Annotated in this window: 54 protein-coding genes and 2 pseudogenes (2 of these 56 running past the window's edge); 24 read left to right on the plus strand and 32 right to left on the minus strand. The window is 72.2% G+C overall.

What is annotated here, in order from left to right; translation table 11 throughout:
- Positions 1–515 carry the 5' portion of a ribonuclease H family protein gene (locus tag ACWC94_RS30655; protein ID WP_450800474.1) on the minus strand. It extends 178 nt beyond the left edge of the window, so the window shows 515 of its 693 coding nt (coding positions 1–515); its start codon is at positions 513–515; its stop codon lies off the left edge, out of view.
- A gap of 61 nt (positions 516–576) precedes the next feature.
- Positions 577–1371, minus strand: a complete 795-nt coding sequence (locus tag ACWC94_RS30660; RefSeq protein ID WP_450800476.1) for a VOC family protein — start codon at positions 1369–1371, stop codon at positions 577–579.
- A gap of 405 nt (positions 1372–1776) precedes the next feature.
- Here ACWC94_RS30660 and ACWC94_RS30665 point away from each other — a divergent pair, with 405 nt between their 5' ends.
- Genes ACWC94_RS30665 through ACWC94_RS30680 form a run of 4 tightly spaced genes read left to right on the plus strand, consistent with a single transcriptional unit; the run spans position 1777 to position 6182 of the window.
- Positions 1777–3219 (plus strand): family 2B encapsulin nanocompartment shell protein, encoded by a 1443-nt coding sequence (locus ACWC94_RS30665; RefSeq protein ID WP_450800477.1) that lies wholly within the window; start codon positions 1777–1779, stop codon positions 3217–3219.
- Positions 3220–3233: 14 nt separating this feature from the next.
- Entirely contained in the window at positions 3234–4286 is a 1053-nt protein-coding gene (locus tag ACWC94_RS30670) for a family 2 encapsulin nanocompartment cargo protein terpene cyclase (protein WP_450800478.1), read from the plus strand.
- 54 nt (positions 4287–4340) lie between these two features.
- On the plus strand, positions 4341–5219 hold the full coding sequence (locus ACWC94_RS30675; RefSeq protein ID WP_450800479.1) for a geranyl diphosphate 2-C-methyltransferase: 879 nt from the start codon (positions 4341–4343) through the stop codon (positions 5217–5219).
- A gap of 54 nt (positions 5220–5273) precedes the next feature.
- Entirely contained in the window at positions 5274–6182 is a 909-nt protein-coding gene (locus ACWC94_RS30680) for an aminoglycoside phosphotransferase family protein (RefSeq protein ID WP_450800480.1), read from the plus strand.
- A gap of 55 nt (positions 6183–6237) precedes the next feature.
- On the opposite strand, the gene ACWC94_RS30685 is transcribed toward ACWC94_RS30680, so the two are convergent.
- Positions 6238–6720: a VOC family protein gene (locus ACWC94_RS30685; protein WP_450800481.1), complete on the minus strand. Its 483-nt coding sequence runs from the start codon at positions 6718–6720 to the stop codon at positions 6238–6240.
- Between the two features lie 121 nt (positions 6721–6841).
- Here ACWC94_RS30685 and ACWC94_RS30690 point away from each other — a divergent pair, with 121 nt between their 5' ends.
- Positions 6842–8041: an epoxide hydrolase family protein gene (locus tag ACWC94_RS30690; protein WP_450800483.1), complete on the plus strand. Its 1200-nt coding sequence runs from the start codon at positions 6842–6844 to the stop codon at positions 8039–8041.
- A 187-nt stretch (positions 8042–8228) separates the two neighbouring features.
- Here the strand turns inward: ACWC94_RS30690 and ACWC94_RS30695 are convergent, their stop codons facing one another.
- Complete coding sequence (locus ACWC94_RS30695) at positions 8229–8624, minus strand: helix-turn-helix domain-containing protein (protein WP_450800484.1); 396 nt, start codon at positions 8622–8624, stop codon at positions 8229–8231.
- Between the two features lie 250 nt (positions 8625–8874).
- On the opposite strand from ACWC94_RS30695, the gene ACWC94_RS30700 reads away from it, so the two are divergent.
- Positions 8875–9762, plus strand: coding sequence for an RNA polymerase sigma factor SigF (locus ACWC94_RS30700; protein ID WP_450800545.1), 888 nt, complete (start codon positions 8875–8877; stop codon positions 9760–9762).
- Positions 9763–9814: 52 nt separating this feature from the next.
- Here ACWC94_RS30700 and ACWC94_RS30705 read toward each other — a convergent pair whose 3' ends face one another.
- Positions 9815–10267 carry an ATP-binding protein gene (locus ACWC94_RS30705; protein WP_450800485.1) on the minus strand — a complete coding sequence of 151 codons (453 nt, stop codon included), beginning with the start codon at positions 10265–10267 and terminating at the stop codon, positions 9815–9817.
- 240 nt (positions 10268–10507) lie between these two features.
- Here ACWC94_RS30705 and ACWC94_RS30710 point away from each other — a divergent pair, with 240 nt between their 5' ends.
- Complete coding sequence (locus ACWC94_RS30710; protein ID WP_450800487.1) at positions 10508–11776, plus strand: streptophobe family protein; 1269 nt, start codon at positions 10508–10510, stop codon at positions 11774–11776.
- A 315-nt stretch (positions 11777–12091) separates the two neighbouring features.
- Here ACWC94_RS30710 and ACWC94_RS30715 read toward each other — a convergent pair whose 3' ends face one another.
- The 3 genes from ACWC94_RS30715 to ACWC94_RS30725 form a co-directional block, all read right to left on the minus strand.
- Positions 12092–12391, minus strand: coding sequence for a hypothetical protein (locus ACWC94_RS30715; protein ID WP_450800488.1), 300 nt, complete (start codon positions 12389–12391; stop codon positions 12092–12094).
- A 140-nt stretch (positions 12392–12531) separates the two neighbouring features.
- On the minus strand, positions 12532–14871 hold the full coding sequence (locus tag ACWC94_RS30720; protein ID WP_450800490.1) for an FHA domain-containing protein: 2340 nt from the start codon (positions 14869–14871) through the stop codon (positions 12532–12534).
- A gap of 88 nt (positions 14872–14959) precedes the next feature.
- A complete protein-coding gene (locus tag ACWC94_RS30725) occupies positions 14960–15370 on the minus strand; it encodes a hypothetical protein (RefSeq protein WP_450800491.1) in 411 nt (136 codons plus the stop codon).
- A gap of 314 nt (positions 15371–15684) precedes the next feature.
- Here ACWC94_RS30725 and ACWC94_RS30730 point away from each other — a divergent pair, with 314 nt between their 5' ends.
- Complete coding sequence (locus tag ACWC94_RS30730) at positions 15685–16068, plus strand: nuclear transport factor 2 family protein (protein ID WP_450800492.1); 384 nt, start codon at positions 15685–15687, stop codon at positions 16066–16068.
- Between the two features lie 252 nt (positions 16069–16320).
- Here ACWC94_RS30730 and ACWC94_RS30735 read toward each other — a convergent pair whose 3' ends face one another.
- Positions 16321–17313: an aldo/keto reductase gene (locus ACWC94_RS30735; RefSeq protein ID WP_450800493.1), complete on the minus strand. Its 993-nt coding sequence runs from the start codon at positions 17311–17313 to the stop codon at positions 16321–16323.
- 148 nt (positions 17314–17461) lie between these two features.
- On the opposite strand from ACWC94_RS30735, the gene ACWC94_RS30740 reads away from it, so the two are divergent.
- The 3 genes from ACWC94_RS30740 to ACWC94_RS30750 all read left to right on the plus strand — a co-directional run bounded on the left by ACWC94_RS30740 (position 17462) and on the right by ACWC94_RS30750 (position 20508).
- A complete protein-coding gene (locus ACWC94_RS30740; RefSeq protein WP_450800494.1) occupies positions 17462–18376 on the plus strand; it encodes a LysR family transcriptional regulator in 915 nt (304 codons plus the stop codon).
- Between the two features lie 67 nt (positions 18377–18443).
- Entirely contained in the window at positions 18444–19964 is a 1521-nt protein-coding gene (locus ACWC94_RS30745) for a carotenoid oxygenase family protein (protein ID WP_450800495.1), read from the plus strand.
- A 28-nt stretch (positions 19965–19992) separates the two neighbouring features.
- Positions 19993–20508 carry a mycothiol transferase gene (locus ACWC94_RS30750; protein WP_450800496.1) on the plus strand — a complete coding sequence of 172 codons (516 nt, stop codon included), beginning with the start codon at positions 19993–19995 and terminating at the stop codon, positions 20506–20508.
- Here ACWC94_RS30750 and ACWC94_RS30755 read toward each other — a convergent pair.
- The 9 genes from ACWC94_RS30755 to ACWC94_RS30795 all read right to left on the minus strand — a co-directional run bounded on the left by ACWC94_RS30755 (position 20490) and on the right by ACWC94_RS30795 (position 28652).
- Positions 20490–21569 carry an adenosine deaminase gene (locus ACWC94_RS30755; protein ID WP_450800497.1) on the minus strand — a complete coding sequence of 360 codons (1080 nt, stop codon included), beginning with the start codon at positions 21567–21569 and terminating at the stop codon, positions 20490–20492. The two genes, ACWC94_RS30750 and ACWC94_RS30755, sit on opposite strands and share 19 nt — an antisense overlap.
- A 45-nt stretch (positions 21570–21614) precedes the next feature.
- The gene (locus ACWC94_RS30760; RefSeq protein ID WP_450800498.1) at positions 21615–22007 is read right to left on the minus strand and encodes a VOC family protein; all 393 of its coding nucleotides are present in this window, start codon (positions 22005–22007) and stop codon (positions 21615–21617) included.
- A gap of 128 nt (positions 22008–22135) precedes the next feature.
- Positions 22136–23062, minus strand: coding sequence for a M48 family metalloprotease (locus ACWC94_RS30765; RefSeq protein ID WP_450800499.1), 927 nt, complete (start codon positions 23060–23062; stop codon positions 22136–22138).
- Positions 23059–23439 carry a BlaI/MecI/CopY family transcriptional regulator gene (locus ACWC94_RS30770; RefSeq protein WP_450800500.1) on the minus strand — a complete coding sequence of 127 codons (381 nt, stop codon included), beginning with the start codon at positions 23437–23439 and terminating at the stop codon, positions 23059–23061. The genes ACWC94_RS30765 and ACWC94_RS30770 overlap by 4 nt, the downstream gene beginning before the upstream one ends.
- A 418-nt stretch (positions 23440–23857) precedes the next feature.
- Positions 23858–25180: an aldehyde dehydrogenase family protein gene (locus tag ACWC94_RS30775; RefSeq protein ID WP_450800501.1), complete on the minus strand. Its 1323-nt coding sequence runs from the start codon at positions 25178–25180 to the stop codon at positions 23858–23860.
- Positions 25181–25294: 114 nt separating this feature from the next.
- Positions 25295–26527, minus strand: coding sequence for an RNA polymerase sigma factor (locus ACWC94_RS30780; RefSeq protein ID WP_450800502.1), 1233 nt, complete (start codon positions 26525–26527; stop codon positions 25295–25297).
- Between the two features lie 123 nt (positions 26528–26650).
- On the minus strand, positions 26651–27073 hold the full coding sequence (locus ACWC94_RS30785) for an ATP-binding protein (RefSeq protein WP_450800503.1): 423 nt from the start codon (positions 27071–27073) through the stop codon (positions 26651–26653).
- A gap of 159 nt (positions 27074–27232) precedes the next feature.
- Positions 27233–28024 (minus strand): anti-sigma factor family protein, encoded by a 792-nt coding sequence (locus ACWC94_RS30790; RefSeq protein WP_450800504.1) that lies wholly within the window; start codon positions 28022–28024, stop codon positions 27233–27235.
- A gap of 25 nt (positions 28025–28049) precedes the next feature.
- A complete protein-coding gene (locus tag ACWC94_RS30795) occupies positions 28050–28652 on the minus strand; it encodes a sigma-70 family RNA polymerase sigma factor (protein ID WP_450800505.1) in 603 nt (200 codons plus the stop codon).
- A gap of 166 nt (positions 28653–28818) precedes the next feature.
- Here ACWC94_RS30795 and ACWC94_RS30800 point away from each other — a divergent pair, with 166 nt between their 5' ends.
- A complete protein-coding gene (locus ACWC94_RS30800) occupies positions 28819–29319 on the plus strand; it encodes a cupredoxin domain-containing protein (protein WP_450800506.1) in 501 nt (166 codons plus the stop codon).
- Positions 29316–30305, plus strand: coding sequence for a metallophosphoesterase family protein (locus ACWC94_RS30805; protein WP_450800507.1), 990 nt, complete (start codon positions 29316–29318; stop codon positions 30303–30305). The genes ACWC94_RS30800 and ACWC94_RS30805 overlap by 4 nt, the downstream gene beginning before the upstream one ends.
- Positions 30306–30441: 136 nt before the next feature.
- Here ACWC94_RS30805 and ACWC94_RS30810 read toward each other — a convergent pair whose 3' ends face one another.
- On the minus strand, positions 30442–30792 hold the full coding sequence (locus ACWC94_RS30810) for a YciI family protein (RefSeq protein ID WP_450800508.1): 351 nt from the start codon (positions 30790–30792) through the stop codon (positions 30442–30444).
- Between the two features lie 111 nt (positions 30793–30903).
- On the opposite strand from ACWC94_RS30810, the gene ACWC94_RS30815 reads away from it, so the two are divergent.
- Positions 30904–31944, plus strand: a complete 1041-nt coding sequence (locus ACWC94_RS30815; protein ID WP_450800509.1) for an acyl-CoA dehydrogenase family protein — start codon at positions 30904–30906, stop codon at positions 31942–31944.
- A 569-nt stretch (positions 31945–32513) separates the two neighbouring features.
- Here the strand turns inward: ACWC94_RS30815 and ACWC94_RS30820 are convergent.
- Positions 32514–33050: an HXXEE domain-containing protein gene (locus ACWC94_RS30820; protein ID WP_450800510.1), complete on the minus strand. Its 537-nt coding sequence runs from the start codon at positions 33048–33050 to the stop codon at positions 32514–32516.
- 55 nt (positions 33051–33105) lie between these two features.
- Positions 33106–33276, minus strand: a pseudogene (locus ACWC94_RS30825) (acyl-CoA dehydrogenase family protein); the annotation flags it as partial.
- A gap of 3 nt (positions 33277–33279) precedes the next feature.
- Between ACWC94_RS30825 and ACWC94_RS30830 the strand changes: the two are divergent.
- Positions 33280–33578, plus strand: a pseudogene (locus ACWC94_RS30830) (LysR family transcriptional regulator); the annotation flags it as partial.
- A 15-nt stretch (positions 33579–33593) separates the two neighbouring features.
- Here ACWC94_RS30830 and ACWC94_RS30835 read toward each other — a convergent pair.
- Positions 33594–33770, minus strand: coding sequence for a hypothetical protein (locus tag ACWC94_RS30835; protein WP_450800511.1), 177 nt, complete (start codon positions 33768–33770; stop codon positions 33594–33596).
- Positions 33771–33969: 199 nt separating this feature from the next.
- Here ACWC94_RS30835 and ACWC94_RS30840 point away from each other — a divergent pair, with 199 nt between their 5' ends.
- On the plus strand, positions 33970–34404 hold the full coding sequence (locus ACWC94_RS30840; RefSeq protein WP_450800512.1) for an SPW repeat protein: 435 nt from the start codon (positions 33970–33972) through the stop codon (positions 34402–34404).
- Between the two features lie 73 nt (positions 34405–34477).
- Here ACWC94_RS30840 and ACWC94_RS30845 read toward each other — a convergent pair whose 3' ends face one another.
- Both ACWC94_RS30845 and ACWC94_RS30850 read right to left on the minus strand, forming a co-directional pair.
- Entirely contained in the window at positions 34478–35245 is a 768-nt protein-coding gene (locus tag ACWC94_RS30845) for an ArsR/SmtB family transcription factor (protein WP_450800546.1), read from the minus strand.
- 104 nt (positions 35246–35349) lie between these two features.
- Positions 35350–36783 carry an APC family permease gene (locus ACWC94_RS30850; RefSeq protein ID WP_450800514.1) on the minus strand — a complete coding sequence of 478 codons (1434 nt, stop codon included), beginning with the start codon at positions 36781–36783 and terminating at the stop codon, positions 35350–35352.
- Between the two features lie 118 nt (positions 36784–36901).
- On the opposite strand from ACWC94_RS30850, the gene ACWC94_RS30855 reads away from it, so the two are divergent.
- Positions 36902–38086 (plus strand): ROK family protein, encoded by a 1185-nt coding sequence (locus ACWC94_RS30855; RefSeq protein ID WP_450800515.1) that lies wholly within the window; start codon positions 36902–36904, stop codon positions 38084–38086.
- Between the two features lie 107 nt (positions 38087–38193).
- Positions 38194–40914, plus strand: a complete 2721-nt coding sequence (locus tag ACWC94_RS30860; RefSeq protein ID WP_450800516.1) for a glycoside hydrolase family 2 protein — start codon at positions 38194–38196, stop codon at positions 40912–40914.
- 40 nt (positions 40915–40954) lie between these two features.
- On the opposite strand, the gene ACWC94_RS30865 is transcribed toward ACWC94_RS30860, so the two are convergent.
- Entirely contained in the window at positions 40955–42409 is a 1455-nt protein-coding gene (locus ACWC94_RS30865; RefSeq protein WP_450800517.1) for a hydrolase, read from the minus strand.
- Positions 42410–42621: 212 nt separating this feature from the next.
- Between ACWC94_RS30865 and ACWC94_RS30870 the strand changes: the two genes are divergently transcribed.
- Positions 42622–42885 (plus strand): GlsB/YeaQ/YmgE family stress response membrane protein, encoded by a 264-nt coding sequence (locus ACWC94_RS30870; RefSeq protein ID WP_450800518.1) that lies wholly within the window; start codon positions 42622–42624, stop codon positions 42883–42885.
- Positions 42886–42893: 8 nt separating this feature from the next.
- On the opposite strand, the gene ACWC94_RS30875 is transcribed toward ACWC94_RS30870, so the two are convergent.
- Both ACWC94_RS30875 and ACWC94_RS30880 read right to left on the minus strand, forming a co-directional pair.
- A complete protein-coding gene (locus ACWC94_RS30875) occupies positions 42894–43670 on the minus strand; it encodes a GNAT family N-acetyltransferase (RefSeq protein WP_450800519.1) in 777 nt (258 codons plus the stop codon).
- A gap of 40 nt (positions 43671–43710) precedes the next feature.
- A complete protein-coding gene (locus ACWC94_RS30880) occupies positions 43711–44085 on the minus strand; it encodes a MerR family transcriptional regulator (RefSeq protein WP_450800520.1) in 375 nt (124 codons plus the stop codon).
- A 53-nt stretch (positions 44086–44138) separates the two neighbouring features.
- On the opposite strand from ACWC94_RS30880, the gene ACWC94_RS30885 reads away from it, so the two are divergent.
- Positions 44139–45371 carry an MFS transporter gene (locus ACWC94_RS30885; protein ID WP_450800521.1) on the plus strand — a complete coding sequence of 411 codons (1233 nt, stop codon included), beginning with the start codon at positions 44139–44141 and terminating at the stop codon, positions 45369–45371.
- A 104-nt stretch (positions 45372–45475) separates the two neighbouring features.
- Here ACWC94_RS30885 and ACWC94_RS30890 read toward each other — a convergent pair whose 3' ends face one another.
- The 3 genes from ACWC94_RS30890 to ACWC94_RS30900 form a co-directional block, all read right to left on the minus strand.
- Complete coding sequence (locus ACWC94_RS30890; protein WP_450800522.1) at positions 45476–46330, minus strand: GNAT family N-acetyltransferase; 855 nt, start codon at positions 46328–46330, stop codon at positions 45476–45478.
- A 161-nt stretch (positions 46331–46491) separates the two neighbouring features.
- Complete coding sequence (locus tag ACWC94_RS30895) at positions 46492–46944, minus strand: hypothetical protein (protein ID WP_450800523.1); 453 nt, start codon at positions 46942–46944, stop codon at positions 46492–46494.
- Between the two features lie 95 nt (positions 46945–47039).
- Complete coding sequence (locus ACWC94_RS30900) at positions 47040–47675, minus strand: chaplin (RefSeq protein ID WP_450800524.1); 636 nt, start codon at positions 47673–47675, stop codon at positions 47040–47042.
- Between the two features lie 308 nt (positions 47676–47983).
- Between ACWC94_RS30900 and ACWC94_RS30905 the strand changes: the two genes are divergently transcribed.
- Both ACWC94_RS30905 and ACWC94_RS30910 read left to right on the plus strand, forming a co-directional pair.
- Positions 47984–49597, plus strand: coding sequence for an alpha/beta hydrolase (locus ACWC94_RS30905; protein WP_450800525.1), 1614 nt, complete (start codon positions 47984–47986; stop codon positions 49595–49597).
- Positions 49598–49725: 128 nt separating this feature from the next.
- Positions 49726–50250: a DUF4232 domain-containing protein gene (locus ACWC94_RS30910; protein ID WP_450800526.1), complete on the plus strand. Its 525-nt coding sequence runs from the start codon at positions 49726–49728 to the stop codon at positions 50248–50250.
- Here ACWC94_RS30910 and asnB read toward each other — a convergent pair.
- Both asnB and ACWC94_RS30920 read right to left on the minus strand, forming a co-directional pair.
- Complete coding sequence (asnB, locus tag ACWC94_RS30915) at positions 50243–52084, minus strand: asparagine synthase (glutamine-hydrolyzing) (protein ID WP_450800527.1); 1842 nt, start codon at positions 52082–52084, stop codon at positions 50243–50245. The two genes, ACWC94_RS30910 and asnB, sit on opposite strands and share 8 nt — an antisense overlap.
- 280 nt (positions 52085–52364) lie before the next feature.
- Entirely contained in the window at positions 52365–53144 is a 780-nt protein-coding gene (locus ACWC94_RS30920) for an alpha/beta fold hydrolase (RefSeq protein WP_450800528.1), read from the minus strand.
- 157 nt (positions 53145–53301) lie between these two features.
- Here ACWC94_RS30920 and ACWC94_RS30925 point away from each other — a divergent pair, with 157 nt between their 5' ends.
- Both ACWC94_RS30925 and ACWC94_RS30930 read left to right on the plus strand, forming a co-directional pair.
- Positions 53302–54396, plus strand: coding sequence for a baeRF3 domain-containing protein (locus tag ACWC94_RS30925; RefSeq protein ID WP_450800529.1), 1095 nt, complete (start codon positions 53302–53304; stop codon positions 54394–54396).
- Positions 54397–54502: 106 nt separating this feature from the next.
- On the plus strand, positions 54503–54974 hold the beginning of the coding sequence (locus ACWC94_RS30930) for a Gfo/Idh/MocA family protein (RefSeq protein ID WP_450800531.1). Its footprint extends 554 nt past the window's final position; only the first 472 of its 1026 coding nucleotides appear in the window; its start codon is at positions 54503–54505; the stop codon falls past the right edge of the window.

Genomic DNA, 54974 nt, shown 5'->3' on the forward strand with positions numbered 1-54974 from the left:
TTCGGGGTGTCGGGGGACGGCGGCGGTTCCGGGGAACCGAGCGCACTGCCGGCCGCCTCCTGCGCGGTGGCCGCCTGGCTGGCCGCACGGTCGGCGAAGTCGTTCAGCGGGTCACCGTCGACCTGGTGGGCCGGGACATACCGGAAGTCGACGGTCCGGCCGTCGAGGAGCGCGTCGATACGGACGACCAGGTCCTGGTTGGCGACGGGCTTGCCGGCCGCGGTCTTCCAGCCGTTGCGCTTCCAGCCGGGCAGCCAGGTGGTGACCGCCTTCATCGCGTACTGGGAGTCCATGCGGACCTCCAGCGGCACGTCCGGCGCGACGGCCGTGAGCAGCCGCTCCAGAGCGGTGAGTTCGGCGACGTTGTTGGTGGCCCGGCCGAGCGGGCCAGCCTCCCAGCGGGCGGCGGTCCGCTCGTCGTCGGAGATCACCCACGCCCATCCGGCCGGTCCCGGGTTTCCCTTCGAAGCCCCGTCGCACGCGGCCACCACACGTTCACGCATGTGCCCGATCATGCCATGGCCAGGCGGGGGCCATGCCGCGTCGTGCCGAGGGCGGCCCGGCCGGGGCGGCCGGTCAGACGTCCGTGACGGTCGGCATCTCCCCTTCCGTGGTCGCGATGTCGATCACGGAGAAGTTCGCGCCCTGCGGATCACTGAGGGCCGCGAACCGGCCGAACGGGCTGCTCATAGGCCCGAAGCGGAGGACACCGCCGAGCTTGGTGGCGCGCGCGACGGCCTCGTCGCAGTCGTCGACGGTGAAGTAGACATTGATGTACGACGGCACCTCGGGCGGGAAGTCGTCGGTCATCCGCATCCGGCCGAGGACGGTGTTCTCCCCCACGTCGAACATCCGGAAGTCCACGGCGTGGTCCTCGATCTGCTTCATCCGGTACGGGAAGACGGCGGAGAAGAAGGTGTCGGCCTTCTCGGGCTCACGCGTGAAGACCTCGGCCCAGCAGTAGGCGCCCGGGACCGCCGTCGCCTCGAACCCCTCGTGGGTGCCCCCCTGCCAGACGCCGAACACGGCTCCGCTGGGTTCCCGGGCCAGACACATCGTGCCGAAGTCACCGACCTGCATCGGCTCCATCAGCACCTCGCCGCCGTTCTCGCGGATCTTCTCCGCGGTGGCGGCGGCGTCCGGCGAGGCGAAGTAGAGGCACCACTGAGACTGGCCCTCCTGGCCGGGCATGGGCGGGACGACGGCGGCCACCGCCTTGCCCTCCGCGTAGGCCTGCGTGTAGTTGCCGTACTCCGACGACGACTCGCCGAAGGTCCAGCCGAGGACGTCGGCGTAGAACCGTTTGGCTCCCTCGACGTCGCTGAACATCGCATCGGCCCAACAGGGCGTTCCCTCGGGTTGCACGGCCATGCTCGCCCTCCTCGTCTGCGTCCCGTACGGATGGTCCCCCGCCACAGTCGGTGTGTCCCGAAGCTCACGCTAGCCATCCGGCCCTCGGGCCGCGCGCCGAGCGGGCGGGACCGCCGGGCCGCCGCCGACCCGTGCCGGTCGTCACGGAGGGTGACCCTGCCCTGTACCGGACCGGTGGGAACGCGCGCGAACCACGAGCGTGGAGGCGGAGGTCCGGCGCGCGCCCCCGCCACGCGCCGTCCTGTTGCCGCCATTGGCGGGTTTGCACCACCGGGGAATGAAAGCGCCCCTTTTCACGCCTTTCCCGGCGATCATGCGGCCTGTTTGGCTGTCCGTGCACACCACCACCTGGCACACCACCGATCGATCCAGTCACCCCTGTTCATCGCCCTGCTGGAGGGGAACGTGACCACACCGGACAGCGCCACCGGTCCCGCCGTAGACGAACCCGCCCCCGATCCCGGGGCCGACGGGCAGCTCACCAGTCTGAGCACCCGGGCGGCCCGCCAGCTCACCACGACCACCAAGTCCGAACCGCAGATGCAGGCCATCACCTCACGATGGCTGCTGAAGACCCTGCCGTGGGTGGACGTCAAGGGCGGCGCCTACCGGGTCAACCGCCGCCTGACACTGCGTACGGGGCGCGGCCGGGTGCACTTCGAGCACAACGGCGCCGACGACATCCGGGTCATCCCGGAGACGCTGACCGAGCTGCCGATCCTGCGCGGCTACGAGGACACCGACGTGCTGCGGGAGATCGCCGAGCGCTTCCAGCCCCGCGAGGTGCGCGCCGGGCAGGTGCTGTTCGAGGCGGGTCAGCCGGTGACGGAGGCCTACCTGGTCGTGCACGGCCGGTTCACCCGCTACACCGCCGGCAAGTACGGCGACGAGGAGATCACCGGGGTCGTCACCGACGGCGACCAGATGGGCGACGAGGCGGTCGGCCAGTCCGACCCGCTGTGGCTGGCCTCGGTGCGGGCCGAGACCTCGGGCGTGGTCCTCGCGTTGCCCTGGGCCGTGGTGCAGGAGTTCACCGAGCGGGTGCCGTCCCTCGCCGCACACCTGCGGGCGTACGTCGAGCGGCAGAACCGGCCGATGAACCGCAAGGGCGAGGCCGAGGTGCCGGTGCAGGCCGGCCATGTCGGCGAACCCACGCTGCCCGGCGGCTTCGTGGACTACGAACTCGCCCCGCGTGAGTACGAGTTGTCCCTCACCCAGACCGTGCTGCGGGTGCACACCCGGGTCGCCGATCTCTACAACCATCCCATGGACCAGACCGCGCAGCAGCTCCGGCTGACCGTCGAGGAGATCCGCGAGCGCCAGGAGTGGGAGCTGGTCAACAACCGGGAGTTCGGGCTGCTGCACAACGTCGACTACGGCCAGCGGATCAGCACCTTCACCGGACCGCCGGTGCCGGACGACCTGGACGAGCTGCTGTCGATGCGGCGCAAGACCAAGGTGTTCCTCGCCCATCCCAAGGCGATCGCGGCGTTCTTCCGGCAGTGCAACCGGCGCGGTCTGGTGCCCGGCACCGCGAGCGTCGACGGCCACGAGGTGCCGGCGTGGCGCGGGGTGCCGATCTTCCCGTGCAGCAAGATCCCAATCAGCGACGACCACACCACGAGCATCATCGCGCTGCGCACCGGCGAGGCCGACCAGGGCGTGATCGGCCTGTACCAGACCGGCATCCCGGAGGAGTACCAGCCGGGCCTGAACGTCCGGTTCATGGGCATCGACACGGCCGCGATCGTCAACTACCTCGTGACCGCCTACTACTCGATGGCCATCCTGGTGCCCGACGCGGCCGGAATCCTGGAGAACGTGCAGATCGGCCGGTTCCCCGAATGACGTCCGAGCCCTCCATGAGCACGCCCGCCCCCTCCTACACGCTGCCCGGGCCGCCCAACATCGCCCAGAGTCTGCGCAGGCCCCGCCGCACCGGGGCGATCCCCGGACTGCACCACCAGCCGGCCGCTCCCGCCGACCCGGAGAAGGCGGCCGAGATCGACCGCCGGCTGGAGACCTGGGCCCGGGAGCTGGACCTGTTTCCCACGGCCTGGAACGGAGACTTCTCCGGCTTCCAGTTCGGCCGGGCCGTCGTACTCCAGCATCCGGGCGGCCTGGACCTGGACCGTCTCACCGCCGCCGGGAAACTGCTGCTCGCCGAGAACATCGTCGACTCCTGCTACTGCGAGGAGGACGAGGGCAGAGGCGGATCACGGCGCGGTCTGGGCGGCCCGCTGGTCATCGCCCAGTCGGCGCTCGACCCCTACCACGGCATCCCGGAGCTGGAGGCGGAGTGGCGCCACGGCATCCAGGCCGACGGCCCGCTGCGCTCGTACCACTTCGCCCTCGTGGACTACGCGGCCTTCGCCACTCCCAGCCAGACCGACCGGTTCGTGCACGACATCGCCCGGCTGCACCTGGGCTATCTGGGCGAGGCCGCCTGGATGGAGACGAAGTACGTGCCGCGGGTCTGGGAGTACCTGGTGATGCGGCAGTTCAACAACTTCCGCCCGTGTCTGTCACTCGTCGACGCCGTGGACGGCTACGAACTGCCCGAACAGGTCTACGCACGCCCCGAGATCCAGCGGATCACCGCCTTGGCCTCCAACGCCACCACGATCGTCAACGACCTGTACTCCTTCACCAAGGAACTGGCCAGCGATCCCACGCACCTGAACCTGCCGCAGGTCGTCGCCGCCAACGAGCGGCGCGGTCTGAAGGCCGCCTACCTGAAGTCCGTCGAGATCCACAACCGGATCATGGCGGCCTTCGAGGAGGAGGCGGCTCTCCTGTCCGCCACCTCGCCGCTGGTGGAGCGCTACGCCCAGGGGCTCGCCGCCTGGGTGTCCGGCAACCACGAGTGGCACGCCACCAACACCCACCGCTACCACCTGCCCGACTACTGGTAACCGCACGACCGCCACTCGCGAAACACCGTCACGCACCGCTCAGAGGAGTCCTCGTTGACCACTGCCCCCGCCGCCCGGACCACGCCCGCTCCGGTCCCGACCCAGTCCATCTACCAGAGCCGGGTCGCGGACTACTGGAACGCCGAGGAGAACCCGGTCAACCTCGAACTCGGCAAGATCGACGATCTGTACCACCACCACTACGGCATCGGAGAGGCCGACCGCTCGGTCCTCGACGAGGCCGATCCGGACCGGCGCCGTGCGCGCGTCACCGCGGAACTGCACCGCCTGGAACACGCCCAGGCCGAACTGCTCACCGCCCACCTCGGGCCGCTGGCCCCCGCCGACCGGGTCTTCGACGCCGGTTGCGGCCGGGGCGGCGGCAGCGTCGTGGCGCACCTGCGCTACGGCTGCCACGCGGACGGCGTGACGATCTCCGCCAAGCAGGCCGAGTTCGCGAACGAGCAGGCCCGCGCGCGGGGCATCGACGACCACGTGCGCTACCACCACCGCAACATGCTCGACACCGGCTTCCCGTCGGGCGCGTTCGCGGCGTCGTGGAACAACGAGTCCACCATGTACGTCGAGCTGGACCTGCTGTTCGCCGAGCACGCCCGGCTGCTGCGCCGCGGCGGACGCTATGTGGTGATCACCGGCTGCTACAACGACACCTACGGACAGGCCTCGCGCGAGGTGTCCCTGATCAACGCCCACTACATCTGCGACATCCACCCGCGCTCGGAGTACTTCAGGGCGATGGCCCGCAACCGCCTGGTGCCGGTGCACGTCGAGGATCTGACCGAGGCCACGATCCCCTACTGGGAGCTGCGCAAGCAGGCCGACCATCTGGTCACGGGCATCGAGGACACGTTCCTCGACGCCTACCGCAACGGCAGCTTCCAGTACCTGCTGATCGCGGCCGACCGGGTCTGAACCCGGAGAAACCGCGTGGACAGCGAGGGCTTCGAGGCGTTGTCATGGGCTCCGATGACCACCCATGACAACCGGACTCCGCCGAAGATGCACGCGGACGAGGCCGACCTCGACGCCCCGCTGGTCCAACGCCTGATCGCCCACCGGTTCCCGCACTGGGCCGCGCTGCCCGTACGGCGCCTCGCGTCCTCGGGAACCGAGAACGCCATGTTCCGTCTCGGCAGCGACCTGCTGGTACGGCTGCCCCGGCGGCCCGGCGCCGTGCCGGACCTGACGCACGAGCAGCGCTGGCTGCCCCGGCTCGGGCCGCTGCTGCCGTTCGCCGTGCCCGAACCGGTGGGCGTCGGCGAGCCGGACGAGGGGTATCCGTGGCCCTGGTCCGTCTACCGCTGGCTGCCGGGGCGCAATCCGGTGGCGGGCGCCGTAACCGAGCCGGAGCGGCTCGCCCGGGACCTCGGGTCGTTCGTGCGCACGCTGCGCCGGATCGCCCCGCAGGGCGGGCCGCCCGGGTACCGGGGCGGCCCGCTGCGGGACCGGGACGAGCCCACCCGGGCCGCCGTCGCCGAGCTGGGCGGACGGGTCCGCGGCGGCGCGGTCAGGGCCCTGTGGGAGCAGTCCCTGCGCGTCCCGGCCCACACCGGGCCGCCGGTGTGGGCGCACGGGGACCTCTCCCCGGGGAACGTGCTGGTCGACGAGGGCCGGCTGAGCGCGGTCATCGACTTCGGCTGCGCGGGAGTGGGTGACCCGGCCGTCGATCTGATCGTGGCCTGGAACCTGCTGCCCGCGTCCGCCCGGGACATCTTCCGCGCGGCCGTCGGCGCCGACGACGCGGAATGGGCGCGGGGCAGGGGCTGGGCGCTGTCGGTCTCGCTCATCCAGCTGCCGTACTACTGGGACACCAACCCGGCCCTGGCGGAGAACTCCCGGCATGTGATCACCGAGATCCTCGCCGAGGCCGGGTGAGGCGGAGGGCCGAGGAGCTGGGCCAGGGCCGAGGGGCCGTGCCACACAGTGGCCGCTACTCCCCCGCGTACGCCCTCTCCAGCGCGGCGACGTCCAGCTTCCCCATGCTCATCATGGCCTTCATGGTGCGGGCCGCCTTCTCCTGGTCGGGGTCGCCGAGCAGGTCGGGCATCCGGTCGTAGACGACCTGCCAGGAGACGCCGAACTTGTCCCTGAGCCAGCCGCAGGGGCCGCCCTCGCCGCCGTTCTCGGTGAGTTTGTTCCAGTAGTGGTCGATCTCGTCCTGGTCGGCGCACAGGATCTGGAAGGAGATGGCCTCGTTGAACGTGAACTGGGGGCCGCCGTTGAGCGCGACGAACTTCTGGCCGTTGGCCGTGAACTCGACGACCAGCACGGAGCCGGCCGGGCCGGGACCGGCCTCGGTGTGGCGGCCGATGCGGCCGATGCTCGAGTTCTTGAAGACCGACACGTAGAACTGCGCGGCTTCCTCGGCCCGGCCGTCGAACCAGAGACAGGTGGTGAATCCTTCGGCGGTCATGAGTACCTCCTGGGCGGGGAACGCGGTCACCGGTGTCGACCGATCCTCGCGGCGAAACTCATCGGCCGGCCCGCCGAATAATCCGGGCGGGTGAACGGCGTCCCCGCCTAGCATCCCGATCATGACCTCCACGCCTGCAGAACGCATCGAACCCTTCCGGCTGTCCGTCCCGCAGAGCGACCTCGACGACCTGTACGACCGTCTCGACCGCACCCGCTGGCCGGCCGAGCTGCCCGGAGCCGGCTGGGAGTACGGCGTTCCGGCCGGCTATCTGCGGGAGCTGGTCCGGTACTGGCGGCACGAGTACGACTGGCGCGCCGCCGAGAGCGAGTTGAACCGGTGGCCGCAGTTCACCACCCGGATCGACGGCGCCGTCGTCCACTTCGCCCACATCCGCTCCCCGGAGCCGGACGCCACACCGTTGGTGCTCACCCATGGCTGGCCGGGCTCGATCGTGGAGTTCCTGGACGTGGTCGACCCGCTCACCGACCCCGTGGCGCACGGCGGGGACGCGGCCGACGCCTTCCACGTCGTGGTGCCGAGCATTCCCGGCTTCGGGCTGTCCGGGCCCACCACCGAGCGGGGCTGGGAGGCACGCCGGGTGGCCGACGCCTGGGCGGAGCTGATGCGGCGGCTCGGCTACGAGCGGTTCGGGCTGCAGGGCGGCGACTGGGGCGCGGGGATCTCGCGCGAACTGGGGCGCGTCCATCCGGACCGGGTGATCGGCGTCCACCTCAATCTGCTGCCGGGCGCGCAGGCGGCCACCGAGCCCGGCGAGGAGGAGTTGGCCGCGCTCGGGCCCGAGGAGCGGGAGCGGACGCTGCGGTCCTGGCGCCGGTGGGACGCGTGGTTGCGGGACGGCGCCGGGTACGCCGCCCTGCAGTCCACCCGCCCGCACACCCTGGCCTACGCGCTGACGGACTCGCCCGTCGGTCAACTCGCCTGGATCGTGGAGAAGTTCCGGGAGTGGGCGGACTGCGAGGAGCTCCCGGAGGAGGCGGTGGACCGGGACCGTCTGCTGACCAACGTGATGCTGTACTGGCTGACCGGTACGGCCGGTTCGTCCGCCCGCATCTATTACGAGCGGGCCCACGTCACCGGCGACCGGGCGTGGCAGCCGGCCGAGCCGTCGACGGCACCGACGGCCCTGGCCGTGTTCCCGGCCGACCCCCAGATGCCGCTGCGGCACAAGGCGGAGCGCACCGAGAACCTGGTCCGCTGGACCGAGTTCGACCGCGGCGGCCACTTCGCGGCCATGGAGGAACCGGACCTCCTGATCACCGACATCCGAGCGTTCTTCCGCCAACTCCGCGAGAAGTGACCCGCCCGCGGGGCAGAGCCCCCGGCCCCCTTACGAGGCAGGGGGCCGGGAAGGTCCGGGCAGCCCGGCAGGGGCCGTCGCCGGACCGGGTGGCCTGAGGCGGTCACCCGGTCCGGCGTGTGAGGGGTGGCCTCCGCGGCGTTGGACACGACCCCGGGCGGCCGGGGCGGCTCAGGCTGCCAGGCGCTCAGGCTGCCAGGCAGAGGGCGTTGTAGGGGCGGGCGGTGGCGGGGCGGGGGGTCGTGCGGTGGGTCAGGTCGGCGTGGGCCAGTGACAGCAGGTCGGCGAGGCCCAGGCCGAGGGCGTGCGCCGCGGCGGCGAGGACCTCCGAGGAGGCCTCCTTGCGCCCGCGCTCGATCTCGGAGAGATAGGGCAACGAGATCCGGGCCGCGTCGGCCACGTCCTTGAGGGTGCGGTCCTGCGCCTGCCGCTCGCGGCGCAGCACCTCACCGACCAGATCGCGCCACAGCGGCTCCTTCTTCTCCGTGCTGCCTGTGTGCCCCGTGTGAGGTGCGGGCGTCGACTCGCGCCCCGCCGGTCGCAGAGGGATCACTCGGGCTTCGTTGCTCACCTGGTTGGTCACCCACGTCAGCGTAGGGGCGGCCATGGGACAAGGGCCCGGCATTGCGCCCTGAGGGAAATCGACGGAGCTCTTTTCCGCCACTGCCCGGCCCCGGGTGCATGCGAGACGTGACCGGGGGTACCCGCCCCGTGAGCGGCACCACCCGCATGAATGAAACGCAGCGTTGCGGGTATTCAGCACAAACGGTAATAAACAGGCAAAAAGCCACCGCCGAGGCAGACGGAGAACCGTGACTTTCGTGGGAGAGGTAATGAACACCGCCGGGATCCGGTCGCAAGCAGAGGTCACTGTGAGGACCGCGCAGGACAGGACGGGCGAGGGATCACTGCCTGGTATCACGGACCCTGCGTCCGTCGCACCACGTGACGCACGGGAGCTGTCCCGCCAGTTCTTCCGCCGGCTGACCGAGCTGGAGGAAGGCACGCACGAGTACCAGTACGCGCGCAACACGCTCATCGAGATGAACATGTCGCTGGTCCGGTTCGCGGCCGGGCGGTTCCGTGGCCGCGGCGACGACATGGAGGACATCGTCCAGACCGGCATGATCGGCCTGATCAAGGCCATCGACCGGTTCGAGCTGGCCCGCGAGGTGGAGTTCACGTCCTTCGCCCTGCCGTACATCGTGGGCGAGATCAAGCGGTTCTTCCGGGACACCACCTGGGCGGTGCACGTGCCGCGCCGGCTCCAGGAGGCGCGGGTGGAGCTGGCCAAGGCGCGCGAGGAGCTGTCCAGCCGCCTCGACCGGGATCCGACGGTGGCCGAGCTGGCGACGCTGATGAACATCTCCGAGGACGAGGTGGTCGAGGCCCAGCTCGCCTCCAACGGGTACAACTCCGCCTCCCTGGACGCCGCGCTCACCGGCGACGGCCCCGAGGACGGCGAAGCGGTGCTCGCGGACTTCATCGGTGTGGAGGAGGAGGGGCTGCGGCTCGTCGAGGACTGCCACGCGCTCGCCCCGCTGATGGCGGAACTCAGCGAGCGGGACCGGCAGATCATCCATCTGCGGTTCGTCGAGGAGGCCACCCAGGCGGAGATCGGGGAACGGCTCGGCTGCTCCCAGATGCATGTGTCCCGGCTGATCAAGCGGATCATCACCCGACTGCGCGAGGGCATGCTCGGCGAGCTGGACCACGTCTGAACCGGCCTGAGAGCGGCGGCCCCGGCCCTGGGGCGGCGGTACGTCCGCCGCCTCAGCGCTGCAGTTCGAAGCGGGCCCGTACCCGCTTGCCGACCGGTACGCGCTCCGCGGTGACCTCCGAGGCCAGGGCGCACACGATCTCCAGACCGTGCCGTCCGACACGTTCGGGGTCCTTGGGGTAGCGGCGGGGGAGGGCGGAGCTGCTGTCGTACACGCACACCGTGACGGCGCTGTCCGTGCCTTCCAGTTCCAGGATGAACGGGCCGTTGCTGTGCTGGTCGGCGTTGGTGACGAGTTCGCTCACGACCAGCAGCAGTTCGCCGTCGGCGCGCCGGTCGGCGGTGGCGCACCACTCGGTTCGCAACTGCTCCAGGAACTGGGACGCGAAGACGCGCGCCTCGGCGATGCATCCGGGTTCGCCGGTGTAGTGCGCCGCGCGCCGCAGCGGCTCCACGGGTACGTCGAAACCAGTCGGTATCACTGTCCCGCCCAGATGCTTGGTCATGCCGTCTCTCTCGAAAACCCGGTCCGGCCGGTCGACTGTTGCATCTGTCCTCGTACCCCGAGCCGGGCTCGGCAGTCCCCCGGGGCGTTCGCCCACCGCGCACAGTGGCGATGCTCACGCGGGCGGGAGACCCGCGGACGGCGGGGCCGGCCCGGCGTTCAGGCTCGCGAGCCGACGGCTGTCCGCGCGGACGGACCACCCGGCGGGCGCGCTGCCGGGCCGCTGCTTAGCGTGGCAGGCGTGAGCGCTCCGACCGTCCCCGCGCGGCCAGCCGCCCACCACGGCTGGGGGCGGGCCGTGGCCACGGTGCTGACCGGACTGGCCGTCATGGTGCTGGTGGCGGCACTCGGACTGTGGGCGGCCGGAGCGGCGGACCTCCCGGACGGCGCGTTCCCCAGGGTGGTGGCCGCCGCCCTGGTCGCGGCGGTGGGCGGCAGCGTGGAACTCACCGGCAACGCGGGGGCCCTGGCGCAGACCCGGGCCGGGATCACCGTGATCCCCCTGTCGGTGACCCTCGCGGGTGCCCTGGTGATCGGCGCGGGGTTCCTGCGCCCGCTGCGGCACCGGGCGGTGGCCTCGGCGGGCGAACTGGCCGGCTGGGCGGGCAGGATCGCGGTGCTGTGGCTGCTCGTTCTGATCGGCCTGGCCTTCGGCGCCCGGCAGACCTTCGCCGTCGACGTGGGCAGCGGCACCCTCAGCGACCTGACCGGGCTGTTCGACGTGGCGCCGAAGGTGGGGTTCACCACGGACGTGCCGCTGACCGTGCTGTTCGGCCTGTTGTGGCTGGCCGGTGTGCTGCTGCTGGCGCTGCTGGTCGCGTACGGGGCGCCGCTGCCGGCTCGGCTCCTGCGCTTCCAGGAGTCGGTGCGTCCGGCGGCGCACGCGGTGGTGGTCCTGCTCCTCGCCTGTGTCGTGGTCGGCCTCGTCATCGCACTGATCAAGGCGGCCACCCATGGGCACGTCCCGGAGACCGTCGCACTGATCCTGCTCGGCCTGCCCAATCTGGCCTGGCTGGGCCTGACCCTCGGCATGGGAGCGACCTGGGACGGCCACGTGGACGGTGCGTTCGGCCTGCCGATGCCGCACGTCCTGGACGCCGTTCTGCGCACCCCGGACGTCTCCGCGCTGAACCTGGCCTCGCTCACGGACCGCGACGGCCGGTGGTGGTGGCTGGTGGTCGTGGACGCGGTCCTGCTGCTGGCCGTGGCCTTCCGGATGGCGGTCCGCTCACCGGCCCGGATCCGCCCGTGGCAGCACGCCGTTCACCTGGCCGTGGCGGTGGCGCTGGCGGTACTGATGATCTGTCTGACGGGCCGCGTCTCGGCGCACTACGGACTCACCCTGCTCGGCATCGGCGACCTGGGCCGCGGGCTGTCCGCAGAGCTGTTCCTCAAGCCCCGGCTGTGGCAGGCGGTGGGCCTGGGCGCGCTGTGGGGACTGGTCGCGGGGTTCCTGGGCGGCCTGCTGGCGCGCTCGTTGCGAAGGCGCGGCGAGGTGAACCGGCCTTAGGCCCGGACACCGGCTCGCCCCCGTGCGGGGGCCGCCGGGCCTGGGCCGCCGGGTGGACCTCGGCTGGGCTCGGGCCGGTCGCCATGATGGCGCGCAGGGCGGCGACGAAGGCCAGGCAGGTGTCGTAACGGGCGTCCGGGCTCTCGGCGAGGGCCCTGGCGAAGACCTCGCCGAAGGCCGGGACGTGCCTCGCTCGGCGGGCTCGGCTCGTCGCACCGGTGGGCCCCAGCAGAGCCATGTCGTCCTCGCGCACGCGCGCCGGCCTCGAAGACCGGCACGGTGTACGGATGGCCGATGGCCGCGGGCACCTGGAACTCATGGGTTCGGGGGCGAGCAGCCACAGGGACTCCCCGTCGACGACGACCGCGATTCCGGGCCGGTGCGGTCCGCGAAGTCCTCACGGGCCAGGGCTCCGGCCGCCGGCTCCTCCGCCGCGGTCCGGTAGCCGGCGCGGGTCTGCTCGGCGCGGGCCCGCAGAGGGCGCGGATCGGCGGTGCCGTCCGGGCCGTCGGCGGCGGGCGGCTCGTCCGCTACGGCGACGAGCCGGCGGCCGGCGGCCCAGGTGCCCCGCCGTTGGAACGGCGGTTGTACCCCCAGTAGCGGCGGGCGTGCCATCCTCCGACACCACGTGCGCGGGGCGGAATCCGGGACCGGGCGCCCTGCTCGTCGGGGCGCTCGCCTCCGCGTGCGTGCCGTCGTCGTGCCGGGCGGCGGCGTAGGTGCCGTCGTGCCGCGTGCGTGCACCTCCGTGCCGCCTACTTGCGCATCACGGCGGGCTCGTGCCGGCGCAGCAGCCGGACGACCGCGAGCCCGTAGAGGACGGAGAGCACCACCAGCATCGCCAGATCGAGAAGCCAGACGCCCGTCGAGTGCCCGAGGAGCGGGTCGGCGGTCAGCTTGCCGGGCACGGTCCGGGACAGACCGACCGTGCCGGCCATGGCGCCCAGCGCCCAGCGGGACGGCACGAGCCAGGACAGCTGCTCCAGGCCGGGTACGCCGTGCAGCTTGAGCAGGGCTCCGCAGAACACGACCTGGACGATGGCGAGCAGCACCAGCAGCGGCATCGTCACCTCCTCCTTGCGCACCAGCGCGGAGACGAGCAGGCCGAGCATCATCGCGGTGAACGCCAGCAGGGCGAGGGCCAGGGTGATCTCGGCGAGCGGCGGCAGCAGGACGCCGGTGCCACCGGGGGCGTTCAGGTCGACGCCGAGGAGGGCGACCAGGGTGAGGACGACGGCCTGGACGACGCTGATGGTGCCGAGCACCACGATCTTGGACATCAGATAGGCCGATCTGGGCAGGCCGACAGCGCGTTCGCGCTGGTAGACGACGCGTTCCTTGACGAGTTCGCGCACCGCGTTGGCCGCGCCCGTCAGCACGGCGCCGACGCACAGGACGAGCAGGGCGCTCATCGCGTTCTCGCGCGCGAACCGTCCGCCCGCGAGAGCCCGGGCCATGGCCCCCATGACGAACGGCAGGGCGATCATGACGACGAGGAAGGTCCGGTCGGCGCCGAGGACGGCCGCGTAGCGGCGGACCAGGGTGCCCAGCTGCGCACCCCAGCCGCGCGGGCGGGGCGGCGGTGCCGGGACGAGGGGGGCCGGGCCGGGGTGGTGGGGCTGGGTGCTGGCCTGGGTGACGTAGTGCCGGTGGAAGGGCGACTCGCGGTACTCCGCGGCCCAGTCGCGGTCCGGGTCGCGGTCGAAGGCCTCGAAGGCCTCCGGCCACTGCTCGAAGCCGAGGAAGGCGAGGGTGTCGCCGGGCGGACCGTAGTAGGCCACCCTGCCACCGGGCGCCAGGACCAGGAGGCGGTCGCAGACGTCGAGGGTGAGGACGCTGTGGGTGACGACGATGACGGTGCGGCCGTCGTCGGCGAGGCCGCGCAGCATGTGCATCACCGAGCGCTCCATGCCGGGGTCCAGTCCGGAGGTCGGCTCGTCCAGGAACAGCAGCGAGGGTTTGGTGAGCAGTTCCAGGGCCACGCTGACCCGCTTGCGCTGGCCGCCGGAGAGGCTGTGCACGGGCTGGTCGGCGCGCTGTTCCAGGCCGAGTTCCCGGATGACCTCGTCCACCCGGGCGCGCCGCTCCTCGCGCGCGGTGTCCTCGGGGAAGCGCAGTTCGGCGGCGTAGGACAGGGCGGCGCGCACGGTGAGCTGGGGGTGCAGGATGTCGTCCTGGGGCACCAGGCCGATGCGCTGGCGCAGTTCGGCGTAGTCGCGGTAGAGGTCGCGGCCGTCGTACAGGACGGTGCCGCGGTCGGCGGGCCGCTGTCCGGTGAGGGCGTTCAGCAGCGTGGACTTGCCGGCGCCGCTCGGTCCGACCACCGCGAGCAGGCACTTCTCGCCGACCGGGAAGGACACGTGGTCGAGGAGCACCTTGCCGCCGCCGTCGACGGCGACGGTGAGGTCCTGGACGTCCAGGGCCACCTCGCCGTTGTCGACGTACTCCTGGAGTTCGTCGCCGACCAGGCAGAACGCGGAGTGGCCGATGCCCACGATGTCCCCGGGTCCGACGGGCGCGCGGGTGACGGCCCGCCCGTTGAGGTAGGTGCCGTTGTGGCTGCCGAGGTCGACGATCTCGTAGGTGCCGTCGGCGCGGGCGCGCAGCTCGGCGTGGCGGCGGGAGACGATCAGGTCGTCCACCACGAGGTCGTTGTCGGCGGCCCGGCCGATGCGGACCGTGCGCGCGGGCAGCGGGCGGACGCTGGTGGGCCGGCGGAAGGTGCCGGTCAGCTGGGGCAGCGACACCGCGGAGGGCCGGTCGGGGGCCGGCTGCCGTGCGCCCGCGAGGACCGCGCGGGGGCCGTCGGTGGGGTTGCCGAAGCGGATCACACTGCCGGGCCGCAGGCCCCACTCGTCGATCCTGCGGCCGTCGGCGTAGGTGCCGTTGGTGCTGTGCCGGTCCGTCAGGGTCCAGTGGTCGTGGTCGCAGCGCAGCACCGCGTGGTGCCACGAGACCCGGGCATCGTCGAGGACGATGTCGCTCAACGGGTCACGTCCGACGTGGTAGTCGTGGCCCGGGCTCATCACCGTGGAGCCCGTGTCGGTCTCCAGGACGAGTTCGGGCGCCGTCGGGGCGACCGGCCGCTCCGCCATGGCAAGAATTGTACCGATTCGTTCACCTGTGCGCCTGGCATCGACGGGAGCACCACGGCGTGCGCGGCCCCGGCCGCGTGGACACGTGTCAGGCGACGGGCACCACGAGCACCGGCAGGGTGCGCTGCATGCGCAGCGCGTCCACGGACTCGGCGAGCAGTTCGTACTCGGTGGTGTCGTCGCTGGCGGCGATCCGCACCAGCCGTCCGCCCGCCAGCTCGTCGGCCACCAGCTCCTGCCGTACGTCGTCGGCGCACCAGGCGCGCAGCAGGGCGGGCACGTCGGCCACCGTGTCCGCGACCGGCACCAGCGCGCCCGCCGGGAAGGCCGGGCCCTCCGGGCTCGGGTCGAGGCGCTCGGCGATCCAGGACGCCCGGTCCCGCAGCCACCACAGAGCCAGGGACAGGGTCGGCGCGCGATAGGTACCCAGCGGTACGCCGATGCGCCGGCCGTCGCACATGCCGTACGCCGTGACATGGCACAGGAATTCGTCGTGCACGTCTCACTCCCCCGTCGCCTCGCCGGTGTGCCGGCCCGGACCTCGCTCTGCGTTCGGCTCCCGTGCGGTGAAGTGCCCCTGGCGTTCGAGTATCGCCACTCCCGAAACAGTGTCACCATGCCTTTCCGGCCACTCTGTTGGCATATTCACCGCCCGTTCTGGCCGGAACTCACCGGCTGGTCGGGGCCCTCGGGCATGACCTCGCAGGTAATCGACCCGCCCCGCGGATCTCCGGCATGGTGGTCACACCGGATCGGCGAAGCCCCGGATCCGGCTCAGAACAGCAGTTACGACCCGATGGAGGCTGATTCACCATGTCCGCGCACACCGACCGTTACGAGACCGCCGCCGCCCGTTACTTCGAGGCCTGGAACGCCACCGAGCCGGAGGCGCTGAAGAAGGCGGTCGCCGCCGCGTGGACGGCGGACGGCGGCTACACCGACCCCCTCGCCGAGGTCCGCGGCCACGAGGGCATCGCGGCGGTGATCGCCGCCGCGCACGAGCAGTTCCCGGGGTTCGTCTTCCGCCCGCTCGGCGCGGTGGACGGACACCACGACACCGCGCGCTTCGGCTGGGAGCTGGTGAACGAGGCCGACAACTCGGCACCGGTGGCCGGGTTCGACGTCGTCACGCTGGACGAGGAGGGCCGGATCCGGCAGGTCCTCGGCTTTCTGGACCGGGTCCCGACCGCTGCCTGACACCGCACGGCCCGCGACGAGTTTCGCCGCGCGCGGTGCTCCGCGCCGGCGCACGCCCCCGCCGAGGGCACCGCGCGGAGGACCCGAAGGCGGCCGGATCCACCTGGTCCGCCCGCCGTCCGACGGCAGGTGAGCGGTGATGGACTGGGCAGAAGTGGCTCTGACCCGGGACGTGGTACGGGCCGGTGTGTTCCTCTGCGCCCGAGCCGTATCCGGATCCGGTACGGACGCCCGCGCCTGCCGGCGCCCGCGTCAGCCCTTGACGATCGCGTCGATCCGGGCCAGTTCCCCGTCGTCGAAGTCCAGGTTGCGGATCGTGCCGACGCTGTCCTCGATCTGCTGCGGGCTGCTCGCGCCGACCAGTGCCGAGGTGACCCGGCCGCCGCGCAGCACCCAGGCCAGGGCCAGCTGGGCCAGGGTCTGGCCGCGGGACTTGGCGATCGCGTCCAGGGCGCGCAGCCGGGTGACCAGGTCCTCGGTGACCGCGTCCGAGTTCAGGAAGGGACTGTCGCTCGCGGCGCGGGAACCCTCCGGGATGCCGTCGAGGTAGCGTCCGGTGAGCAGGCCCTGCTCCAGTGGGGAGTAGACGATGGAGCCGACCTGCAGTTCGTCCAGGGCGTCGAGCAGTCCCTCGTCCTCGGGGCGCCGGTCGAGCATCGAGTAGCGCGGCTGGTGGATGAGGAGGGGGGTGCCGAGGTCGGCGAGGATGCGGGCGGCCTCGCGGGTCTGATCCGCCGAGTAGTTGGAGACGCCGACGTAGAGGGCCTTGCCCTGCTGCACCGCGGTGTGCAGCGCGCCCATGGTCTCCTCCAGCGGGGTGTCCGGGTCGGGGCGGTGCGAGTAGAAGATGTCGACGTAGTCCAGGCCCATCCGGGTCAGGCTCTGGTCGAGCGAGGAGAGCAGGTACTTGCGCGAGCCCCATTCGCCGTAGGGGCCGGGCCACATGAGGTAGCCGGCCTTGGTGGAGATCACCAGCTCGTCCCGGTACGGCGCGAAGTCGGCCCTGAGCGCCTCGCCGAGCGCGGACTCGGCGGCGCCGGGCGGCGGGCCGTAGTTGTTGGCGAGGTCGAAGTGGACGACGCCCAGGTCGAAGGCGCGGCGCAGGATGGCCCGCTGTGTCTCGACGGGCCGGTCCGGGCCGAAGTTGTGCCACAGGCCGAGGGACAGCGCGGGCAGTTTCAGCCCGCTGCGTCCGGTGCGCCGGTGGGGCATGCCGGCGTAACGGTCGGGGTGTGCGGTGTACAACGCGGCTCCAGAGGGGTTGGTGCACGGTCACGGTCGTCCCGGCTCCCGGGAGCCTCGGCTCCTGGTCACCGCTTCCACTCTTTCCCGCCCGGTCGGCAGCGGTCCAACAGAAGAATCCGATGGAATTCAGCGACTAGGCTGCTCAATCATGGAACTGCGCCATCTCCAGCACTTCGTGGCCGTCGCCGAGGACCGGCATTTCACCCGGGCCGCCGAACGGCTGATGGTCTCCCAGTCGGGGCTGTCGGCGTCCATCAGGGCGCTGGAGCGCGAGCTGCGGGCACCGCTGTTCGTCCGGACCACCCGCCGGGTGACGCTCACCGAGGCGGGGCGGGCCCTGCTGGTGGAGGCGGAGCGGATCCTGGCGCAGGTGCGGGCGGCGCACGAGGCGGTGGCGGCGGTGCAGGGGGTGCTGCGCGGCACACTGGCGCTGGGCACCGAGCAGTGCATCGCCGGGGTGCGGGTGGCCCCGCTGCTGGCCGCGTTCCGGGGACGGCACCCGGACGTGGAGATCCGGCTGCGGCAGGCCGGTTCGGGAGCGCTGGCCGAGGAGGTGGGGGCCGGCCGGCTCGACCTCGCCTTCGCCTACCGCACGCAGGCGGACACCGACCAGCTGCGCTCGGTGCCGCTGACCAGTGAGCCGATGACCGTGCTGTGCCATCCCGGTCACCGGCTGGCCTCGGCCGGCGCGGTACCGGCCCCTCAGGACCTGGCCGGTGAGGTCTTCGTGGACTTCCACCCGGACTGGGGCCCGCGCCGCACCACCGACGCCGCGTTCACCGCGGCCGGTGTCCGGCGCACGGTCGCGCTGGAGGTCAACGACGTGCACAGCCTGCTGGACCTGGTGGACGAGAACCTGGGGATCGCCGTCGTCCCGGGGCACTTCCGGCACAAGCGGCCCTCGCTCACGGCACTGCCGCTGAAGGGCACGGGCGAGGCGGAGTACGAGACCGTGGCCCTGCTTCCGCCGCAACGGGCCACCAGCCCCGCGGCCCGCGCGCTGGTCACGCTCCTCGAAACAGGGGACCTGGCACCACCCCGGGACGGGCCCCAGACCCCCTGATCCCGGCCGTCCGCCGCCGCAGAATCGAAGCCGTCGGCCAGGACGACGACGGTCAGGAGGACCTGTCATGGCGGAACACACACGGCGGACCGTACTGCGCGCAACGGCCGGGCTCGCCGCGGCGGGCGCCCTCGCGGGCCCGGGTGCCGGCCGGGCCGCGGCCCGCTCCGCGGGTCAGGTGACGCGACGTCACCATCCCTTCCTGGAGGGGGCGTTCACGCCCGTCACCGAGGAGCTGACCGCCTTCGACCTGCCGGTGACCGGCCGCATCCCACACGAACTGAACGGCCGCTTCCTGCGCAACGGCCCGAACGTGCTCGGGCTGGAGGATCCCCGGACCCACCACTGGATGCTCGGCGACGGCATGGTGCACGGCGTACGGCTGCGCGGGGGCAGGGCCGAGTGGTACCGCAACCGCTGGGTACGTTCCTCGCAGGTCGCGAAGAAGCTGGGCGAACCGTATCCGGGCCCGGTGCCGGAGGAGGACTTCGCGTGCAACACCCATGTGATCCCGTACCGGGGCCGGATCCTCGCCCTCCAGGAGAGCGGCCCGCTGCCGTACGAACTCGACGGCGACCTCCGCACTGTGGGCACCTACGACTTCGACGGCACCCTGGAGGGGGCGTTCACCGCGCACACCAAGTTCGACGTGCACGCCGGTGAGCTGCACGCGATCGCCTACCACCCGGCCTGGGACCATGTCCGGCACCTGGTCGTGGACCCCGCCGGGCGGGTCGCCCGCACGACCCGGATCCCGGTCCCGGACGCGCCGATGATGCACGACTTCGCACTGACCGAACGGCACGTCGTCCTCCTCGACCTCCCGATCACGTTCGACGCGGCGGCGGCAGCGGAGGGTGCCCCGGTGCCGTACGCCTGGAACCGGAACCACCCGACCCGGGTGGGTGTCGTACGGCGCACCGGGGGTGCCCCCTCAGGAAAGGGCCCGGTCCGCTGGTTCGAGATCGAGCCCGTCTTCTCCTCGCACACCCTCAACGCCTACGACGAGGGCGGGTCCGTGGTGGTCGACATGACGACCTACCCGGCGCCGTTCGACGTCGCCGGCCGCGGCTCCGACGGGCCGTACGCGGTCGGCACCCCCCGGCTGGAACGCTGGACGATCGACCTGCGCCAGGGGCGCGTACGGCAGCGGGCACTGGACGACCGGCCGCAGGAGTTCCCGCGGGTGAGGGAGTCGCTGGTGGCGCGGCGCCACCGCTACGGCTACACGGCGGCCGCCGCCGAGATGACGGCCGCGTATCTGACGCCGGACGGCGGGACCCCGCCCGACGGCGCGTTCTCCAACGCGCTCGTCAAGCACGATCTGCTGCGCGGCGCCACCGAGGTGCACCGGCTGCCGAGGGGCGCGGCGGCGGGCGAGGCGGTGTTCGTACCGCGGGACGCGACCGACCCCCGGGCGGCCGAGGACGACGGGTACGCGGTCGCGTACGTCCACGACCCGGACCGGGGCGCGGCCGATCTGGTGATCCTCGCGGCGCAGGACTTCACCGGGGAGCCCGTGGCGCGGGTGCACCTGCCGGGGCGGGTGCCGCTCGGTTTCCACGGGAGCTGGATTCCGGACGCGTGAGCGCCCGCGGTTTGGGATGGTGGACGGTATGCACGCGAAGGACATCCTCATCGACGGCTACGGCCGCATCCAGGAAGAAGTCCATGCCGCCCTCGACGGCCTCGGACCGGAGGAGCTGCACCACCGCCCGGCCCCCGACGCCAACTCCCTCGCCTGGCTCGTCTGGCATCTCACCCGGGTGCAGGACGACCACGTCGCGGACGCCTTCGACCTCGACCAGGTGTGGCTGTCCCAGGGCTGGGAGAAACGCTTCGGCCTCGACCTGCCCCGCCACGACACCGGCTACGGGCACAGTCCCGCGAAGGTCGCGAAGGTGCGGGTCGAGTCGGCCGACCAGCTGACCGGGTACTACGACGCCGTCCACGAGCAGACGCTGGGCGCGCTGCGCTCGCTCGCCGCCAAGGATCTGGAGCGGATCGTGGACGAGCGCTGGGATCCCCCGGTCAGCCTGGGGGTGCGCCTGGTGAGCGTCCTGTCCGACGACCTTCAGCACGTCGGACAGGCCGCCTATCTCAGGGGGCTCGTTCAGAGCGCCGCCGCGTAACCCGGCAGGACCACGTCGTCGATCAGGGCCTTGCGCTCGTCGAACGGGATGAACGCGCTCTTGAGGGCGTTCACCGTGACCGTGCGCAGGTCCTCCACGGTCCAGCCGGCCTCCTCGACCAGCAGGGACATCTCGCGGGTCATCGTCGTGCCCGACACCAGACGGTTGTCGGTGTTGAGGGTGACCCGGAAGCCCAGGTCCTTCAGGGCCGTGATCGGGTGCTCGGCGATCGAGGTGGCGCAACCGGTCTGCAGGTTGGAGGTGGGGCACATCTCCAGGGCGATGCGCCGGTCACGCACCCAGGAGGCGAGCCGGCCGAGCTTGCCGGCCGCGAGGTCGGGGATGTCCTCGGTGAGGCGCACGCCGTGGCCGATGCGCTGGGCACCGCAGACCTGCAGGGCCTGGTGAATGCTGGGCAGGCCGTGCGCCTCGCCGGCGTGGATGGTGAAGGGCACGCTCTCGCGGCGCAGGTGCTCGAAGGCGGCCAGGTGGTCGGCGGGCGGGAAACCGTCCTCGGCACCGGCGATGTCGAACCCGACGACCCCGGCGTCGCGGTAGGCGACGGCCAGGTCGGCGGCCTCGCGGACCCGGTCGAACATCCGCATGCCGCACAGCAGGGTGCCGACCCGGACCGGGGTGCCCGCCGCGGCGGCCTTGGCCATACCGGCGGCCAGGCCCTCCTGCACGGTCTCCACGACCTCCCTCATCGTCAGCCCGCCCTGGGTGTTCAGCTCGGGGGCGTAGCGCACCTCCGCGTAGACGACACCGTCGGCGGCGAGGTCGAGGACGTACTCCTCGGCGGTGCGCAGCAGGCCTTCGCGGGTCTGCATGACAGCGAGGGTGTGCTCGAAGGTGGCTATGTAGCGGACCAGGTCACCGGAGTTGGCGGCCTCGAAGTACCAGGCGGCCAGCTCGTCGGGGTCGGTGGTGGGCAGGGTGTGACCGATCTCCGCGGCGAGTTCGACGACGGTGGCGGGGCGCAGGCCGCCGTCGAGGTGGTCGTGCAGCACGGCCTTGGGGAGCCGGCGGAGGGTCTCGGTGTCGATGCGGGACGCGGTCATGGCAGGGCTTTCCTCAGCAGTGGTTCGCGGGTGGTTCTCAAGGGGTCAGGCGGCGGGCTGGAGCAGGTCCCAGCGGTTGCCGTAGAGGTCCTGGAAGACGGCGACGATGCCGTACGGCTCGTGGCGCGGCTCCTCCAGGAAGGTCACGCCGGCCGCGGTCATCCGGGCGTGGTCGCGGGCGAAGTCGTCGGTGTGCAGGAAGAACCCGACGCGTCCGCCGGTCTGGTCTCCGATCCGGGCCCGCTGGTCCTCGCCCTTGGCGCGGGCCAGGAGCAGACCGGTTCCGGTGCCTTCGCTGCCCGGTTCCACGACGACCCAGCGGGAGCCGTCGGGGCGCGGGGCGTCCTCGGCCAGCCGGAAGCCGAGGGCCTCGGTGTAGAAGCGGACGGCCTCGTCGTAGTCGTCGACGACGAGGGTGACCAGGGCGACGCGTCGCATCGGAACCTTCCGGTGGGGGTGGTTAGCGGGTGAGGTTATACGTAAAACGTCACGGACGCCAGTCCTTGTTCTACGCGCGTCGCCCCTTGGGCGGCCCCAGGCGCGGAACCCCGGGAGGGGGCGGGGCGTCAGGGTGTCTCGTCGCCCTGGGCGACCTCGACCCGGTGGTGGAAGTCGGCCGTCCCGGCGACCGAGGCCACACAGGAGACGGCGGTGCAGGCGATGAGGAGAGCGGCGGTCGTCCGGCCGGCCCTGGGCACGAGCGGAGCGGCGAGCAGGGCCTGGACGCGCCGCGGGACGGGGCCGGTGGTCGCGGCGGCCACGAAACCGGGGCGCTCGGAACGGGCGGCCTGTCCGGCGAGGGCCGCGCGGGCGATGGCCCGGGCGATCAGGCGCCGGTCGCCGACCCGGGCGGCGGCGGCCTCGTCGGCGGCGCGCTCGGCGGCGAGCCGGATGGTCTCACGGACCGGGCGCAGCGCCGGATGGCAGTGCGCGGCGAGTTCGGCCGCGGCGAGGAAGTAGTGGTGACCGCCGTCGTTGTGCGCCCGCTCGTGTGCGAACAGCGCCTCCCGCTCGGGCCCGTCCAGGCTGCGGAGCATCGCGGTGGTGACGACGACGCGGTGCGGACGGCCGGGCAGCGCGTAGGCGTCCGGGCGGGGCGAGTCCACCACGCACAGGTCTCCCGCCGCGGGTCCGTGCCCGGCCTCGGTCCGGGCCGCGCGGAAGGCGCGGCCCTGGCGCAGCACCGAGCGGACGAGGGTCCAGCCGCAGACGGCGAGCGCGCCGACGGAGGTCGCGGCGGCCGGCAGGACGACGAGGTCGGAGGCGGTGCGCAGCGGGTGGATCAACTCGCCGAGCGAGGCGAACAGCGGGAACTTGAGCAGACCGATCAGGACGAACGAGCCGAGGGCGGCCAGCGAGCAGCCCGCGAGGAGGACCGCGCAGGCGGTGACCGCCCACAGCGCGGCGACGGGGACCAGCCGGTCCAGTGCCCGGCGGGCGAGTGCCGGCAGGGCGAACGGCAGCAGCAGGGGCAGCAGGAGCAGTGCGGTCATCGTTCGCCGGATTCGAGCAGGTCCCGCAGAATGCGTTCGTCGCCGGGGCTGAGCTGGGCGACGAAGCGGGCGAGGACCGTCTCGCGGTCGCTGTCCCGGTCCAGTTCGCTGTGCATCCGGCGGGCGGTGAGGCCGTGGGCGTCCTGGGCGTCCCGTACGGGGACGTAGGCATAGCCCCGGCCCTGGCGGTGCCGCTCGACGACTCCCTTGTCGTACAGGCGGGTGAGGATCGTGGTCACCGTCGTACGGGCCAGGTCCGTGCCGAGGCTGCGCTGGACCTCGCCGGGCGTCCGGGGGGTGCCCGCGGCCCAGAGTGCGGCCATGACGCTCGCTTCGAGTTCCCCCGCCGGCCGGCGCTCGTCCTTCGCCTCGGTCATGGAACGTTCCTCACCCCGTCCTCGTCTGCGGCCCGTGCGACCGTCTACACGATGGTAGTCAATCGGACCTTCGTACGGCCGTGCCCGGTCCCCCATTATGGGCGGGGCGGCCCGCCCGGGCCGCCGCCTCGGGGCCGGTCAGCCAGGGCGTGTCCTGTGCGCCCGGCCGTTTGGGGGGAAGGCGGCGGTGTCGACGTGGTGCGTGCCCGGTTCGACGGCCCGCAGCAGCACGGCCGGGGAGGGCGCGGCCCCGGGGAGGGCCGGGCGGGACGCGGCGCTGCCGTCAGCCGCAGGGCTCCGCAGCCGATGCGGTGGACGGGCATGCCGCCCGGGGTGACGGTGCCGGGGGCGTCCGCAGGGGTCATTTCAGCGCCCCGCCGGCACCGTGCCGTCCATCTGCCGTGCCGCGCACGGCACTTCAGCCCAACGGCTTCTCCAGGACCGCCTTGCGGTGGCTGAAGGTCTCGATGGAGTAGCGGCCGTGGTAGCTGCCCATGCCGCTCTCCCCCACGCCGCCGAACGGAAGGTCGGAGACGGTGAGATGGGCGAGGGGCAGGCCGTGGCCCAGGCCGCCGGAGGAGGTCTCGGCGGCGATGCGCGCACGGGTCTCCTCGGACTCGGTGAAGACGTACAACGCGAGCGGCTTGTCACGTTCGTTGATGAAGCCGATCGCCTCGTCCAGGCCGGACACGGTGACGATGGGCAGGATCGGACCGAAGATCTCCTCCTGCATGACGGGCGACTTCGGGTCGACGTCCGCGAGGACGGTGGGCGCGAGGTACCTGGCCGTACGGTCGCCCGTGCCGCCGACGACGACCCGGCCGGAGCCGAGGAGGCCGGAGAGCCGGTCGAAGTGCCGCTCGTTGACGATCCGGCCGTACTCGGGCGAGGCCGCCGGGTCGGTTCCGTACAGCACCTCCACGGCCCGGACGAGCGCCGTCTCCAGGGCGGCGGCGGTCTCCGGGTCGGTCAGTACGTAGTCGGGGGCGACGCAGGTCTGGCCGGCGTTGAGGAACTTGCCGCTCGCGAGCCGGTCCGCGACCACGTCGAGGTCGGCGTCGCGGTCCACGAACACGGGGGACTTGCCGCCGAGTTCGAGGGTGACCGGGGTGAGGTGCTCGGCGGCGGCGCGCATCACGATCCGGCCGACGGCGCCGTTGCCGGTGTAGAAGATGTGGTCGAACCGCTCGGCCAGCAGGGCGGTGGTCTCCGGGATGCCGCCCTCGACGACGGCGACCGCGTCGGCGTCGAGATAGGCCGGGATCAGCTCGGCCAGCGCGGCCGAGGTGGCCGGGGCCAGTTCGCTCGGCTTGGCGACGACCGCGTTGCCGGAGGCCAGGGCGCCGACCATCGGGGCGAGCAGCAGCTGCGCCGGGTAGTTCCAGGGCGCTATGACGAGGACGACACCGAGCGGGTCGTACTGCGTCCAGGCCCGCGCGTCCGCGCCGAGGTGGGCCGGAACGGGCGCGGGCTCGGGGCGCAGCCAGTCCGCGAGGTGGTCGAGGGTGTGGTCGATCTCGCGGACGGTGAAGTCGATCTCGGTGCGGTAGGCCTCGGTGCTGCTCTTGCCGAGGTCGGCGCGGAGGGCGGCGGCGAGGTCGGCGCCGCGCTCGGTGAGCATCGCGCGCAGGCGGCGCAGCTGGCCGGTGCGCCACTCGACGGGCCTGGTGCGGCCGGTGGCGAAGGTGGCGCGCAGCCGGGCTGCTATATCGGCGGGCTGCTCGGGTGCGGGGTGATTCACGGGTGCCTCGCTGGGGGTGCACGGGCTGGTTCGGCCCGAGCCTAGGGGTCAGTAGATGCATTTGCCAACCTTTCAGGTTCTCAAGTTCATTCCGGCGCCCCCGGGTGACGACGGTCACGTCTGCGTGGGGTCGATCTGCGTGGGGGCGATCTCGCGCCGGCGTCGCTCCAGGTGGGCCCGCTCGGCCTCGCTTCCGGCCAGTTCGGCGGCCAGGCCGTATGCGGCGACCGCCTCCGCGGTGCGGCCCAGGCGGCGCAGCAGGTCGGCGCGGACGGCGTGCAGCACGTGATAGCGGCCGAGATCCAGAGCGCCGACCAGGTCCAGCGCCCTGGCCGGCCCCTCGGTCTCGGCCACGGCGACCGCCCGGTTCAGGGCGACGACCGGGGACGGCGCCACGGCCATGAGCTGGTCGTACAGCTGCAGGATCTGCTGCCAGTCGGTGGCGGCGGCGGCGGGCGCGTCGCTGTGCACGGCGTTGATGGCGGCCTGGATCTGGTACGGCCCGGGCCGGCCGCGGCGCAGACAGCGCCGGACCAGGTCCTGGCCCTCGGCGATCAGCGTCCGGTCCCAGCGGGAGCGGTCCTGCTCGGGCAGCGGGACGAGGACACCGTCCGCGTCCCGCCGGGCCGGCCGCCGCGACTCGGTCAGCAGCATCAGCGCGAGCAGGCCGGTGACCTCGGGTTCGTCCGGCATCAGGGCGGCGAGCAGCCGGCCGAGGCGGAGCGCCTCCGCGCACAGGGCGGGGTCACCGGTGTAGCCCTCGTTGAAGATGAGGTAGACGACGGCGAGGACGCCGCCGAGCCGCTCGGGCAGGTCGGCGTCGCGGGGCACACGGTAGGGGATGCCCGCGTCCCGGATCTTGGCTTTGGCCCGGACCAGCCTCTGGGCGAGCGTGGGCTCCGGCACCAGGAAGGCACGGGCGATCTGGGCGGTGCTCAGACCGCCGAGCAGACGCAGGGTCAGGGCGACCCGGGCCTGGAGGGCGAGGGCGGGGTGGCAGCAGGTGAAGACCAGACGGAGCCGGTCGTCGCGCACGGGGCCCTCCTCGGGAGGTGCGTCGGGCGCGTACGGATGGGGCGCGTACAGCCGGGCGGCCTCGGCGTGCCGGGCGTCCCGGGAGGACTCGCGGCGCAGCCGGTCGATCGCCCGGTTGCGGGCCGTGGTGATGATCCAGCCGGCCGGACTCGGCGGCACGCCGGTCTCGGGCCAGGTGCGCACGGCGGTGGTGAAGGCGTCCTGCACCGCTTCCTCGGCGAGGTCGATGTCGCCGAGGAAGCGGACGAGGACGGAGACCGCGCGCCCGTACTCGGCGCGGAAGACGGCCTCGACACCGACGGAGTCCGGCATGGGCGCCCGTGCCCTTCTGTCCGATCCCGCCGCGCCCCGGGCGGCGCGACCGTGGGGTGGAGTACGGCCCGGTGGACGGCGGCACTCCTGCCGTGGCCGGTCGTCACCGGCTCACGGGTTCCCTCATGCCGAGCACCGCAGACAGGCGCGGACCTCTCGGCCGCCGCGCGTCTGGTGGACCTCGGTCGACTGGGCCAGGGAGTCGACGATGCCGGTGCCGCGGCCGTGCTCGTCCGGGGCCACGTCGTGACGGACGCGCGCGACCGCCGTTCCGGAGTCACTGACCACGATGTGCAGGGTGCCGCTGTCGAGGGCGAGCAGCACCGTCATGTGTTCGCGGCCGTACTGCGCGGCGTTGGCGGCGAGTTCGTCGACGATGAGGACGGCGGAGTCCCGCTCGCTCTCGGGCACGCTCCAGCACTCCAGCAGCTCGGCCGCGAGATGCCGGGCCGCGGGTACATGCTCCTCCTGCGCGGGCAGGGTGAGCATGGCCTGGTGCCGGCAGGACCGTGCGGGGAGTGAGCCGGCACGGGGGGAATCGGTCACGTACATGGTCTTCTGGCTCTTCTGCGTAGGAACCTGTATGTGAGCACTCATCCTGTAGTACGGACGACGACCGCATATGGTTCGAGCCACGTGCCTTGTTCGGGCATCTTCGTGAAAACGAGTCGTCTGATCAGCGGCGTGCCGGCGCGGCCCCGGCCCTTATGCCCGGATCGTGACCAGCTTCTGGCCGTTGCCCGCGACGATCTCGAAGTGCCCGATGGCCTCCGGGGACATCGGGACCGCTCCGGGGATCGTGGTGCCGAGGGGATACTCACCCGCCCGCCAGGTGGCGCCGTCCGCCCTGGTCCCGTCCGGCCCGACCGCCTGCAACCGGCAGGTCATGCCCGCCGGCGCCCCGTGGGCGGAGACCTGCAGCACACTGCCCCACGCCGAGGGCGAGACCCGCACCGAGGCAGTGACACCGGTGGTGGGGTCGCTTCCGGAGAAGGTGCGGGACGGAACCGGAGTGATGGGTGCGGGCCGGGTCGCCTGACCGGCCACGGATCCAGTGATCGCCAGCCAGGTACCGCCGACCGCCGCCCCGGCGACCAGCGTCAACGAGGCGACCGCTCCGGCCAGTTGCCGCCGCCAGGTCCTGCGGCGCCGGGCAGCGGCCTGCTGAAGCATCCGGTCGAGCGGTCCCGCCCCGGGAGCCCTGGGCACCCCGGAGGCGCCGGGCGGCGTCGGGGAGGGGACCCCGGCACTGTCCGCCGCCCGCCGCACCAGCCGATCGGCCGGATCCTCGTCACCGGCAGGTACAGGCGGGCCCTCGGCCTCCGCCGCGGTGACTGTCGCGAGCAGTGCCGGAAGTCCGGCCAGCTCGGCGTGTTCCGCCCTGCACCCGTCGCATTCCGCGAGGTGCGCTCGCACCCGTTCGCTCTCCGCCGGGGACAGCGCTCCCAGGACATATCCGCCGAGCGCCAGCCGGAGGTCGTCGTGGTCCGCGTTCATGGCCGGCACCTCCTCCATGCCGTGGTCATGGCTCGATGCCCCGTTCCCGCAGCGCCAGCCGGAGGGCGTGCAGGGCGTAGTACGTCCGCGACTTGACGGTGCCCTGCGGGATGCCCAGCGCCTGCGCCGCCTCCGCCACACTCCGGCCCCGGTAGTAGGTCTCCAGCAGCACGGCACGGTGGTCCGGGGACAGCGTCCGCAGGGCGTCGGCCACGGCCCAGCTCTGCAACGCCTGCTCGATCCGGTCCTCGTCCGGTGTCCGCTCCGCGGCCCGCTCCAGGGCCTCGCCGCCCACCTCCGCCGGTCTCGCCTGCCGGGCCCGGTGCATGTCGATGACCAGGCGCCGGGCGACCGTGCACAGCCAGGCGCGCGCCGGACCGCGGTCGGGTTCGAAGGCGGCGGGGTGCTGCCATGCCCGCAGCAACGTCTCCTGCACGACATCCTCGGCCCACTGCCGGTCTCCTGACGTCAGTCGCAGTGCGTAGTGGAACAGAGGGCCCGCGTGCTCGGCGTACAGAGCCCGGAGCAGTTCCTCGTCCGTGGTCGAAATGGTCCCGTTACCCGAGACACGGTGCTCGGAGTGATTCGGATCGACCGCTTCACCACGCTTTCGAGCACTCCATGGCATAAGCCGATCATTACGCACATGAACCGGTTTGTCGTGTCAAAACCGCTGAGACATGAGAAGACCGAAAAAAGGGTGTGTATCCACCGAACCGTGCGCCGTGGCCGCCCGTGGAACCAGGCATGAGCCGTCGCGCACGGCATCACCTGATCCATGGGGAATGAACATCATGAACGTCAACTTCCGCCCTGTGAGCCGCCGCTCGCGCTGTGCGGCCGGGCTGGCCGTCGCCACCGCCGGTGTCCTGGGACTCCTGAGCGCGTGCGGCCAGTCGCCCCGCTCCTCGGACACCGGCTCCCTCACACCCGGGCCGGGTCAGCATCGGCTGGCCGGGGTGCCGGGCACCTCGGCGATGCCCAGCATGACCATGCCCAGGCCCTCTCCGGGCACGAACACGGCGACCGCACCGGTGTCCTCGGACACCGTGGCGATCAAAAACTTCGCGTTCTCTCCGGCCACGCTGAAGGTCAGGGCGGGCACCACGGTGACCTGGACCAATCAGGACACCGACGCCCACACGGTCACCAGCGCCGGCCCGGGCGGCCCGCTGCGCTCGCCCGCCCTCGCCACGCACGGCACCTTCACCTACAGGTTCACCAAGCCCGGCAGCTACGCCTACGTCTGCACCATCCATCCGTTCATGACCGCCACCGTGGAGGTGACCTCGTGACCGCGTACGACGGCCATCGGAATCCGGCACCGGCCGGCGACGCCGGGGCACCCGCCCGCGAACACGGCATGACCAGGCGGCAACTGATGCGGCACGCCGGGTGGTTCGGCGGAGCCGTGGTGCTCACCGTGGCCGCCGGAGAGGTGATCAGCCATGTCGCCGGCTCCCCGGACACCACCGCCGGGGCCGCCGCGGAACCGAGCGGTGCCCTGCGGTTCGTACAGATCTCCGACAGTCACATCGGGTTCCAGGGCCCGGCCAACACCGACGTGGTCGGCTCGTTCACGGAAGCGATCGATCAGGTCAACGGGCTCGGCTTCAGACCCGACTTCGTCATGCACAGCGGCGACCTGACCCACCTGTCGACGGCGGGGCAGTTCGACCAGGTCAGGCAGATGATCAGCGGGCTGCGGACGGATCGTGTCTTCACCGTTCCGGGCGAGCACGACTCCATCGGCGACGCGGGCCGCGCCTACCGGCGGACCTTCGGCAAGGGCACGCTCGGCGACGGCTGGTACAGCTTCGACACCCACGGCGTGCACTTCATCGCCCTGGTCAACACCCTGAGCCTGGAGAAGCTCGGCCACCTCGGCACCGAGCAGATCGACTTCGTCCGCAAGGACCTCGCGGGCCTGTCCTCGGACACCCCCGTCGTGGTCTTCAGCCACATCCCGCTGTTCGCCATGTACCCGCAGTGGGGCTGGAGCACCGACGACGCTCTCAAAGTCATCGCACTCCTGCGCCGCTTCTCCTCCGTCACCTGTCTCAACGGACACGTCCACCAGCTGTTCACCAAGACAGAGGGCAACATCACCTTCCACTCCGCCACCACCACCGCCTACCCGCTGCCCAAGCCGGGCCGCGCCCCCGCCCCCACGCCCCAGGTCGTCCCCGCCCGCCGGCTGAAGGACGCGCTCGGGATCCGCACCGTGGGCTACCGGCAGGGAGACAAGCAGCTGGCGATCAAGGACGAGAGACTGGCGTGAGCGCAGGGGCGAGGGGCACCCTTCCCGGCCGCGCCCGGTGCACCCCGCGCCCCCTTCGTCCGGGCCGCGAGGTGGTCCGGTGGGCTGCGGCCGGCGGTTTCGTTCGGATCAGGTCGGATCGATCCGAACGAAACTCCTAGTGCTGGTCCACGAAGGGCCGTACCTCGATGGGCAGTGTCGTGGCGAGGGCGGCCCTGCGGCCCCACTCCAGCGCCTCGTCCAGGTCGGCGGCCCTGATCAGGCACAGTCCGCCCAGGTACTCCTTGCCCTCGGCGTAGGGCCCGTCGGTGATCAGGACATCACCGTCCCCGGGGCGGAGCACGGTGGCGGTCTCCGGGCCGTGCAGGCCGCCGGCGAACACCCAGGCCCCGGCGGCGCGCAGCTCGTCGTTGAAGGCCTCGACATCGCGCATGATCGCGGCGAGCTCGTCCGGGGCGGGCGGGGTGCCGTCGGCCGGCTGGACCACGCTCAGCAGGTAGTGCCTCATGACGTCCTCCTGGTGTTCTCAGGGTCTCTCGGATGCCTGTCACCTCCTACACGAACGACCGTCCCCCCGATCGACACGGCGCCGGAAGAAATCTCCGAAAGAATCTTCCGTATGACAGCCACCACCGCACATCCACTCGTGGACCGCGCCCGTCGGCTCGCCACGGACCTGCTGATCCCCGAGGCCGAGCGGGTCGACCAGGAGGGCGTGCCGGCGAGTCACATCGAGGCGGTGAAACGGTCGGGGCTGCTCGGGGCGGGCGCTCCGGTCGCCTGCGGCGGCTCGGGCGCACCGCCGGACGTGGTCCGCCGGATCGCGGAGATCCTGTCCGGGGCGTGCTGTTCGACGTGGTTCGTACAGACTCAGCACCACACGCCGGTGCAGACCCTGGCCCAGAGCGAACTCCCGGTCCGCGAGCGGCTGTTGGGTCCGCTGTCGCGGGGCGAACTGCTGTCCGGCGTGGCGTACGCGCATCTGCGCTCGTATCCGCGTCGCGTCCCGGTGCGGGTCCGCCGGGAGGGCGGCGGCCGGCGGTTCGACGGCACCGTGCCCTGGTACACCGGGTGGGGCCTGAACGACGTGATGCTGCTCGCGGGCGTGACCGAAGCGGGGGAGGTGCTGTTCGCCTTCGCCGAGGCACACGAGCAGCAGGGGCTGCGGGCTTCGGAGCCGATCCGTCTGGCGGCGCTGACCGCCGCGCGCACGGTGTCGCTGGAGCTGGCCGGGCTGTGGCTGCCCGAGGAGGCGGTGGCCCTGCGGACGCCGTACGAGCGCTGGGCGCCCGGGGACCGGGCCAGGACGCTGAACGTGAACCCGGCGGTCTTCGGCGTGGCGGAGGCCGCGCTGTCCCTGCTGGACGCGCGGACGTCCGCCCCGCTCACGGCCCGGCTCACCGACGTCCGCCGCCGTGCCTACGCCCTGGCCGACCACCCGGCGCCGCTGGAGCGGGTCGCGGAGCGGCTGGCGGTGCGCGCGGAGGCGTACGAGGTGCTGCGCACCGCCACCACCGCGGCGGTCGTCGCCGGCGGCGGCCGCTCGATGTCCCTGACGAGCCGCGCCCAGCGCCTGGCCCGTGAGGCGCTGTTCCTGCTGGTACAGGGCCAGACCGCCGAGTCACGGACGGCGCATCTGCGGGCGCTGGGAGCCACCTGAGCCGGAACCTGCGGTCGGCACGGCCACGGACGCCGGGGCACTCGAACGGGGGCTCGCGGTCAGCAGGGGCGCGGCCGTGGGCGTGGAAGCGCTTGGCCCAGGTCCCGCGATCATCTTCGCCGTGGCCACGGACGCCTCCGGTGCCCCGGCCGGAAAGACCCCTGCCGTCAACGCCGGCACAGCAGCGGTCGACGAAGCCCCCGCACCAAGGCACACCCCCTCACGCCAGCGGCAGCCGCCCCCATCGCCGCGCCTACGCACACCTACGGTGCCCAGCCGGAGAAGCCCCTGCCGTCACCGTCGGCACAGCAACGGTCGGCGAACCCCCGCACCAAGGCCCATCGCCCACATCCGCCGCGCCCTGCGCACACCGACGGCGCCCCTGCCGTCAACGCCGGGACAGCTGCACGCCCAGGAGCACCTGAGCCGGAGCTGTCGTCGCATCCCCGCGGTCGCGGACGGTCCTTCATGCCCCAGCGGTGAACCTTGCCCTTAACGCCGGCACAGCGGTGCGCCAGCCGCGTCGGCGGCGCTGTGGTGACCTCGATGGCCGGTCGGGGTGCCCGTCGTCACCGTCGGCGCAGCACGCCCTGGGCCAGTGCGTGGGTGCCGGCCGCGGCCACCGCGGCGAAGGCGAGGCCCTCGGCGAGTTGCCGCGGCCGGGTGGGGCGCAGGACGGCGGAGCGGCGGAGCCGGCCGCGGGCCCACACGGTGAAGGGGAGGACCACCAGGGGGGTGGTCGCCGAGCCGGGGGTGTAGCCGCGCATCGCGGCGGCCTGGGCCAGATGGACCAGGCCGTGCAGCCCGAAGGCGTTGAGCGCCGTCTGGTAGACGGCCGAGCGGCCCCCGGTCCGGTGGCCGTCGGCGGCCGCGGCGGCCAGCACGACCGCCATCGCGGCGACCGCCGTGCCGAACTCCCGCGCGTCGACGCGCTCCAGCCGCCGCCACACCGTCTCCGGTACCCGGGGGAATCTCTTGCGCAGCTCCGGCACATGGGTGCGCACCCAGCGCGGCACCATGACGACTTCCTCGGTGTCGTGCACGGCCCACGCGGCCAGCAGTCCCCAGGTGACGGCCCCGGAGACGTCGTTCGGTTCCCGTGTCATGAACCGACAGTCTGCCAGGGCCGGTTGGTCAGGCCGCGAACGGCACCTGGGAGGCCGCGGCGGCGGACCCCGAGCCGTCGGTGAGGCGGGCACGGGCGGCGTCGACCGCGCGGGCGGCCTCCTTCAGCAGTGCCTCCGCCGCCCTCACCTGGAGGGCCGGTTCACCGAGGCGCTGGACGAGGAAGGGGTCCTCGGCGGCGGTCTCGGCTCCGCTCTCGAACCAGGGAGGCACCGGTACGTGCACCGGCTGCTGTCGGGCCGTACGTCGGCGTTCTCGTACTCGACCGACGGCGCGGAGACGGGCAAGCTGCTGGTCGCCGAGGGGCTGGGGGCGACCGTACTGCCGGACTTCGGCGTCGTCGGGTATCCGCTGGAGCGGTCCGGCACGCTCGTCTGCCGGCCGATCGCCGACGACACCACCCGGGTGCTGCTGATGCTCCAGCGCCGACGCGCGGACTCGGTGCCGCGGGCCGCCCGGGACCTGCAACGGCCTTCGTACGCCGGGCACGGGAGCTGGCGGCGGCCTGACGGGCGGGGCCCGGCTCAGGAGGGGGTGTCGTCGCTCCGCCCCTCGGCCACGACGAGGAACGCGTCGGAGTTCAGGTCCATCACCACGGTCACCCGCTCGCCCTCGGCACGGCGCGCCGCCGCGTACTCCTCCGCGGGCCACGATCCGCGGGGGGCTCCGGCGGGGAACCGCTCCAGCACCTTCACATCCATGACGGTCGGTCACCTCCGAGGTCGCGGGCCGGACGGAGCGTACGTCCTGTACTCCTTCGATTGCCCCGTACCGTCGCCCGCATGTCACCCGATGCGGGCCTACACATAAAGAATAAATAAGGGCAAACTGGGAACATGCGGGGATAACCGCACACCGCACCAGACGCGGTCTGGCCTGCGAAGTCAAAGGAGACGAGTCATGGCCAACCTGCACAGGGGTGATATGACGACCCACCCCGATGTCTCCGAAATGCGGGCACGCTACGCCCGTATGCTCGGCGGTCGTGATGTGGCGCTCGTGGACGGGCCGGTCTTCCTGCTCGGGCTCTACTGCGCGGCATCTCCGTGGATAGTGCACTACACGGCGAGCCAGCCGGCCCTCATGACGCACAACCTGATCCTGGGTGTCGCCATAGGGCTGCTGGCACTGGGATTCACCCGGGCCCCCGAGCGGATGTACGGCCTCAGCTGGGCCATGTGCGCCATGGGCATCTGGATGATCATCGCCCCGTGGATCGTGGGCAGCGGCCCGGACGCAGGCGTGATCATCAACAACGTCGCCATCGGAGCACTGGCGCTTGTGCTCGGACTCGTCTGTGCCGGTACGGCGGCCAAGAGCACGCCCAGGCCGTAAGAGGGGACGCCGGGAAGGGAAGACACACAGGAGAGCAGGCCGGTCCGCCCGGACCGGCCTGTCCGGTGCCCGCTCAGCGTCCCGGCACCAGCCAGGGCTCCTGCGGCAGCGTGCGGCCGGTCTCCAGCAGCGACTTGAGGTTGGACAGCACGGCCGGCCAGCCGGACGCGACGTCCGAGCGCTCGCCCTCGTCGTTGAGGTCCTCGTGGAACACGGTCAGCCGGACGATGTCCTCGTACGGGCTGATCTCGAAGGTGACGCGGGAGTGCCGGTCCTCCCGGTCCTCCTGGTCGGGCGCGGCCCAGGTGGTGACCAGCCGGGTCGGCGGTTCGCTCTCCACCACCCGGCCGACCACGTCGGCGGTTCCGGAACCGTCGGTGCGTACGTGCGCCCAGCGGGAGCCCGGTCGCCAGTCGGACTCGTTGCGGTGACCCCAGTAGGCGGCCGTCAGGTCGGCGTCGGTGAGCGCCTCCCAGACCTTCTCGGGTGTGCTGGCGATGTAGGTGACGTACACGAAACTCGGCTTGTCGGTCATGGCTTCCTCGGCTCGTCGCTTCAAGGCCCCGAGCGCGCTCAGGCGCGGGCGCTCGAACTTGTCGATCCACCGCTCCTGGATCTCGTGGAGTGGTACGGGGTTGAGGTAGTGCAGCTTTTCCCGCCCCCGCCGCACCACGCTGATCAGGTGGGCGGCCTCCAGGACGGCCAGATGCTGGGTGACCGACTGTCGGGTCATGGCGATGCGCCCGCACAGCTCGCCCAGCGTCTGGCCGTTGTTCTCGTGGAGCCGGTCCAGCAGGCGCCTTCGCGTGTCGTCGGCCAGCGCCTTGAAGACCTTGTCCATCCCGGTGTCGCCCTCTGATCGCACACCCAACATTATGCAGGCAATTACCTGCATGTCAAGGAGCGAGGGTCGCGACAGGTCCGCCTCGATCCGAACGAAACCCCCTAGCTCACCTCAAGGACCTGCCGCTCCTCACCGATCTCCCTCTCGCCGAACGGCCACACCCTCTCCAGCCGTGCCCAGACGGCGAAGGCCACACAGCCAAGGGCCAGCCAGGCCAGGGACCACTCGATGGGGTGGCGGCCCGGGGAGTTCTTGTCGGCATAGCCGTAGATCACGCACCAGCCGGCGAAGGCGAGGACGCTCGGCAGGGGGTAGAGCCACATCCGGTACGGGCGGCGCAGGTCCGGCCGCCGTCGGCGCAGCACGGTCAGCGCCACGATCTGGGCGAGCGCCTGGACGATGACCATCACCGTGGTCAGCAGCTGGATCAAGGTGGCGAGGTCGGTGTGGCGGCCGATCAGGAAGCCGACCGCGGTGATCACGCCCATGGTCGCCAGACCCAGCACCGGGAAGCGGTGCCGCGGATGCAGCTTCTCGTACGGCCGGAAGAAGACACGGTCGCGGGCGGCGTCGCAGGGCACCCGGGAACCGCCGAGCAGGCCGGTGAAGACCGAGGCGAAGGCCGTGACCAGAATCAGCACGGTGACCGTGTCGGCGGCCGCCTTGCCCCAGGTCCTCTCCAGCACCGCGGAGGCGACCGAGGTGGAGGCGATGTCGTGCGGGTCGGTCATCCGGCGCCAGTCGACGACGCCGAGGGTGCCGATCTGCAGCAGCAGGTAGATCGCCATGATGCCGAGGATGGAGAACAGGATCGAGCGCGGGAGCGTACGGCCGGGGTCCTTGATCTCGGCGCCCATGTACGCGGTGGTGTTGTAGCCGAGGTAGTCGTAGATGCCGATGGTCAGCCCCGCGGCGAAGCCGAGCCAGAAGTGGTCGCTCGTCAGGTCGAGGGCGCCCGACGGGTAGGTGAAGGCCAGGTGCGGACTGAAGTCGGTGGCCGCGGCGGCGATCACCAGGAGCACCGAGGCGATCATCACGGTCCACATCACGGTGGTGATCCGGGCGATGTGCTCGATGCCGCGCCAGAGCAGGAGCACGACCAGGGCGATGACGCCGAGGCCGGTCAGGTCGCCCGCCGTCCGCCCGAGACCGGGGGCCAGATAGCCCAGGTACTGCACGAAGCCGACCACGCCCGTGGACATGATCAGCGGGATGAAGAGCATCGCCGTCCACACGAAGAGGAACGGCATCAGCCGGCCCGTGCGGTACTGGAAGGCCTGGCGCAGATAGACGTAACTGCCGCCGGAGCCGGGCATCGAGGCGCCCAGCTCGGCCCAGACCAGGCCGTCGCACAGCGCGAGGACGGCGCCCGCGACGAAGCCGATGACCGCCTGCGGGCCGCCGAAGGCGGTGACCATCAGCGGGATCGTGACGAACGGGCCGATGCCGCACATCTGGCTCATGTTGATGGCCGTGGCCTGGAACAGGCCGACACGGCGGACGAAACCACCCGGGGGTGGCGGACTACCGGACATGGGGACTCCTGACGCCACGGGCGGCCTCGACGGCACCCGGCGGGCTGACTGGCCGATAAAGTTAAGGAGCCTTACTAGGGGCGTCAAGTATGCGCCGGGAATACCTGAGAATGGTCCGATGACCGCCAGTGACGTCGAACAGCAGCAGGAACGGCCCTGGAGCCGCCGGCGGCTGCGCAGCACCAACGAGCGGCTGCTGCTGGACCGGCTGCGCACCCTCGGTGCCGCCTCGCGTGCCCAACTCGCCCGGGAGACCGGCCTGTCGAAGCCGACGGTCTCCAGCGCGCTGGCCTCTTTGGAGACGGCCGGACTGGTGCACGAGGTCGGCACCCACGCCCCGGAGCGCGGACGCACCGCCGTGCTCTACGCCCCCGACCCGGCCGCCGGGTACGCGCTCGGTGTCGACATCGGCCGGGGCTGGCTGCGGGTGGCGGTGGCCGACCTGGACGGCACGGTCGTCGCGCGGTCCGACGTACGCAACCGGGCCCGCGCCTCGGCCGCCCTTGCCGACCTGGTCGTGGGCACCGCCCGCCAGGTGATCGCGAATTCGGGTGTGGACCCGGCCGGGGTGGTGCACGGCGTGGTCGGCACGCCCGGCGTCTACGACGCCAAGCAGCGCCGGGTGCGGTACGCGATGCATCTGCCCGGCTGGGGGCGCGCGGGGCTCGTCGACCGGATGCGCGAGGACCTGGGCGTGCCGCTGGAGGTGCACAACGACGCCAATCTCGCCGCGCTCGGCGAGTACGCGTACGGCGTCGGCAGCGGCAGCCGGCTGTTCGCGTACATCCTGATCGGCACCGGGCTCGGCATGGGTGTCGTCAGCGAGGGGCGGCTGTTCACGGGGGCGCACGGACTGGCCGGCGAGATCGGCTTCCTGCCCTGGCCGGGCCGGCAGAAGCCGGAGCGGCTGGAGGACGCGGTGTCCGGGGTGGCCGTGGTGGAGGCCGCCCGGGAGTTCGGGATGAGCGGGCAGCTCACGGCGAAGGCGGTCTTCGACGCGGCCCGGCAGGGCCATCCGGCCGCCGCGCGGGCGGTGGAGCTGGAGGGCGAGCGGATCGCGTACACCGTGGCGGCGGCCGCCGCCGTGCTCGACCCCGACCTGGTGGTGCTCGGCGGCGGCGTCGGCCACAGCGTCGACCTGCTGCTGCGCCCGGTCCAGGAGCACGTACGCACCCTCACCCCACTGCGCCCGCGGATCGCGCCGAGCCGGCTCGGCGAGGACGCGGTCCTGCTCGGCGCGGTCGCCACGGCGCTGGACACGGCCCGCGACCTGGTGTTCGAGCGCAGGGCGGCCGGAACCTGACGGGACGAACAGCGCGAAGGCCGACGGTCATTGACACGGCCCGCGCCGCCCCCTAGCTTGTGCCGGGTTAGTAAAGTTTCCTAACTTTACAAGGCCGGAGCTCTGCCATGTTCTCTCGCCCCGCCCCCGGACACCGGTACGCCGTCACCGCGCTGGTCCTCGGCCTGCTCGGCTCCCTGACCAGCGGCGCCTGGGCCGGCGCCCGGCCTCAGCCGACGCCGCACGGGCCCGCCCCGGCCACCCGCGTGCCCTCGGCGGCCGGCACCGGCACTCCGCTCCAGGGATACGCCATCCAGTCCTCGGCGAAGGTGAGCGACGCGCCGACGGCCGTCTCCTCCCCCGGCTATCCGGCCAAGGGCTGGTTCCCGGCGGGCCCCCGCTCGACGGTCCTGGCCGCGTTGATCGCCGACGGCGTGTACGCCGATCCGTTCTACTCCACCAACCAGCAGAAGATCGCGAAGGCGGACTTCCAGGTCCCCTGGTGGTACCGCTCCGACTTCACGGTCGAGGACACCGCGCGGCGCACCTTCCTCGACTTCAGCGGGGTGATCTCGGCGGCCGACGTCTATGTCAACGGCCACCAGGCGGCGAAGGCCGCGGACGTCACCGGCGTCTACCCCCGGCACGAACTGGACATCACCTCGCTGGTCCGGTCCGGCACCAACACGGTCGCCTTCCGGATCCAGCCCAACGACCCGAAGAAGGACCTCACCACGGGGTGGATCGACTGGCTCCAGCCGCCGGCCGACCGGAACATGGGGATCGTCCGGGACGTCGTGGTACGCAGGGGCGGCCCGGTGGCGCTGCGCGACCCGCACGTCGTCACCGAACTGGCCGTGCCCTCGCTCGCCTCCGCCGACCTGACGGTGAAGGCGCGGGCCCGCAACGACACCGGCGCCGCGGTCACCGCCGAGATCACCGGACGCATCGGCGCGACGACGTTCACCCGGCAGGTGCCGCTGGCCGCCCACGAGACGAAGACCGTCACCTTCTCCCCCACCGACACCCCCGGCCTGCGTCTCACCTCGCCGAAGGTGTGGTGGCCGGCCGGGATGGGCGGGCAGCCGCTGTACGACCTCGACCTCACCGCGTCCGTCGCCGGTACGGCGTCCGACACCGCGCACGAGACCTTCGGCATCCGGGACGTCCAGGCGCCCCTGAACGCCGACGGCGCGCGCCAGTACCGGATCAACGGCCGCAGGCTGCTGGTCAAGGGCGGCGGCTGGTCGCCGGACGAGTTCCTGCGCTGGGACCGCACCTATGCCGAGGACCGGCTGAAGTACGCCCTCGACCTGGGCCTGAACACGATCCGCCTGGAAGGACACCTGGAGCCGGACGAGTTCTTCGACCTGGCCGACCGCTACGGCGTGCTCACCCTTCCCGGCTGGGAGTGCTGCGACAAGTGGGAGGGCCAGGTCAACGGCGGCGAGACCGGCGACAAGTGGACCGACGCCGACTACCCCGTGGCGAAGGCGTCCATGGCCGCCGAGGCCGCCCGGCTGCGCGACCACCCGAGCGTGGTCTCCTTCCTGATCGGCAGCGACTTCGCGCCCGACGCGAAGATCGAGAAGACCTACCTGGACGCCCTGAAGGCCGCCGACTGGACCCTGCCGGTGGTCTCCGCCGCCTCCGAGAAGCCCTCGCCCCAGCTCGGCGCCTCCGGCATGAAGATGACGGGGCCGTACGACTGGGTACCGCCCGGCTACTGGTACGCCAAACGCGAGGGCGGGGCCACCGGCTTCAACTCCGAGACCAGCGCGGGACCGAGCATCCCCACCCTCGACACCCTGCACCGCATGATGACCCCCGCCGAACTGGACACCCTCTGGAAGGACCCGGACGCCAAGCAGTACCACCGCTCGCCGTCCCCGGTCTTCGGCACGCTCAAGATCTACGACGCCGCCCTCACCGGCCGCTACGGCGCCCCCACGAGCCTCACCGACTACGTCCACAAGGCCCAGCTGGCCCAGTACGAGAACGTCCGCGCCCAGTTCGAGGCGTACGACCGCAACGCCACGGACTCCGCCAAGCCCTCGACCGGGGTCATCCACTGGATGTTCAACAGCGGCTGGACCTCCCTGCACTGGCAGCTGACCGATCGCTACCTGGACCAGGGCGGAGCCTATTTCGGCGCGAAGAAGGCGAACGAGCCGCTGCACGTCCAGTACTCCTACGACGACCGCTCGGTGGTCGTCGTCAACCACCGGCACACCGCGGCGAGCGGACTCACCGCACGGGCCACGCTCTTCGACCCCGACGGCACCCCGAGGTACGACAAGACCGCCGGCGGGCTGAAGGTGAACGGCGACGGGGCGCACACCACCGCCCTCACCCTGCCCTCCTCGGTGAGCGGACTGCCGTCGACGTATCTGCTCCGCCTGGTCCTGACGGGCGCGGACGGCAAGGAGGTGAGCCGGAACGTGTACTGGCTCTCCACCCGGCCCGACACCCTCGACTGGAACGGCACCACCTGGTACTACACGCCGACGACGAGCTACGCCGATCTCAAGGGGCTCGCCTCGATGGCGCGGGTGCCGGTGTCGGCGACGGCGGCCACCGAGTCGTCGGAGGGCACCTCGACCACGACGGTCACCCTGCGGAACACGGGCAGCGGGGCGACCCCGGCGCTGCTGACGGACGTCCACCTCGTGGACGGGCGGGGCACGCCGGTGCTGCCGGTGCGCTGGTCGGACAACGAGGTGACCCTGTGGCCGGGCGAGTCGGTCACACTGACCGCCACCTACCGGACGGCCGATCTGCACGGCTCGGCGCCGGGTGTGCGGGTCTCCGGCTGGAACACCCCGCAGACCACGGTGCCGGCGGCCTGACCGGGCGGGGGCGGGCCCGGACGGCCCGCCCCCGCGGGGTTCAGCTCACGTTGAGCGCGGTGTCGTCGATCACGAACGACGTCTGGAGGGTGGATCCCTCCGTGCCGGTGAACCTGATCGTGACCGTCTGGCCCGCGTAGCCCGCGAGGTTGAAGCTGCGCTGGGTGTATCCGCTCGCCGCGTTCAGGTTCGAGTAGGTCGCCAGCGTGGACAGCACCGTTCCGCTGCCGTTGACCACCTGTGCCTTGAGCGTGTCGTACGCGGTCGAGGTGGTCGTCTCCGCCGTGTCGACGTGCAGGTAGAAGGAGAGCGTCGCGCTCGTGCAGCCTGCCGGGACGGTCACCGACTGGGAGAGCGTGTCGGTGTGGGCGGAACCGTAGCCGTTGAGCCAGGCCTTGTAGGAGCCGGTGCGGGCGGCCTCGCCGGTGTCGCTGCTGACGACACCACTGGAGGCGGTCCAGGAGGTGTCACCGGACTCGAAGCCCGGGTTGGCCAGTAGCTGGGCGGCGGTGCAGCCGCCGGTACCGCCGCCTCCGCTGCCGCCGCCGCTGGTGCCGGAACCGGCCAGCCAGGCGGTGGCGTTCAGGGCGAGGGGGGCGTCGGTGGCGCTGGAGTCGTTCCAGCCGTCGTACAGGGTGTTGCCGGACTGGCCGGTGCCGTCGTCGATCGGGGAGCTGTCTCCCCAGAAGGCGACGCGGCCGCTGCCGAAGGTGCTGGTGAGGAAGAAGGCGCCGGTGTTTCCGGAGTAACCGGTGCGGTAGAGCAGGCCCTTGACGTCCGGGTTGTCCGACGGCTTGAGCGTGGCGGTGGTGCCGTTGGCGATCAGGCTCTTGGTGACGGTGCCGAAGGAGCCGTGCAGCACCGGGTCGGTGCTGTCGCTGATCGCCGCCGGGTGGTCGGAGCCGATGTTCAGCGAGTCGATCGAGAAGCCGAACGGGTCGGTGGAGTCGACGCTGTTGTTCGTCATCAGGTCGTTGAGGATCTCGACCGCGTCCTGGCCGTCGTTGTTGCGGTCGGCCCCGGTGTGGTCGGAGATCATGAACAGCCCGCCGCCGTTCTTCACGAAGTTCATGATCGCCGTCTTCTCGGCGCTCGTGAACAGCGTGTTCGGCTCCGGCAGGACCAGTGTGTCGAAGTTCGACAGGTCGGTCGAGGACGAGCCGCCGTAGCTGAGGCTGGAGCCGGACGGCAGCGTCTTCAGGCTGTAGCCGCCGGTCCTCTGCAGCGCCACGCCCCAGGAGGACAGGGCGCCGGTCCAGTCCGTCTCGGCCGACGGGGAGGAGTCCTGGCCGAGCGGGTCGGGCTGACTGGTGGAGATGATCCAGTCGGCGTTTCCGGCCGTCTCCGCGTGGGCGTTGTCGAACAGGACGCGGTGGGTGGTCGCCGCGTGGGCGGCGGTACCGCTGCCGACCTGGACCGCTGCCCCGGTGAGCAGCAGCCCGAATCCGGCCAGGGCGGTGGTGAGTCTGTGGCGGGATCTCCTGGTTCGAAGCATCCGGCGAACCTCCATGAGGGGTGGGGAGAGGCGGTGCGGGCGCCAAGTCTGCGCGCGTAGAGCCCGTTTGAGGGTTCTACACGCGTCGATTTGTTGAAAGGTACATGGCATGAAGGACGGATGAACAGAAAGTCCCGGCAATAAGCGGGGCGGACTGCCTCCGCCCACAGCGGGCAGATGATGAGCGGGAGACACGACGAAAAGGGGTGGACATGGAGATCTCGGGCATCATCAGTGCCATCGTCATCGGGCTCGTCATCGGGGTCCTGGGGCGCCTGGTCGTCCCCGGGCGACAGCACATCGGCATCCTGTGGACCATCGTGGTCGGTATCGTGGCCGCACTGCTGGGCTCGGCCATCGCCGCCGGGTTCGGGGTCGCGAACACCAAGGGGCCCGACTGGATCGAGTGGTTCATCCAGATCGCCCTGGCCGCGGTGGGTGTCGCCGCGCTGGACCGGGCCCGGGTACGCCACTGACGCCGGCTTCAACTCGCGTACAGACAGGGGGTCGTGGTGCTCACCGCCTGGAAGCCGAGGCGCTCGAGGATCGGGCGGCTCATGGCTGAGGCGTCGACCTGGAGGTAGCGGTAGCCGTGGGCGGCGGCGACGCGGGCCCGGTGGGCGACCAGGGCGCGGTAGATGCCCCGGCCCCGGAAGGCCTCGACGGTGCCGCCGCCCCACAGCCCGGCGAACCGGGTGCCGGGCACCAGCTCCATCCGGGCGGCGCCGACAGGCTCGCCCCCGGCGAGGGCGACGACGGCGACGACCGTGCCGGGGTCGGCGTCCAGGCGGGCGAGCAGCCGGTGCCGCAGCCGGGTGCCGTCGGTGCCGAACGCCTTCTCGTGGACGCCCACGACGAGGTCGACGCCGGCCGGATCGGTGACCCGCACGAGACGGATGCCCGCCTGCGGTTCGGCATCCAGGGCGAGCCGGCCGGTCTCGCCGATCAGCAGCGTCTCCTCGGGCTCGGCCCGGAATCCGGCGGCGGTGAGCCGGGCACCGAGATCCTCCGGCCGGTCGTGACCGTACAGCTTCCACTCGAAGTCGCGACCGAGGCCCGTGAAGTGGGCGATCTGGTCCTGGATCACCCGGTCCGCGTTCGCCGCATTCAGGTCGGACCAGAGCACGCCGTTCCAGCCGTGCGCGTCCGCGACCTGGCGCACCACCGCACCGGTCCGTTCGATCCGGGCACCGGGGCCGTCGGGGGCCGCGTTCTCGCGCATGTCACGGTCGTAGCGGTCGAGCACCGCCGAGTGGTCCATGGGCCCAGCTCAGCAGGAACGCTCGGGCCCGGCAACGGGATTACCGCGGGTCATCCGGCCGTACGGCGGCCAGGTAGGCGCCGAGGCGGTCGCGGTTGCGGGCCAGGCAGTCGATGCGGGACTGGATGCGTTCGATGTGCCCCTGGAGCAGGGCGGCCGTCTCGGGGGTCACGCACTCGGCGGGCGGGTGGAGGTCACCGGGGCCGGAGAGGTACGGCAGGATCACGCGGATCATCTCGGTGGTCAGGCCGGAGTCCAGCAGGCCGCGGATCTGCTGGACGTCGGCGACCGCGGAGTCCGGGTAGCTGCGGTAGCCGTTGTCGGCGCGCTCGGGGTGGAGAAGGTCCTGTTCCTCGTAGTAGCGCAGCAGGCGGGTGGCGACACCCGTGCGACGGGACAGTTCACCGATGCGCATGCTTGCCTCCGCGCTTGACCTTCACACTGATGTCAGACTCCGACCATGGTCGCATGACCGTGTCCTCCACGTCTTCCCAGGTCAAGCACTATCCGCTGCCCTGGTCGGGGCTGCTGGCCCTGTCCTGCGCGGCGTTCACCGCCGTCCTCACGGAACTCCTCCCGGCGGGCCTGCTGCCCGCGATGGCGCCCCCGCTGGGCGTCGCCGAGTCCCGGATCGGTTTCCTCGTCACCGCCTATGCGGCGGCCTCCTTCCTGGCCGCGGTGCCCGTCACCGCGGCCCTGCGCAGGCTGCCGCGGCGGCCGGTGCTGTGCGGCGCCCTGCTGGGCTTCGCCGTCAGCAACGCGCTGGTGGCGCTGTCGTCGTCGTATCCGCTCACCTTCGCGGCGCGGCTGCTGGCCGGCGCGACGGGGGGCACGCTGTGGGCGATGCTGGCCGGTTACGCGGCCCGTATGGTGCCGGCCGAGCGGCGCGGACGGGCCATCGCGATCGTGCTCGCCGGTATCACCCTGGCCCTGTCGTTCGGTGTGCCCGCCGGTACCGCGCTCGCCGGTGCGGTGGGCTGGCGGGCGGCCTTCGGGACACTGGCCGCGCTCGCCGTCCTGCTCGTGGCCTGGATACGGCTCGGGGTGCCCGGCTTCCCCGGCGAACCCCCGCACGCGCGCGTACCGCTCCTCCGCGTCGCCCGGCGCCCCGGGATCCGCCCGGTGCTGTCGGTGACCCTGTTCCTGCTGCTGGGGCACCAGGTGATGTTCACCTACGTCGCCCCGTTCGCCCGGCATGCCGGGTACGGGCGTACGGGCCTGCTGCTGGCGCTGTTCGGGACGGCCACGGTGGCCGGGATCTGGGTCACCGGAGTCCTGATCGACCGGCATCCGCGCGCGACACTGCTCGCGGCGCTCGTCCTGTTCGCCGGGGTGCTGCTGGTGCTGGCCCTGGGCGCGCGGACGCCTCTGCTGCTGATCGGGGCGGTGGCCCTGTGGGGCGTGGCCTTCGGCGGGGCGCCGACGCTGATCCAGACCGCGCTGGTCGACGCCTCAGGGCCGGCCGAGGCCGATGTGGCGACCTCGTTGCAGACGACGGTGTACAACGCGGGTATCGCCGCCGGTTCGCTCACCGGTGGCGTGGCCCTGGACGCACTGGGCGCCGGAGCCCTGCCCTGGACCGCGCTGGTGCCCGCCGTTCTCGCGTCGGCGACGGTCGCGGCGTGCCGGCGGTACGCCTTCCCGGCCCGGCGACACGGCGTCGCCCCGAGGGCGGACGTACGGGCCGAGCCGGTGCCCTAGCGTGCCCCTCGGAGTGCCGCCGAGATGCCGCCGTTCGTCCGCGGCGGCACCTTCGTGGCGGGTCGCGCCCACGCGGCGGAACCGCGGGTCAACGGATCGGCCGGTCAGCCGAGTTCGAGGGTGGTGACGCCGAACACGCGGTCCTGGGCGTGCGGGCGGACGGGCCCGGTGTACATGCGCGCGGTCTCGAACGAGGCCCGGAAGCCGGCCCCTTCGGCGAGGGCGACACCCGCCTCGTTCGGCTCGGGCACGTCGATGGCGACCTCCTGTCCGGCGGCGTCGGCCGTGAGGGCGGCGAAGAGGGCGCGGGCGTCGTCGGCGGTGTCCGCGAAGAGGGGTCCGACGCGCAGGGTGTCCCGGCCGGGGCGGAGGACGCCGTAGCCGGTGAGGCGTGCGCCGTCGTGACGCACGAAGGTCCGGTGGCCGGGGCCGGTGAGCCACTCGGCGAGGAAGCGCGGACGGTCGGCCGGGTAGCAGGCACGGTCGTAGGCGGTGATCGCCGCGAGGTCGCCGGGACCGGCCGGACGGACACCCGCGGGTGTCCCGCCCCGCGGGGCGGTGCCGGTGAACCGGATGGTGCGGTAGGCGAGTTCGAACCCGGACTGGCGGTAGTTGTCCTGCTGGGCGACGACGCCGTCCAGGCCGACGGTCCGGTCGCCGGCGTGGGCGAGGGCGGTCTTCCAGGTGGTGAGGCCGTGACCGTGACCGCGCAGGTCGGGGCGGACGAGGTAGCAGCCCAGGAAGGCGTAGTCCGCGCCGTAGTTCACGACGGAGACGGCCGAGACCGGCTCCCCGTCGATGCGGCCGAGGAAGAACCCGCCGGGGTCCTGCGCGAAGAACGCGGGCCCGTCGGACAGTCCGGGATTCCAGCCCTCCGCCGCCGCCCACCCGGCGATCACCGGCCAGTCGGCGAGGGTGGCCTGCGTGACGACGAGGTCGTCGGGGGCCGCAGAGGTCATCGATGCGCTCCATTTCCGTCGGGACCGGACTGCCGTACCGCATCCTTCCGGATCAACGGGTGCGCGCGCCACGGCAAGATCAGCCGTTGCGCACACCCGGCTTGACTTCGCTTCGGTGGTCGTCGGCTCGGTCCTTCTCGCGGTCATCGCGAGTGTGGCCGTCACCTGGCGCGGCATGCGCCGGGCTGCCGCGGGGTCACGCCGGTGAACGCCTTCCGCAGGGGAAGCATCGTCGCCGTGACGAACAGCCCGAACAAGGTGATGGGCAACAGGCCGACCGGCTGCAGCAGGTGCACCGGGTCCCTCTTCACCCAGGACCAGTTGACGTACCAGTTGGCGAGGACGTCCGGCGCCATCACGCCGCCCGCCGCCCAGACGGCCGAGGGCCGCGTCCGCAGGGTCAGGACGACGACCAGGGGGTCGAGGACGACCAGGGCGACGAAGAACGCCTGCAACGGGACCGGGCCGAAGCCGGAGTAGGCGTGGATACCGCCCCGCGCCAGGCAGAGGGCGTGGGAGCAGGTCCCCTCCAGGAATCCGCCGGCGTACACCACGAGGGCCCAGCGCGCCGGGCGCGGCAGTGCCCGCCGGCGCTCGCGTATGCCGTCCGTCATCCGATCAACTTACCGCGCCCGGTGGCCCCGTCGGCCCGTGGGCGGTGCGGACCCCACCGGGCCGGTGTCCGGTGGGGCCTCTCCCCGGGTGGCGGTCAGCTGGGGCGACCGGAGCGGAAGCGGCGGTAGAGGGCCGTGCCCGCGAGGAGGAGCGTGGCGCTGCCGGCGACGGCGGGGGCCGTCACGTCCATTCCGGTGTGGGCCAGCGCCGCCGACTGCGCGACGGGGTGTGCGCGCGGGCTCGGATGGTGCTTCGCGGGGGTCGGCGGCTTCGGGGCCGGGGTGCGCGGGCGGCGGGGGGTGCCGGGCGCCTCGCCGTTGACGGACTGGTTGCCCACGGCCGGGTTGCCCGCCCCCACCACGTTGACGCTGTTGCCGCTGACGTTGACCGGAAGGTCCACGGGGAGCTGGACGTCGTTGCCGGACAGCACGCCGGGCGAGTCGTGCGCGCCGCCGTGGGCGGACGCCCCGCGGGACGTGGACGACCCGCCCTCGGCGGTGCCGCGGTTCGCGCAGGCGTTGCCGACGGCCGGGTTGAGCAGCCCCACCACGTTCAGGGTGTTGCCGCACACGTTGACCGGCACGTGCACCGGGAGCTGGATGCCGTTGCCGGAGATCAACCCGGGCGAGCCGGCCGCGGAGCCGTCGGCGCCCGCGCCGTCGGCCGCGAAGGCCACGGACACCGGCAGCGCCAGGGCCATCGCCCCGGATGCGGCGGCGACGGCGATCACACCGTTTCGGGTAGCCCGTCTCATAGGTTCCCTGCCTTCCAGACATCGTCGCGGGCACTCACCCGCACCACATAGAACGCAGGCGAACCATCCGAGTTATGGCTTATCGGTCTTTCACCCCGTCGAGCGACACTGTTATCGAACTGCATGTAAAGCCGCTCAATGATCGCCAACGGGCATGGAGGGCGCGAAGGGTACGGCACCGGACGCCGCCCCGCTCGTCCGGAGGCGGGCCCTGCGGGGCCCGCTTATGGTGAGTCGAGGGCGCCGTCCCCCGGTCCGCGACAGGCGTCCCGGGAGGCGATTCGATGCTGGCCAAGCTGTCCAGACGGCCCGCCGTGCGGCGCTGTGCGGGCGCCGGGGCCCTCGCCCTGGCCCTGCTGGGTGCCGGGCTGCCCCGAGCCGGCACCGACCGGCCGCAGCCGCAGCCCGACCTGTCCCGGTTCTACCGGCAGAAGGTCACGTGGGCGGCCTGCCAGGGCCCGGACATGCCGAAGGACCTCCAGTGCGCGAAGGTCACCGTGCCGCTCGACTACGCCCGGCCCCGCGCGGGCACCCTCGACGTGGCCCTCGCCCGGTATCGGGCGACCGGCACGTCACGGGGCTCGGTGCTGCTGAACTTCGGCGGCCCGGGCGGCGCGGGGATACCCGAACTCGCCTCTGACGCCAAAGAGTTCATGGATCTGACCAACGGCTACGACGTGGTCACCTTCGACCCGCGTGGCGTCGGCCGGTCCTCCCCCGTCAGCTGCGGCGAGGGCGGCGAGGAGGCCGCGGACGCGACGGGCGGCCACCCGGACCTCGCCCATCCGCAGGCGCTGCTCACGAAGTTGCGGAAGGCCGCCGACGAGTGCGCCCGGCACTCCGGTCCGGTGCTGCAGCACATCGGCACCGTCAACGCCTCCCGCGACCTGGACGTCATACGCCAGGCCCTCGGCGACAAGAAGCTCAACTACCTCGGCTTCTCCTATGGCACGCGGCTCGGCGCGGTGTACGCGGCGCAGTTCCCGGACAAGGTCGGCCGGATCGCCCTGGACGGCGTGGACACCCTGACCGAGCCGCTGTCCGAGCAGGGGGTGGCCGGCGCCCAGGGGGAGCAGACCGCGCTGGACGATTTCCTGGACTGGTGTACGACGGACGTCGCCTGTCCGTTCGGACAGGACCGGCGTACGGCCGGGGAGCAGGTGGCCGGGCTGGTGCACTCGCTCGACGCGAACCCGGTCCCGATGGACTTCGGCGGCACCTTCTCGGGACAGGACCTGGTGGGCGCCATCGGCCAGGCCCTCTACAGCAAGGAACTGTGGCCCGCCCTGGAGCGCGCCCTGGCCTCGCTGACGGAGAACGGCGACACGCGGGGCGTGCTGAACTTCGCCGACGGCGGCGCCGCTCCGCCCCGCCCAGGGCACCCCCAAAACGGTGGTCTCGTCGATCCGCAGAACGTCCCGGCGGACAACCTGGCGTCCGCCCTGATGGCGGTCAACTGCGCGGACGACCCCGACCGGCCCGACTCGGCCCAGGTCACCAGGGACCTCAGGAACCTGCGGTCCGCGTACGAGCAGGCCTCCCCGGTCTTCGGCCGCTACCGGCTGACCCAGCTGCTCATGTGCTACGGCTGGCCCAGGGGCACCGACTTCATCCGCGACCGGGTGAAGGACGTCCACTCGGCGAAGATGCTGCTCGTGGGCACGCGCGGCGACCCGGCGACGCCGTACCGGTGGACCGTGGAGACGGCCGCACGGCTCGGCCCGTCGGCCGTGGTGCTCGACAACAAGGGCGACGGCCACACCGGGTACGGCTCGTCCAAGTGCGTCCACCGGAAGGTCGACGACTTCCTGCTCTACGGCACCCTGCCGCCGAGCGGCAGCTCCTGCCCGGCGGACGGCGACGACTGGAGCAGCTCCGCGAGCACCGCCAACCGATGACAGTGGCGACGCAACCGGGTAACAGGTGCGAATCCGGCACAACCTCGCGCGCATCGCGGCCGTCACACTGGGCAGGCGTGCTCAGGCCGCCGCATCCCGTTACGTGACCAGGACAGGGGGAGCCCACCATGCGCATCCGCGCCGCCATCGCCGTACCCGCCGCTTCCGCCGCCACGGCGGTCCTGCTGCTGACCGCGCCGCAGAGCCAGGCCGCCACGGACCACGCCCGGCCGGTCCGCTGTGCCGAGACGTCGCTGACGGTCCGGGCGAAGGCCGCGGCCGGCGACCCGACCGTGGTGCGCATGAGCGTCACCAACCGCGGCGCCCGCGCGTGCGTCGTCGACCGCGTGCCCACGGTGACCTTCGGGAACCTGGACGGCGCCGCCCTGCCGACGCCGAAGGGCGCCACCGGCGGCTACCGGCTCGCGCCGGGCCGGACCGCCTACGCCGACGTGCGGACCATCGTCGACCCGGCGGACCGGGAGGCCCGCCGGGTGGGCACCGTGACCGTGGCCGCGTCGGCCGCGCACTGGGGCCGCTCCTTCACCGCCGCGCGGCTCGGCACCGGGAGGCAGGTCCTGGTGTGGGAGCCGGTGACGACGTGGTGGCAGCCCACGGCGGCGGCCGCGGACCGGGCCATCGGCCTCAGCTGAGCGTCACCTCGGGGGTGTAGAGCTCCAGCCACCGTGCGAGGTCCAGGGTGCGTTCCAGGCCTCGCCGTGCCGCCTGGGTGCCGACCGGCTCCTCGCGTTCGGCGGCCCGGCGGAGCCGGTCGCGGTCGACGAGGTCGAAGACCTGGTGGGAGGGCCGGGACAGCAGTTCCTTGGCCTGTTCCTGGAGGGCGCGGGCGTACCGCGGGTCCTGCGTGGACGGGTACGGGCTCTTGACCCGCTCGTACACCGAGCGCGGCAGGACGTCCGCGGCCGCCTCCCTCAGCAGGCTCTTCTCCCGCCCGTCGAAGGACTTCAACGCCCAGGGGGCGTTGTAGACGTAGTCGACCAGCCGGTGGTCGCAGAACGGGACCCGGACCTCCAGGCCGACGGCCATGCTCATCCGGTCCTTGCGGTCGAGCAGGGCGCGGACGAAGCGGGTGAGGTGCAGATGGCTCATCCGCCGCATCCGGTACTCGAAGTCGCTCTCGCCGTCCAGCCGGTCGACGGCGGCTGCCGCGGTGCGGTAGCCGTCTGCGACATAGCCCTCCAGGTCGAGGGACTTGGTGAGGTCGGCGCGCAGTACCTCGGCGTCGTCGCCCATCATCCGACCCATGCTGGACAGCCAGGGGAAGGTGTCGGCGCGCCGCGCCTCCTCGTCGAAGAACTGCAGGTAGCCGCCGAAGACCTCGTCGGCGGACTCGCCGGACAGGGCCACCGTGGACTTCTCGCGGATGGCGCGGAAGAGCAGCAGCAGCGAGGCGTCCATGTCGCCGAAGCCGGCCGGCAGGTCGCGGGCGCGGATCACCTGATCACGTACGGCGGGGTCGGCGAGGGACTGTGCGTCGAGGACGATGTCCTGGTGGTCGGTGCCCGCCAGTTCGGCCACGTCGTGCACGAAGGGCGTGTCGGGGGTGCCGCGCAGTTCGTCGGCGACGAAGTTGTCGGTCTGCCCGACGAAGTCGACGGCGAAGCTGCGCACCTTCTCGCCGTGCTCGCCGAGTTGCCGGGCGGCGATCGCGGTCATCGCGGAGGAGTCGAGGCCGCCGGAGAGCAGGGTGCAGCGCGGGACGTCGGCGACCAGCTGGCGGCGCACGATGTCGTCGAGCAGCGAGCGCACGGTGGCGATGGTGGTGTCGCGGTCGTCGGTGTGCGGGCGGGTCTCCAGCCGCCAGTAGACGCGGGTGGCCGGGCCGGAGCGGCCGACGGTGACGACCGTGCCGGGTTCCACCTCGCGCATGCCGTCCCAGATCGCGTGTCCGGGCGTCTTGACCAGGACGAACAGTTCCCGCAGCCCGTTGAGGGCGACCCTGCGGCGGGCGAGCGGATGGGCGAGGATCGCCTTGGGCTCGGAGCCGAACAGGACGCCGTCGGGGGTGGGGTAGTAGTAGAACGGCTTGATGCCCATGCGGTCGCGGATCATCACGAGCTTGTCGTGGCGGCCGTCCCAGACGGCGAACGCGTACATCCCGTTGAGCCGCTCGGCGACCGCGTCACCCCATTCGAGGTAGCCGTGCAGCACGACCTCGGTGTCGGAGTCGGTGGTGAGCCGGTGGCCGCGGCCCTCGAGTTCCCGGCGCAGCTCGGTGAAGTTGTACGCCTCTCCGGAGTACACCATGGCGACGGTCCCCTCGGCGGTGTCGAGGGACATCGGCTGCCGGCCGCCGGGGAGGTCGATGATCGCGAGCCGGCGGTGCCCGAGGGCGGCGGGCCCCTGGATCCAGGTGCCGCGGTCGTCCGGTCCGCGGCAGGCCATCGTCTCGGTCATCGCATGCAAGGTGGTGGCCTCGGTGGTGAGGTCACGGTCGAAGGAGACCCATCCGGTGATGCCGCACATGCGCTACCTCCTGCCTCCGGCGCGAGACCGGCTCCCCCGCTCACCTCGGCCTTCCCAGGTGAACCCGGGACCGGTCCGCAAACCAGTTGTACCTAGCACCTATATGACCAGCCTCCGGCAGTTGCCCGAGGCAGTCAACGCGGCGGTCACACGAACGGCCTCCGGCACCCCCTGATTCCGGCCGTTTTGTGCTCGCGCGACACCCCGCACGGCCGGTGCCACCGGGCCGGTGCCGTCAGGAACCGGCCACGGGCAAAAACTTCCTCAAACAGGCAAGGACTCAGGCCTTTTCGGTCAGGAACCGATCCAGTACGGCGGTCAGCTCGGCCGGCTTCTCCAACGGCAGCTCATGGCCCGCGTCGAGGATGCGCACGACCGCGTCCGGGTAGGCCTTGGCCATCCGGAGCATCTGCCGCACCGGCAGCTGGACGTCGTGGTAGCCGTGCACCATCAGGGTGGGCGTGCGGATCTCGCCGGCCCGGTCCAGGACGTCGAAGGCGCGCATCGCGCCGTACAGCGTCATCACGACCTCGCGGGGGGTCGCGGCGGAGGCGCGGATGTGCGCGCGGATCTCCGCACGCGGATGGCCGGGCGCGAAGGCGCGCTGGATGTTGGCGGCGACGAACAGCTTGTACGGCACGAGGGTGGAGGCCGCCATGAGCAGCCCCCGGCCGCGGCTGTACGTCATCCGGCCGATGGACCCCACCAGCGCCATCCGCTCCACCCGCTCGGGATGGGCCAGGGCGATGGTCTGCGCGATCATCCCGCCCATCGAGTGGCCGACCAGCACGAACCGTTCGACCTTCAGGTGATCGAGGAGGGCCAGGACGTCCTGGGCCAGTTCCGCGATGGTGCGCACCCCGGCCCCGGTGCTCTCGCCGTGCCCGCGCAGGTCCAGCCGGATCACCCGGCGCCCCGGCGAGAAGTGCGCGATCTGGTGGTCCCAGCGGTGCCGGTCGGCGGTCCAGCCGTGGACGAACACGAGGGGCACCTGCGGTGCGTCACGGGGACCCTCGTCGTCGTACGTCAGGGCCGCTCCGTCGAGTTCGAGCTGCGGCATGTCAGGCCTCCGGAGGTGCGCCGCGATCGGTTACTGGCCGGTACGGTAACGGTCCGCGGGGCCTCGCGTCACCGGGGTGCGCCAACGACGTTCACCGGGGCCTCGGGTCCGGATTACCCCGAATGCCGGACATGTGAATCCGACCTATCGTGCTGTCATGGAGCACGCACTGAGTCCCGCGACCCTCGCCGAACTCCGGCGCCCGCGTCCGTATCCGGCGGTGTCGGTGCTGACCCCGACGCACCGCCGCGAACCCGAGAACGGGCAGGATCCCGTCCGGCTGCGCAATGTGGTCACCGAGGCCCGCAGACGCCTGGAGTCCGACCCCGCCGTCACCCGCGAGCGGCGCAACGAGGTCGTGGCGCAGCTCGACCGGGCGCTGGCGGAAGTGGACCTGGCGCACGCCGAGGACGGCCTGGTGATCTTCGCCGCCCCGGGTGAGCACCAGGTGTGGTCCCTGGCCCGCACCGTCCCCGAGCGGGTGGTGCTCTCGGACACCTTCCTCACCCGCAACCTGGTCGCCGCACAGGCCGCCGGACGCCCGTTCTGGGTGCTGTCGGTCTCCGCGGACCGCGTCACCCTGTGGAGCGGCGGCGACGACCGTGTGGTGCAGGACCTCTCGGGCGGCTTCCCGCTGGAGCGCAGGCAGGAGAACTTCGATCCCGAGCGCCAGATGCGCACGGGCGGCCTGCCGAGCACCTTCAGCGACGAGGGCACCCGGCAGTTCCTGCGCGAGGCGGACACCGCCATGAACACGATCCTGCGCGACCAGCCCCGGCCGCTGTACGTCACCGGCGAACAGGCGGCGCTGTCCCTGCTGGACGAGGTCGGCAGCGTCGCCAAGGCGGCGGTCCACGTCCCGCACGGCGGCCTCGCACACGCCGGTCCCGAGGCGGTGTGGCAGGCGCTGCGGCCGGTGCTGGACGCCGAGGCCCGCAAGGGCACCATGGACGTGGTCCGGGAGCTGACCTCGGCACGCGGCCACCGGACCTACGCGGCCGGTCTGGACGAGCTGTGGCAGAGCGCCCGCGAGGGCCGGGTCCGGCTGCTCGCCGTGGAGGAGAACTTCCGGGCGACCGTCCGCGACCTCGGCGAGCATCTGGTGCCGGCCGAGTCCGGCGACCTGGACGCCCGCGAGGACATCGTGGACGAGATCGTCGAGCAGTGCCTGGAGACCGGCGCCGACGTCCGCTTCGTACCCGACGGCACGCTGGCCGACGCGAACGGGATCGCCGGAGTGCTGCGGTACTGAAGCCGTCCCCCGGCGGTGGCACTCCCCCGGAACCGGCGGGCCCCGGGGCGGCGCTCCCTGCGCGGCGTACGCTACGGCGTGATCGTCCGCGTAAGGGAGCGCACGCATGGGTGACCTGCTGGGAGTGGCGGTACTGGGTGCCGGGCACATGGGGGCCGACCACATACGACGTCTCGACCAGGTGGTCAGCGGAGCCAGGGTAGCGGCGGTGGCCGACCCCGACGTCGAGCGCGCCAAGGAGGCCACGGCCGGCCTCGACGGGGTCACCGTGCACGCGGACCCGGTGGCCGTGCTCGACGCGCCCGCAGTCGCCGCCGTGCTGATCGCCTCCCCCGGACCCGCCCATGAGGAGGCCCTGCTCGCCGCGTTCGCGCGCGGACTGCCGGTCCTGTGCGAGAAGCCCATGGTGCCGGACTCCGCCGGTGCCTTGCGGGTGGTGGAGGCCGAAGCACGGCTGGGCCGCCGGCTGGCGCAGATCGGCTTCATGCGCCGCTACGACGCCGAGTACCGCCGTCTGAAGGCGCTGCTGGACGGCGGCGGCCTCGGCCGGCCCCTGATGCTGCACTGCACCCACCGCA

The sequence above is a fragment of the Streptomyces sp. NPDC001135 genome (assembly GCF_053598395.1).

Excerpts from the sequence above, each read along its gene's own strand:
- ACWC94_RS30660 (WP_450800476.1), bottom strand. The coding sequence starts at position 1,371 with ATGGCCGTGCAACCCGAGGGAACGCCCTGTTGGGCCGATGCGATGTTC.
- ACWC94_RS30670 (WP_450800478.1), top strand. The coding sequence starts at position 3,234 with ATGAGCACGCCCGCCCCCTCCTACACGCTGCCCGGGCCGCCCAACATC.
- ACWC94_RS30680 (WP_450800480.1), top strand. The coding sequence starts at position 5,274 with ATGACCACCCATGACAACCGGACTCCGCCGAAGATGCACGCGGACGAG.
- ACWC94_RS30685 (WP_450800481.1), bottom strand. The coding sequence starts at position 6,720 with ATGACCGCCGAAGGATTCACCACCTGTCTCTGGTTCGACGGCCGGGCC.
- ACWC94_RS30690 (WP_450800483.1), top strand. The coding sequence starts at position 6,842 with ATGACCTCCACGCCTGCAGAACGCATCGAACCCTTCCGGCTGTCCGTC.
- ACWC94_RS30700 (WP_450800545.1), top strand. The coding sequence starts at position 8,875 with ATGAACACCGCCGGGATCCGGTCGCAAGCAGAGGTCACTGTGAGGACC.
- ACWC94_RS30705 (WP_450800485.1), bottom strand. The coding sequence starts at position 10,267 with ATGACCAAGCATCTGGGCGGGACAGTGATACCGACTGGTTTCGACGTA.
- ACWC94_RS30715 (WP_450800488.1), bottom strand. The coding sequence starts at position 12,391 with ATGGCACGCCCGCCGCTACTGGGGGTACAACCGCCGTTCCAACGGCGG.
- ACWC94_RS30720 (WP_450800490.1), bottom strand. The coding sequence starts at position 14,871 with ATGGCGGAGCGGCCGGTCGCCCCGACGGCGCCCGAACTCGTCCTGGAG.
- ACWC94_RS30730 (WP_450800492.1), top strand. The coding sequence starts at position 15,685 with ATGTCCGCGCACACCGACCGTTACGAGACCGCCGCCGCCCGTTACTTC.
- ACWC94_RS30740 (WP_450800494.1), top strand. The coding sequence starts at position 17,462 with ATGGAACTGCGCCATCTCCAGCACTTCGTGGCCGTCGCCGAGGACCGG.
- ACWC94_RS30745 (WP_450800495.1), top strand. The coding sequence starts at position 18,444 with ATGGCGGAACACACACGGCGGACCGTACTGCGCGCAACGGCCGGGCTC.
- ACWC94_RS30750 (WP_450800496.1), top strand. The coding sequence starts at position 19,993 with ATGCACGCGAAGGACATCCTCATCGACGGCTACGGCCGCATCCAGGAA.
- ACWC94_RS30755 (WP_450800497.1), bottom strand. The coding sequence starts at position 21,569 with ATGACCGCGTCCCGCATCGACACCGAGACCCTCCGCCGGCTCCCCAAG.
- ACWC94_RS30760 (WP_450800498.1), bottom strand. The coding sequence starts at position 22,007 with ATGCGACGCGTCGCCCTGGTCACCCTCGTCGTCGACGACTACGACGAG.
- ACWC94_RS30765 (WP_450800499.1), bottom strand. The coding sequence starts at position 23,062 with ATGACCGCACTGCTCCTGCTGCCCCTGCTGCTGCCGTTCGCCCTGCCG.
- ACWC94_RS30770 (WP_450800500.1), bottom strand. The coding sequence starts at position 23,439 with ATGACCGAGGCGAAGGACGAGCGCCGGCCGGCGGGGGAACTCGAAGCG.
- ACWC94_RS30780 (WP_450800502.1), bottom strand. The coding sequence starts at position 26,527 with ATGCCGGACTCCGTCGGTGTCGAGGCCGTCTTCCGCGCCGAGTACGGG.
- ACWC94_RS30790 (WP_450800504.1), bottom strand. The coding sequence starts at position 28,024 with ATGAACGCGGACCACGACGACCTCCGGCTGGCGCTCGGCGGATATGTC.
- ACWC94_RS30795 (WP_450800505.1), bottom strand. The coding sequence starts at position 28,652 with ATGCCATGGAGTGCTCGAAAGCGTGGTGAAGCGGTCGATCCGAATCAC.
- ACWC94_RS30800 (WP_450800506.1), top strand. The coding sequence starts at position 28,819 with ATGAACGTCAACTTCCGCCCTGTGAGCCGCCGCTCGCGCTGTGCGGCC.
- ACWC94_RS30810 (WP_450800508.1), bottom strand. The coding sequence starts at position 30,792 with ATGAGGCACTACCTGCTGAGCGTGGTCCAGCCGGCCGACGGCACCCCG.
- ACWC94_RS30815 (WP_450800509.1), top strand. The coding sequence starts at position 30,904 with ATGACAGCCACCACCGCACATCCACTCGTGGACCGCGCCCGTCGGCTC.
- ACWC94_RS30820 (WP_450800510.1), bottom strand. The coding sequence starts at position 33,050 with ATGACACGGGAACCGAACGACGTCTCCGGGGCCGTCACCTGGGGACTG.
- ACWC94_RS30835 (WP_450800511.1), bottom strand. The coding sequence starts at position 33,770 with ATGGATGTGAAGGTGCTGGAGCGGTTCCCCGCCGGAGCCCCCCGCGGA.
- ACWC94_RS30840 (WP_450800512.1), top strand. The coding sequence starts at position 33,970 with ATGGCCAACCTGCACAGGGGTGATATGACGACCCACCCCGATGTCTCC.
- ACWC94_RS30845 (WP_450800546.1), bottom strand. The coding sequence starts at position 35,245 with ATGGACAAGGTCTTCAAGGCGCTGGCCGACGACACGCGAAGGCGCCTG.
- ACWC94_RS30850 (WP_450800514.1), bottom strand. The coding sequence starts at position 36,783 with ATGTCCGGTAGTCCGCCACCCCCGGGTGGTTTCGTCCGCCGTGTCGGC.
- ACWC94_RS30855 (WP_450800515.1), top strand. The coding sequence starts at position 36,902 with ATGACCGCCAGTGACGTCGAACAGCAGCAGGAACGGCCCTGGAGCCGC.
- ACWC94_RS30860 (WP_450800516.1), top strand. The coding sequence starts at position 38,194 with ATGTTCTCTCGCCCCGCCCCCGGACACCGGTACGCCGTCACCGCGCTG.
- ACWC94_RS30865 (WP_450800517.1), bottom strand. The coding sequence starts at position 42,409 with ATGCTTCGAACCAGGAGATCCCGCCACAGACTCACCACCGCCCTGGCC.
- ACWC94_RS30870 (WP_450800518.1), top strand. The coding sequence starts at position 42,622 with ATGGAGATCTCGGGCATCATCAGTGCCATCGTCATCGGGCTCGTCATC.
- ACWC94_RS30875 (WP_450800519.1), bottom strand. The coding sequence starts at position 43,670 with ATGGACCACTCGGCGGTGCTCGACCGCTACGACCGTGACATGCGCGAG.
- ACWC94_RS30880 (WP_450800520.1), bottom strand. The coding sequence starts at position 44,085 with ATGCGCATCGGTGAACTGTCCCGTCGCACGGGTGTCGCCACCCGCCTG.
- ACWC94_RS30885 (WP_450800521.1), top strand. The coding sequence starts at position 44,139 with ATGACCGTGTCCTCCACGTCTTCCCAGGTCAAGCACTATCCGCTGCCC.
- ACWC94_RS30890 (WP_450800522.1), bottom strand. The coding sequence starts at position 46,330 with ATGACCTCTGCGGCCCCCGACGACCTCGTCGTCACGCAGGCCACCCTC.
- ACWC94_RS30895 (WP_450800523.1), bottom strand. The coding sequence starts at position 46,944 with ATGACGGACGGCATACGCGAGCGCCGGCGGGCACTGCCGCGCCCGGCG.
- ACWC94_RS30905 (WP_450800525.1), top strand. The coding sequence starts at position 47,984 with ATGCTGGCCAAGCTGTCCAGACGGCCCGCCGTGCGGCGCTGTGCGGGC.
- ACWC94_RS30910 (WP_450800526.1), top strand. The coding sequence starts at position 49,726 with ATGCGCATCCGCGCCGCCATCGCCGTACCCGCCGCTTCCGCCGCCACG.
- asnB (WP_450800527.1), bottom strand. The coding sequence starts at position 52,084 with ATGTGCGGCATCACCGGATGGGTCTCCTTCGACCGTGACCTCACCACC.
- ACWC94_RS30920 (WP_450800528.1), bottom strand. The coding sequence starts at position 53,144 with ATGCCGCAGCTCGAACTCGACGGAGCGGCCCTGACGTACGACGACGAG.
- ACWC94_RS30925 (WP_450800529.1), top strand. The coding sequence starts at position 53,302 with ATGGAGCACGCACTGAGTCCCGCGACCCTCGCCGAACTCCGGCGCCCG.